Origin of the sequence: Psychrobacter sp. M9-54-1 (assembly GCF_016613355.1) — a bacterium.
Lineage (GTDB): Bacteria > Pseudomonadota > Gammaproteobacteria > Pseudomonadales > Moraxellaceae > Psychrobacter > Psychrobacter faecalis.
The window spans coordinates 115,344-163,774 of sequence record NZ_JADGFW010000024.1 but is presented as its reverse complement, the minus strand read 5'-3'; the positions used below and the strand labels follow the sequence as shown (position 1 = coordinate 163,774).

Annotated in this window: 40 protein-coding genes (1 of these 40 only partly in view); 10 read left to right on the top strand and 30 right to left on the bottom strand. The window is 44.2% G+C overall.

Translation table 11 applies throughout. From position 1 onward, the window contains the following. The first annotated feature begins 94 nt into the window (after positions 1 to 94). On the top strand, positions 95 to 574 hold the full coding sequence (locus IQ457_RS10310; protein ID WP_242465407.1) for a hypothetical protein: 480 nt from the start codon (positions 95 to 97) through the stop codon (positions 572 to 574). 48 nt (positions 575 to 622) lie between these two features. Here the strand turns inward: IQ457_RS10310 and IQ457_RS10305 are convergent, their stop codons facing one another. Together IQ457_RS10305 and ybaK are read right to left on the bottom strand one after the other, a co-directional pair. After that, positions 623 to 994 carry a 5-carboxymethyl-2-hydroxymuconate Delta-isomerase gene (locus IQ457_RS10305; RefSeq protein WP_200663091.1) on the bottom strand — a complete coding sequence of 124 codons (372 nt, stop codon included), beginning with the start codon at positions 992 to 994 and terminating at the stop codon, positions 623 to 625. A 111-nt stretch (positions 995 to 1,105) separates the two neighbouring features. Next, the gene (ybaK, locus tag IQ457_RS10300) at positions 1,106 to 1,594 is read right to left on the bottom strand and encodes a Cys-tRNA(Pro) deacylase (RefSeq protein ID WP_200663090.1); all 489 of its coding nucleotides are present in this window, start codon (positions 1,592 to 1,594) and stop codon (positions 1,106 to 1,108) included. Between the two features lie 293 nt (positions 1,595 to 1,887). Here ybaK and plsB point away from each other — a divergent pair, with 293 nt between their 5' ends. Continuing rightward, positions 1,888 to 4,701 carry a glycerol-3-phosphate 1-O-acyltransferase PlsB gene (plsB, locus tag IQ457_RS10295; protein WP_200663089.1) on the top strand — a complete coding sequence of 938 codons (2,814 nt, stop codon included), beginning with the start codon at positions 1,888 to 1,890 and terminating at the stop codon, positions 4,699 to 4,701. A 113-nt stretch (positions 4,702 to 4,814) separates the two neighbouring features. On the opposite strand, the gene ettA is transcribed toward plsB, so the two are convergent. Continuing rightward, complete coding sequence (gene ettA, locus IQ457_RS10290; RefSeq protein WP_200663088.1) at positions 4,815 to 6,476, bottom strand: energy-dependent translational throttle protein EttA; 1,662 nt, start codon at positions 6,474 to 6,476, stop codon at positions 4,815 to 4,817. Positions 6,477 to 6,977: 501 nt separating this feature from the next. Between ettA and IQ457_RS10285 the strand changes: the two genes are divergently transcribed. Together IQ457_RS10285 and IQ457_RS10280 are read left to right on the top strand one after the other, a co-directional pair. Further along, on the top strand, positions 6,978 to 7,268 hold the full coding sequence (locus IQ457_RS10285; protein WP_200663087.1) for a GNAT family N-acetyltransferase: 291 nt from the start codon (positions 6,978 to 6,980) through the stop codon (positions 7,266 to 7,268). Positions 7,269 to 7,577: 309 nt separating this feature from the next. After that, complete coding sequence (locus tag IQ457_RS10280) at positions 7,578 to 7,871, top strand: 4a-hydroxytetrahydrobiopterin dehydratase (RefSeq protein WP_200663086.1); 294 nt, start codon at positions 7,578 to 7,580, stop codon at positions 7,869 to 7,871. A 147-nt stretch (positions 7,872 to 8,018) separates the two neighbouring features. On the opposite strand, the gene IQ457_RS10275 is transcribed toward IQ457_RS10280, so the two are convergent. Then, positions 8,019 to 8,174: a DUF1328 domain-containing protein gene (locus tag IQ457_RS10275; RefSeq protein WP_068407724.1), complete on the bottom strand. Its 156-nt coding sequence runs from the start codon at positions 8,172 to 8,174 to the stop codon at positions 8,019 to 8,021. A 424-nt stretch (positions 8,175 to 8,598) separates the two neighbouring features. Here IQ457_RS10275 and IQ457_RS10270 point away from each other — a divergent pair, with 424 nt between their 5' ends. The 3 genes from IQ457_RS10270 to IQ457_RS10260 all read left to right on the top strand — a co-directional run bounded on the left by IQ457_RS10270 (position 8,599) and on the right by IQ457_RS10260 (position 12,042). Further along, the gene (locus tag IQ457_RS10270; RefSeq protein ID WP_200663085.1) at positions 8,599 to 9,912 is read left to right on the top strand and encodes a saccharopine dehydrogenase family protein; all 1,314 of its coding nucleotides are present in this window, start codon (positions 8,599 to 8,601) and stop codon (positions 9,910 to 9,912) included. A 357-nt stretch (positions 9,913 to 10,269) separates the two neighbouring features. After that, on the top strand, positions 10,270 to 11,115 hold the full coding sequence (locus IQ457_RS10265) for a hypothetical protein (RefSeq protein WP_200663084.1): 846 nt from the start codon (positions 10,270 to 10,272) through the stop codon (positions 11,113 to 11,115). Between the two features lie 444 nt (positions 11,116 to 11,559). Next, positions 11,560 to 12,042 (top strand): hypothetical protein, encoded by a 483-nt coding sequence (locus IQ457_RS10260; RefSeq protein ID WP_200663083.1) that lies wholly within the window; start codon positions 11,560 to 11,562, stop codon positions 12,040 to 12,042. A gap of 103 nt (positions 12,043 to 12,145) precedes the next feature. Here IQ457_RS10260 and IQ457_RS10255 read toward each other — a convergent pair whose 3' ends face one another. Then, positions 12,146 to 14,665 carry a Tex family protein gene (locus IQ457_RS10255; protein ID WP_200663082.1) on the bottom strand — a complete coding sequence of 840 codons (2,520 nt, stop codon included), beginning with the start codon at positions 14,663 to 14,665 and terminating at the stop codon, positions 12,146 to 12,148. 425 nt (positions 14,666 to 15,090) lie between these two features. Between IQ457_RS10255 and ompR the strand changes: the two genes are divergently transcribed. Then, positions 15,091 to 15,849 (top strand): osmolarity response regulator transcription factor OmpR, encoded by a 759-nt coding sequence (ompR, locus tag IQ457_RS10250; protein WP_200663081.1) that lies wholly within the window; start codon positions 15,091 to 15,093, stop codon positions 15,847 to 15,849. Between the two features lie 113 nt (positions 15,850 to 15,962). Here the strand turns inward: ompR and IQ457_RS10245 are convergent, their stop codons facing one another. The 4 genes from IQ457_RS10245 to ubiG form a co-directional block, all read right to left on the bottom strand. After that, positions 15,963 to 16,229, bottom strand: coding sequence for a DksA/TraR family C4-type zinc finger protein (locus IQ457_RS10245; RefSeq protein WP_102077773.1), 267 nt, complete (start codon positions 16,227 to 16,229; stop codon positions 15,963 to 15,965). 162 nt (positions 16,230 to 16,391) lie between these two features. Further along, positions 16,392 to 17,228, bottom strand: a complete 837-nt coding sequence (locus IQ457_RS10240; protein WP_207161734.1) for a YciK family oxidoreductase — start codon at positions 17,226 to 17,228, stop codon at positions 16,392 to 16,394. Between the two features lie 94 nt (positions 17,229 to 17,322). Next, entirely contained in the window at positions 17,323 to 18,033 is a 711-nt protein-coding gene (locus IQ457_RS10235) for an HAD family hydrolase (protein WP_200663080.1), read from the bottom strand. A 73-nt stretch (positions 18,034 to 18,106) separates the two neighbouring features. Beyond that, positions 18,107 to 18,967 carry a bifunctional 2-polyprenyl-6-hydroxyphenol methylase/3-demethylubiquinol 3-O-methyltransferase UbiG gene (gene ubiG, locus IQ457_RS10230; protein ID WP_200663079.1) on the bottom strand — a complete coding sequence of 287 codons (861 nt, stop codon included), beginning with the start codon at positions 18,965 to 18,967 and terminating at the stop codon, positions 18,107 to 18,109. A 454-nt stretch (positions 18,968 to 19,421) separates the two neighbouring features. Between ubiG and IQ457_RS10225 the strand changes: the two genes are divergently transcribed. After that, entirely contained in the window at positions 19,422 to 20,042 is a 621-nt protein-coding gene (locus IQ457_RS10225) for a thiol:disulfide interchange protein DsbA/DsbL (protein WP_068407799.1), read from the top strand. A 118-nt stretch (positions 20,043 to 20,160) separates the two neighbouring features. On the opposite strand, the gene yjgA is transcribed toward IQ457_RS10225, so the two are convergent. From yjgA to mazG, 8 genes are all read right to left on the bottom strand, one after another. Further along, positions 20,161 to 20,673 (bottom strand): ribosome biogenesis factor YjgA, encoded by a 513-nt coding sequence (yjgA, locus tag IQ457_RS10220; protein ID WP_200663078.1) that lies wholly within the window; start codon positions 20,671 to 20,673, stop codon positions 20,161 to 20,163. A gap of 118 nt (positions 20,674 to 20,791) precedes the next feature. Continuing rightward, positions 20,792 to 21,751, bottom strand: a complete 960-nt coding sequence (rapZ, locus tag IQ457_RS10215) for an RNase adapter RapZ (protein ID WP_200663077.1) — start codon at positions 21,749 to 21,751, stop codon at positions 20,792 to 20,794. Positions 21,752 to 21,791: 40 nt separating this feature from the next. Continuing rightward, complete coding sequence (gene panC, locus IQ457_RS10210; protein WP_200663076.1) at positions 21,792 to 22,694, bottom strand: pantoate--beta-alanine ligase; 903 nt, start codon at positions 22,692 to 22,694, stop codon at positions 21,792 to 21,794. A gap of 96 nt (positions 22,695 to 22,790) precedes the next feature. Further along, positions 22,791 to 23,591 carry a 3-methyl-2-oxobutanoate hydroxymethyltransferase gene (gene panB, locus IQ457_RS10205; RefSeq protein WP_193029927.1) on the bottom strand — a complete coding sequence of 267 codons (801 nt, stop codon included), beginning with the start codon at positions 23,589 to 23,591 and terminating at the stop codon, positions 22,791 to 22,793. 111 nt (positions 23,592 to 23,702) lie between these two features. After that, positions 23,703 to 24,203, bottom strand: a complete 501-nt coding sequence (folK, locus tag IQ457_RS10200) for a 2-amino-4-hydroxy-6-hydroxymethyldihydropteridine diphosphokinase (protein WP_446737541.1) — start codon at positions 24,201 to 24,203, stop codon at positions 23,703 to 23,705. 102 nt (positions 24,204 to 24,305) lie between these two features. Further along, positions 24,306 to 26,648 carry a polynucleotide adenylyltransferase PcnB gene (gene pcnB, locus IQ457_RS10195; protein WP_200663074.1) on the bottom strand — a complete coding sequence of 781 codons (2,343 nt, stop codon included), beginning with the start codon at positions 26,646 to 26,648 and terminating at the stop codon, positions 24,306 to 24,308. A 164-nt stretch (positions 26,649 to 26,812) separates the two neighbouring features. Continuing rightward, on the bottom strand, positions 26,813 to 27,214 hold the full coding sequence (locus IQ457_RS10190; RefSeq protein ID WP_200663073.1) for a ComEA family DNA-binding protein: 402 nt from the start codon (positions 27,212 to 27,214) through the stop codon (positions 26,813 to 26,815). Then, positions 27,201 to 28,076, bottom strand: a complete 876-nt coding sequence (mazG, locus tag IQ457_RS10185; RefSeq protein ID WP_200663072.1) for a nucleoside triphosphate pyrophosphohydrolase — start codon at positions 28,074 to 28,076, stop codon at positions 27,201 to 27,203. The genes IQ457_RS10190 and mazG overlap by 14 nt, the downstream gene beginning before the upstream one ends. Positions 28,077 to 28,253: 177 nt before the next feature. Here mazG and IQ457_RS10180 point away from each other — a divergent pair, with 177 nt between their 5' ends. Continuing rightward, positions 28,254 to 29,735 (top strand): phosphomannomutase CpsG, encoded by a 1,482-nt coding sequence (locus tag IQ457_RS10180; RefSeq protein ID WP_207161733.1) that lies wholly within the window; start codon positions 28,254 to 28,256, stop codon positions 29,733 to 29,735. A 149-nt stretch (positions 29,736 to 29,884) separates the two neighbouring features. Here the strand turns inward: IQ457_RS10180 and IQ457_RS10175 are convergent, their stop codons facing one another. The 13 genes from IQ457_RS10175 to sdhC all read right to left on the bottom strand — a co-directional run. Then, complete coding sequence (locus IQ457_RS10175; protein ID WP_200663071.1) at positions 29,885 to 31,273, bottom strand: UDP-glucose/GDP-mannose dehydrogenase family protein; 1,389 nt, start codon at positions 31,271 to 31,273, stop codon at positions 29,885 to 29,887. A gap of 87 nt (positions 31,274 to 31,360) precedes the next feature. Further along, positions 31,361 to 33,028, bottom strand: coding sequence for a glucose-6-phosphate isomerase (gene pgi / locus IQ457_RS10170; protein ID WP_200663070.1), 1,668 nt, complete (start codon positions 33,026 to 33,028; stop codon positions 31,361 to 31,363). Between the two features lie 3 nt (positions 33,029 to 33,031). Next, complete coding sequence (locus IQ457_RS10165) at positions 33,032 to 33,901, bottom strand: UTP--glucose-1-phosphate uridylyltransferase (protein WP_200663069.1); 870 nt, start codon at positions 33,899 to 33,901, stop codon at positions 33,032 to 33,034. A 52-nt stretch (positions 33,902 to 33,953) separates the two neighbouring features. Then, positions 33,954 to 35,000 carry a UDP-glucose 4-epimerase GalE gene (gene galE / locus IQ457_RS10160; RefSeq protein WP_200663068.1) on the bottom strand — a complete coding sequence of 349 codons (1,047 nt, stop codon included), beginning with the start codon at positions 34,998 to 35,000 and terminating at the stop codon, positions 33,954 to 33,956. A gap of 121 nt (positions 35,001 to 35,121) precedes the next feature. Then, the gene (gene sucD, locus IQ457_RS10155; RefSeq protein WP_200663067.1) at positions 35,122 to 35,997 is read right to left on the bottom strand and encodes a succinate--CoA ligase subunit alpha; all 876 of its coding nucleotides are present in this window, start codon (positions 35,995 to 35,997) and stop codon (positions 35,122 to 35,124) included. A gap of 178 nt (positions 35,998 to 36,175) precedes the next feature. Next, complete coding sequence (gene sucC / locus IQ457_RS10150; protein ID WP_068407827.1) at positions 36,176 to 37,342, bottom strand: ADP-forming succinate--CoA ligase subunit beta; 1,167 nt, start codon at positions 37,340 to 37,342, stop codon at positions 36,176 to 36,178. A 194-nt stretch (positions 37,343 to 37,536) separates the two neighbouring features. Continuing rightward, a complete protein-coding gene (gene lpdA / locus IQ457_RS10145; RefSeq protein WP_068407828.1) occupies positions 37,537 to 38,988 on the bottom strand; it encodes a dihydrolipoyl dehydrogenase in 1,452 nt (483 codons plus the stop codon). Between the two features lie 219 nt (positions 38,989 to 39,207). Beyond that, positions 39,208 to 40,470, bottom strand: coding sequence for a 2-oxoglutarate dehydrogenase complex dihydrolipoyllysine-residue succinyltransferase (gene odhB, locus IQ457_RS10140; RefSeq protein ID WP_200663066.1), 1,263 nt, complete (start codon positions 40,468 to 40,470; stop codon positions 39,208 to 39,210). Positions 40,471 to 40,625: 155 nt separating this feature from the next. Further along, a complete protein-coding gene (locus IQ457_RS10135; RefSeq protein WP_200663065.1) occupies positions 40,626 to 43,508 on the bottom strand; it encodes a 2-oxoglutarate dehydrogenase E1 component in 2,883 nt (960 codons plus the stop codon). 928 nt (positions 43,509 to 44,436) lie between these two features. Further along, positions 44,437 to 45,147: a succinate dehydrogenase iron-sulfur subunit gene (locus IQ457_RS10130; RefSeq protein ID WP_144296830.1), complete on the bottom strand. Its 711-nt coding sequence runs from the start codon at positions 45,145 to 45,147 to the stop codon at positions 44,437 to 44,439. Positions 45,148 to 45,343: 196 nt separating this feature from the next. After that, positions 45,344 to 47,194 (bottom strand): succinate dehydrogenase flavoprotein subunit, encoded by a 1,851-nt coding sequence (sdhA, locus tag IQ457_RS10125; protein WP_068407838.1) that lies wholly within the window; start codon positions 47,192 to 47,194, stop codon positions 45,344 to 45,346. A 458-nt stretch (positions 47,195 to 47,652) separates the two neighbouring features. Continuing rightward, the gene (gene sdhD / locus IQ457_RS10120; RefSeq protein WP_102077800.1) at positions 47,653 to 48,057 is read right to left on the bottom strand and encodes a succinate dehydrogenase, hydrophobic membrane anchor protein; all 405 of its coding nucleotides are present in this window, start codon (positions 48,055 to 48,057) and stop codon (positions 47,653 to 47,655) included. 2 nt (positions 48,058 to 48,059) lie between these two features. After that, positions 48,060 to 48,431: the 3' portion of a succinate dehydrogenase, cytochrome b556 subunit gene (sdhC, locus tag IQ457_RS10115; RefSeq protein WP_082894375.1), read on the bottom strand. 15 nt of this gene lie beyond the right edge of the window; 372 of the gene's 387 nt are visible here — the last part of the coding sequence; its start codon lies beyond the right edge, outside the window — the gene reads right to left on this strand; the stop codon is at positions 48,060 to 48,062.

Sequence of the window (48,431 nt, the reverse complement as noted above, 5' to 3'; positions counted from 1 at the left end):
TTGATTTGCTTATTTCAAGTTGAGAGTGGGGTTTATCAAGTAATAGACATGCAAATAATAGACAGCTGATAAAATATAATTTAATAAGGAAGTAATGATGTTGTCGATTAATAACAGAACCGCTTTATCAAGTACACGAGCGCTAAAAACGCTATTATTGAGTGCCGCATTAATCAGCGTTGGCGCAAATAGTGCGCTGGCTAAAACCAGCGCTACCACCATTCATTTTGCCAAAGGCGCTATTAGTAGCGTGGTTACGGGTAAATTAAATCCTAACGAAGAGGAGCGCTGGTATCGTTTTAATGCCGCCGCTGCGCAATATGCCATCATTAATATTGCGCCACTTACTGGCACGCCTGAGACCGCCAATGTCGGCGTCCTGCATATGCCAAATGGTAAGTATGATGGCACCAAAGGCGGGATTATTTATCAAGGCTGCCTACCCGCAACTGGCGAATATCGCTTACGTATCGCCCGCAATTTGATGGCGACTCATGGTAAAACCGCTGGTTATAAAGCTGAGGTGATGGTACTGCCTAAGTTTGCCAGTAAGTCCTTATGTGAAAATAACTAGGGCGTGTCATTTTTATAAATCACTCTTATAAACAATTGAGCCTAGCGTTTAGCTCAGCATTTTTTTATGATAAATCGCGCTGATTTCTTCTACTTCGACGCAGATTTGGATGTCGGCGCGTCCTGATTGCTGTGCATGCAAACGCTCTTCTATAGCAGCTGTTAATAATTCAGCGAGTTGATGGCGTATGACTTCGTCACGGCCGCTCATAATTTTTAGATGCGCATAAACAAAGCCGTTGCGCTGCTCGTCATCTTCCACGCCAACCAAAAACGTCTCAATCGGTACGATGCGCGCTTTGATATCGGCAGGTTTACCAAAGTGTCCACTGTCCCACAGCACTTGATTTAATGCTTTTAGAAATGATTCTTCATGAGCAATCATGACGTTCGGCGTCACTTGAATGGTTAAATGCGGCATGGGTAACATCCTTATTTAAAAATAGCGACTCTGCTAATAAATAGTGCAAACACTATTGAGAGCAAATGACAAAGGCGCAGAATAAAGGGAGTGTAAAATTCTTCTTAAATACTAATCATCGATGATATCTACAAAGCGAGCGTCAAGGCTGGTCGCTAATTGCTCAGGTGGCAACTCAATCTCTAGACCTCGGCGACCGCCACTCACATAGATAGTAGCTTGCTGTTGCGCGGCGGCATGGATAAGTGTCGGTAGGCGCTTTTTTTGCCCCAATGGGCTAACGCCGCCGAGCACATAACCCGTCGACCGTTCGACCAATTTAGGCTCAGCCATTTGTACTTTTTTACAAGCCAGCATTTTAGTGCTCGATAAAGCCTTCGCCATTTTTTTAAAATTTAGGGTTTGATCGACCGGCAAAATCGCTACGGCCAGCGCGCCTGCGTCGGTTGTTACCACCAAGGTTTTAAACACACACTCGGCAGTAATGCCCAGTTTCTCTACTGCTTCTAGCCCGAAAGAGGCGGCGGCGCTGTCGTGAGTATATTCATGCAACTTATAATCAAGGTTGCGCTGTTTGGCAAGTTCGATAGCAGGGGTCATAATATTTTGGCTTAGAATAATGAAGTTAAAAGATAAAATTCTACATAGATTTGAATGTAAATATTTTGATTTAATGCCATACAGTATTGCGCGAAATCGCATATTTTTCTACCTTTGACTTTAAATAATTTCGCCTTTTAACCGTTGGCTGGTCAAATATTCTCTGGCATTTAAACCAGCATTCTATGCCGTTATGCTATTAATATTGGCAGTATATACAGACACTATATATCGCTTTGATGGCTTTTATGGCATCATAAGCTCACCACATTTGACTAATTTTGATACTGATTATGATACCGAAGTTCTTAAAAAAACGGATTTTTAAAGCGCCCGTCGCAACTGACCATACGGCCTCAACCCCAGAATTCGAGGCTGAGATGCTGCCAGTTGCCTCAACCCTTTATGCCAATGCGCCCATTAACCAGCTCTATCGCAAGCTATCGGGCCAGTTGCTTGATGTGGCGGTGAAGCCAAAACTTTTGGGTGAGTTGCCAGAATTCGACGATGACGACAATATCCTCAGATTTTATGTATTGCAAGATTATTCGCGCTCCAACAGTATTTTGATTGACCTACAGACGCAAGAGCACAATCTGCCGCCCGCCTTGGTCGGGGTACAAGATATTACTCATGATGTTAAAGAAAATGCCGCCATCATCTTTTTACATCACCCCCATGCCAAAGATAGCCAGTTATCACCTCGCCTATCGCGTCTGGTTGCCGCGGTCTTACAACATCCAGAATTACAAGTGCGCTTGGTACCAGTGTCAATTCTATGGGGACGCGCGCCAGAAAAAGAAGACTCGCTATTTAAACTGTTGACCGCCGATAACTGGGAAGACCCTAGCATCACCAAGCAGTTATTTAATATCGGTGTGATGGGGCGTGATACCTTTGTTCAGTTCCATCCACCGCAGGATTTACGCACCCTTATTCATGACAGCTTACAAGGCGATGGCGAAGGATTTGCTGTCTTTGATTCTGTTGCTAGCGAAACCCATACCGTACAAAACACCGCGCAAGCTGATAACGTTGATACGGCAAACGATGCTAACAAGGTAAATAATGCTGATCTGTTAAAAGAGATAGCGCCTAGCTTTGCCATGGTTGCGTCAGCCGATGGCAATCGCGAGCTGGTGCGCTCATTACAACAGCAGCTTAATATTTATTTGGATAAACAGCGAGCCAGCATGCTCGGCCCAGACTTATCGGACAGACGCAATTTGGTCGACAAACTGGTTTATTCGCCTGCTATCAAACATGCAATAGAAGCAGAAGCGGCGGCGTCAGGCACCAGTGTGCGGGAAGCGCGTATGTTAGCCAAGGGCTACGCCAATGAAATGGTCAATGATTACTCACACTCTATCGTGCGCGGTTTTTATAAGTTCCTGACGTGGTTGTGGACGCAGCTTTATGATGGCGTAGAAGTGCATCACTTTGAGCGGGTACGTGAGCTGGCCGCTGATTATGAGCTTATTTATGTGCCTTGTCACCGCAGTCATGTCGACTACTTGCTGCTGTCCTACGTTATTTATATGCGCGGATTAAGCATCCCTTATGTCGCAGCGGGTGATAACTTGGATGTACCGGTATTGGGACCGTTATTACGCGGCGCGGTTGCCTTTTACATTCGTCGTAGCTTCCGTGGCAACGCGCTATATACTGCGGTACTGCGTGAATATATGCACACGCTGATTACCCGTAACACCCCGATTGAGTACTTTATCGAAGGCGGACGCTCGCGTTCAGGGCGACTGCTGCCACCGAAAATGGGTATGCTAGCGATGACGGTACATAGCCAGTTACGCCGAACCAATAAACCTGTGGTGTTTATACCGACCTATATCGGTTACGAGCGTATCATGGAGGGTGGCACTTATGTGGGCGAGCTAAAAGGCAAGCCAAAAGAGTCAGAATCGCTAATCGGTCTCCTCAAAGTTGGCCGTAAGATTGAGCGTATCTTTGGTAATGTGCATTTAAGCTTTGGTACGCCGCTGCATCTTAGCGACTTTATGCAAAAATTCGATGTGCCGGCCAACAGCTTACCTGCCGATCGTACCGACACGCCACTCGATGATAAAACTAGCGCCATGGTGGATAATATCGGCGTCAAAGTCATGCAGCATATCAATAAGGCGGCGGTCATCACTCCAGTGTCGCTGTTGTCATTGGTATTATTATCGGCACCAAAGGCGGCGCTTGATGAAGATATTTGCCGTGAGCAAATCGCCCTTTATCAAGGTCTGGCTCAGCATTTGCCCTACTCTGATGATACGATTATCACCGATATGACGCCGCAGCAAATCATCGATTATGGTATTAAGCTAAAACTTATCGAGCGCATACCGCATATCTTGGGTGATATTATCCAGGTTGCTGGCAAACAGGCGGCGCTACTAAGCTATTTCCGCAATAATATCCTGCATGTCTTTATTTTATTGTCTTTTTTATCCGCTCTGGTCGCGCGCAACGGTCGCATTGAGCGCAGCCGTCTCAATAGTATCGCCGAGCAGTTATATCCATTCTTACAAAGCGAGCTGTTCCTCTATTATTCAGCGCATGGTCTTCAAGAGACCCTGAATAAAAAAGTCGATAGCCTGCTTGCAAGTGGCCTGATTGTAGAATTAGGCGATGGTATGTTGAGTGTCCCTGAGACCAATAGCAAATGCTATCAGCAGCTACAAGTACTAGCGACGCCAGTTGAACAAAGCCTTGAGCGTTACTTTATGACCCTTGCGCTACTCGCTCAGCAAGGCTCAGGCAATCTGACCGAAAACGAAGTCGTTGACCTCTGTCATTTGCTTGGTCAGCGTTTATCAGTCCTCTATGCTGACGACATTCCTGACTTCTTTGACCGTGCGCTATTCACCAGCTTTATCGGTGCCTTGATTCGTCTTGATTATCTGCAAAAAGATGAAGAAACTGGCATCTTAATTTTCGATCAGCGTATCGATAATATTGCCCATCATGCAAAATATGTCCTCAGTCCTGATATGATGCAAATCTTGCAGCAAGTGGCAAGCCTCAATGAAGAAGAAATTGCCCACGCCATTACTGAAATTAGCAATAAAAAGCAGCGTAAGTTTGGCCGTAAGCGTTCATAAAGCAACGTAAAAGCTGAACATAAAAAAGACCTCTAATAGATTAGAGGTCTTTTTTTATATCTAAAATTATTGTCCAAAAATACTTATGACAAACAAAGTTTTTAGCAAAGATTCTAGGTAGAAATCTTTTTATACTTCATGCGTTTAGGACTGGCGTCATCACCCATGGTCTTTTTACGATAAGTTTCAAACTCAGAATAGTTACCATCGAACCAAATTGGGCCTTCATCTTCGAATGCCAAAATATGGGTCGCGATACGGTCAAGGAACCAGCGATCATGCGACACTACCATTACCGTACCGGGGAATACTTGAATGGCATCCTCTAGCGCACGTAAGGTTTCGATATCCAAATCGTTTGATGGTTCATCGAGGAGCAAGACGTTAGCGCCCTGTTTTAGTGTCTTAGCAAGTTGCAAGCGGTTACGCTCACCACCTGATAATTGACCGACGTGCTTTTGTTGGTCTGAACCTTTAAAGTTAAAACGGCCAATATAAGCGCGGCTTGGGGTTTCATAGTCGCCAACTTTGATGATATCTAGGCCGTCAGAGACTTCTTCCCAAACAGTCTTTTTGTCATCTAAGTTATCACGTACCTGTCCGACATAAGCGACTTTGACACTTTCACCCAAATCGACTGAGCCGGTATCTGGCGTATCACGCTCGGTAATCATGTTAAATAGCGTGGTTTTACCCGCACCGTTTGGACCGATAATGCCAACGATAGCGCCCGCTGGGACGTTAAAGCTTAAGTTTTCATAAAGCAGACGATCACCAAACGATTTAGAGATATCGTTGACTTCGATGACTTTATTACCCAAACGAGGACCCGGTGGAATATAAATCTCAGAGGTCTCATTACGCTGCTGGAACTCTTTTGAGTTCAATTCCTCAAAACGCTGCACGCGTGATTTAGACTTGGCTTGCTGACCTTTTTGGTTTTTACGAATCCACTCAAGCTCTTTTTTCAGCGCTTTCGCAAACGATTCTTCTTGTTTATTTTGCTGCTCTAAACGGGTGTTCTTTTGCTCGAGCCACTCCGTATAGTTGCCTTCGTACGGATAGCCATGGCCACGGTCAAGCTCCAAAATCCACTGAGCAACGTTATCCAAGAAATAACGGTCATGGGTAATGGCGACGATGGTACCGCTGTAGTTCTGTAGGAACTGCTCAAGCCAAGCAACCGATTCAGCGTCCAAATGGTTGGTCGGTTCGTCTAGTAACAGCATATCAGGGCGTGATAACAGCAGACGGCAAAGTGCCACGCGGCGTTTTTCACCACCTGATAGTTTGCTGACGTCTGCATCCCATGGTGGTAGACGTAGCGCATCAGCAGCTTTTTCTAGTTGGGTATTTAAATTATGCGCATCCCATGCTTGAATGATGTCTTCCATTTTGCCTTGTTCTTCGGCAAGCTTATCAAAGTCGGCATCAGGTTCAGCATATTCGGCATAAATGGCATCGAGGCGTGACAGTGCATCTAAAGCTTCACGCATACCATCTTCGACGTTGCCGCGGACATCTTTACTGTCATCAAGCTGTGGTTCCTGCGGTAGATAACCAACCTTCGTACCTGCTTGCGCGCGCGCTTCGCCGCTAAAGTCTTTATCCACGCCCGCCATGATACGTAGCAAAGTTGATTTACCTGAACCGTTAATACCTAAAACACCGATTTTGGCGCCAGGAAAAAACGACAGATTGATGTTTTTTAAAATCTCGCGCTTAGGTGGAACAAGTTTTGACACGTTGTTCATCGTGTAGATATATTGAGCCATTAACACTCCGATAGACTGCATAGACGAGACGTGCAAACCAGACTTAGCAATCATGCCAAACGGGCTGCGCCTCAAAAATCAGGGTTATAAATTGTTTACCATTATCGCATTGTGGCGCAACCCCTGCAAGCTAACGGACTGTTTTACCTGTCTTTATATGCCTTTTAGCTTTTTTTGCCGCTTTTTATGGCGAGCTGCCTGTTTTATCCGCCTTCTCTACCAAAACCTTTATGCAAAATCATTCCTTACCAATTCTTGTCGCAATGTTTGGGTTAAAGCAAGGCTATTAACATTCGTCCTATCTAGCCTTACGGGAAATGACTAGAAATTTGACCCAGAAAAGTTCACAATCAATAAAGTGATAGGATAGAAAATATGTAGATTACGCAAATAACAGTTATTTGACAGTCATTTAACAGTCGCTTAATAACAACAACTTAATAATCCTCACTTTATCAACCGCTAGGAATAATTATAAATATCAATAATTGGAGAATCTTTATGAGTAATAACGACAAACAGAATCTAGATATCGTTCACAATGAGCAAGCCAAGCGTTTTGAAACGTCAATCAATGGTCATACTGGTTATATCAGCTATCAAGAGCGCGGCGATCAACTGGTATACGACCATACCATCGTGCCACAAGAATTGGGTGGTCGCGGTGTTGGGTCTGCACTGGTTAAGCATGCTTTAAAATATGCGCAGGATAATAACAAAAAAGTGGTGCCACAGTGCTCGTTTGTCGCCTCATATATTGATAAACACCCTGAATATAAAGGGTTGCTTTAAGCTTAACAAAACAAGCCAATGATAGATAAAGCTTTACAGCCGTAATTATGCTGTAAAGCTCTCGTCCGGCTTATGCGTCAACATATACCATTGCCCTCCTATTTATTTGTTTACCTTTATTATATTTTTGCTTGCAACGATATAGTGAGGATAAGCAGAAATAGGTGGGTTTTTTGTCCTAAGTTCTTTATGTCATAATTTTGTTCTTTATGTCATAACTTTAGGCAATAGAACTGATATAAGATAAAATAGAGACCAGCAAATCAATCACTCTAAAATCTCCACTTCCTAATAATAAAGGATACCACCATGAGTAGTTTATCTAACCAACAAATTGACTTACAATTAGAAGACTTGGCTGGCTGGCAACGCGACGGTAATAGCATCGTCAAAAGCTATCATTTTAGCGATTTCATCGAAGCCATGAGCTTTATGAACCAAGCCGCTTTTTATGCTGAGGCACTCGAACATCATCCTGAATGGAGCAATACTTATAACGTTGTCGATGTCCGCCTGACCACTCACGATACGGGTGGTATCACAAGCCTAGATATCCGCCTTGCAAAACGTATGGAACATATTATCCAGCCGAAAACTTTCTAGTACCGCATAAGACAGTTGGCATTAAAGATAATCAAAATAGTCAAATTAAAACAGACAAATTTGAGTCATAAAAAAAAGTCCTCAATCGAGGACTTTTTTTTATTAATCAGTATGAATACTTAAGACCTAAGCAGTCACTGTTCTCTATTACATACGGCGACTAACAAATGCGACAATGAATAGAATCACAGCAATAGCTAGTAGGATATAAGCAAAGTTTGCCGATAGACCAGCGACACCGCCAAAGCCTAGGAAACTTGCAATCAACGCGATTACCGCAAAAATAATGGCCCAACGAAACATAATATTCTCCTCAAATTGTGGTTAGAAACTAGATATACAGCTAGCAATTTTGGTTATTAATAAACTATTTATCAATCAACCGTTTTACCACTGCACTCTTTTCTTCCTGAAAATCTTCTTTTTGTTTTGATACAACTTATTACTGCGTACAAATATAGATTAGCAATGATTTCTTCTAAAAGACGTTCATTTTGGTAATAATGTCGATAGGTTATGTAAACTTTGTAGCAAATCTTACCATTCTTAAGTTTTTTACTTGGCTTTTCAAGACTTATGTGTAGAGATAGTGAATAGTTACTTAAATTCGCTTATTTTTATGACAAAATCTGCTATAAACCTAAATCTGCTACTTTCTGCAGATTACATATCTAATGTCAGTTGCATAATAATGAACAAAAACAGCTATTTAATAAGGAAAATAACTATGAATACGGAAACCTCAAACGATACAGCGGCATCAAAACAAACATCAACAAATCAAGAGCCTGCTAACCCTATTGAGAAGCGTCCTTACGCGATAGTTTTGTACGGTGCGACCAGTTTTGTAGGTCAGATTACAGCGCATTATTTAACAGAATTTTTATCAAATGCTAAAGATAAAAATGGCGAGAATGTCACGTGGGCGATAGCCGGTCGTGATGAAGAAAAGCTCAATGAGCTACAGTCTAAGCTTGCTAGTAAAGTCGATATTATCATTGCTGATAGTAACGATGCTGCTAGCCTCGATAAGATGACCAAACAAGCCCAAGTTATTATCTCAACCGTTGGCCCTTACCTAAAATACGGTGAGCCATTGATTAAATCTTGCGCTAATAATGGCACCGATTATGTCGATCTGACTGGCGAAGCGATATTCATCAAAGATATGATGGATAAATATCAGGACGCCGCCAAGCAAAGCGGCGCGCGTATCGTCAACTCATGCGGCTTTGACTCTATTCCGTCGGATTTGGGCGTTTACTTTACTCAGCAGCAAGCACAAGAAAAATTCGGTCGCGCTTGTGATGTGATTCATATGCGCGTCAAAGCGGCAAAAGGTGGTTTATCTGGCGGCACGATTGCGTCGATGGCGACGATTTTTGAAGAAGTTGGTCAAGACAAATCACGCCGTAAGCAAGTGGCAAACCCTTATCTGCTCAACGACGACAAAGATGCACCAAACGTGCGCCAAGATAATGTCAGCAAGCCAGAATACGATGACAAGCACAAACGCTGGCTGGCACCATTTGTCATGGCCAGCATCAATACTCGCATTGTGCATCGCAGTAACCAGCTGCTCGGCTATGAATATGGTCGCGACTTTAAGTATGACGAAGCGATGTGGATGAAAGACGGCGTAAAAGGTAAATTATCAAGCTACGCGATGAGCGCAGGCTTAATGGGTTTTGCCACCGCCATGATGATTAAACCAAGCCGCGAGCTGTTATCTAAACATGTGCTACCTAAATCTGGCTCAGGTCCTTCTAAAGAAGAGCAAGAGAACGGCTACTTTGATATTCGCTTGTTTGGTGAAACCGCCAACAACGACGCCATTAATACTAAAGTAACTGGAGATAAAGACCCAGGTTACGGCAGCACCTCGCGTATGTTGGCGCAAGCAGCTTTATGTCTCGCGCAAGATATTAGTAAAGACGATGTCGGTGGTGGTTTTTGGACACCTGCTTCAGCGATGGGCGATCGCTTAATTGAACGTTTACAAGAACATTCTGGTCTCAGCTTTGAAGTAGTAGAAGATTAATAGCAATCATAGTTAAGATTAAAACGAGTTAATTCTAACTAAGATAGTAATGACCGTTTCTTGGCAACAAGAGGCGGTTTTTTATTACCTATATTATTTACCTCGTTGATCTTCAATTTTTAGACAAATGTTAATAAACGATAAAAGCGTATTTCTTTGGTAAACGATGTTGCCCCTTTGCCCTTTTTCAATACATTAAGCTACACATTTCCAGACTAATGTCACAGCCATATTGCTATAACTCACGTAGGATTGAACAGGTTATGGCACGGATTTTATAGACCAAGCCTAAGTTCAATGAACCCAAAGAGACATATTAACAATAACTACATTAATAACAACTAAGAGGGAATGACTATGAAATTAAATCTATTAACAGCCGCAGTTTTGACATCCGGTGTCGCCATGTTTGCCAGTACCGCCAACGCCGGTATGACGACTGATAACCATGGCAACGTTGGTTATGACAGCTACGATGAATGTGTCATGGCGGTCAAAGATGGTTCGGCGAAATTTTATACGCCTTATACTTACCAAAAACCAAAGATGCAGGCAGGCGAAGCATCGATTAAAAAGATGCGTTTGTCTGAAGTCATGATTCCTCAAGCCGTGGTCAATAGTAATAATTTACAAGCCAGTGATTATTCAGCCGGTGCTTGTGATTTGGGCGTTGGACAATCAAACGGTCGTTATGGTGTTTCAGGTCCTTTAGTGGGCAAATACGTGCCTATCGCTGCTGATATGCCCGTCAACGTTTATATGGACAAAGCCGGTAATCCGGTACGACTCAGCATGCAGCAGTGCGACAATCACTTTGGTGCTAAATTCCCTACCCCTGTTGTCAGCGACCCTAAAGAAACTGAAGCGCCAGCGCCAGAACCTCAAGTTGCGATCACTGAAGAGCGCAGTATGGAGCCAGTCGTTGTCGAAACTACCCGCGTTATCCGCCCTGCTAAGTACCGTGTAAAAGAAGTCATCATTGCGCCGGAAGACCAAATTAAACGCGTTAATACCGCAAGTGGTACAGCAATTGCGGTAGAAGATGGAGCTAATCGCGCCGTCATCGTTGGTGAAGAAGCAGATAGCGGTGTCCTTGAAGATACCGAAATCAGCCAAACCTTTCCTGTGATTCGCGTGCCGGACAATAATACCCAGCAACGCGTGGTCGATCCAAGAACCGGTAAATATGTGATCGTTGAATAGAATGTTGATAATTGAGTATTAACCATACGGTCTTTAAAATTAGAAAGGAAAGCAAAAAAGACATTTTGCTTTCCTTTTGTTGAGCCTGACAATAACGCTACAATAGTTGCACAAACTCACTTACAAACACCGCTCTGTGAGAGTTTTAATCGATGCGCTACTGAACCCATGCTTATTTAGTTGCTATTCTCCTATTAGACTTTTATCACTGACCCAGTTCAGCTTATAAAACTCTTTAACCAAATCAATCATGATAATCGTTCAATGGTTATCATGATTTTATTTTGTCTATAGGTTTAATGTTAGATATATTAAATATATAAATGCGAAATACTAAATGAATTGGTATAGCAATTTTATTTTATACAACAATACTCAATATAAGCGTCAAGTTTAAAACCCCTTAAACTGACATTATAAGATTGTAAATTAAGGAATGGATTAATGAAAAAAAGTACTCTATCTTTATCGTTACTTATGGGCGCAGCGCTCACTATCCCAAGTTTGGCTATGGCAGCCCCTACTGATAGCGAAGCAGTAGAAGAGGCAGCCACTGCAACCACCCTCGAAGCTGAAGGCACTCCTACAAATGAAGTCGCAGCCGATCACTCTAATCCATTTCAGTTAAGCGAAACTCAAACGATCAAAAGAGCACAGGTTAATAATCTTGCTAGCCAACAGCCAATGACTACTGAGCTACAAGCTGAGCAAGCGACAATTCAAAATACCATGCAAGAAGACATGCAGGCACAACAAGCCGCAATGCAAAATCCAGAAGCAGCCATGCAACAACAAGTCATACAAGATGATGAAGCAGCGATGCAACAACAAGATTTGCAGCAAGCTATGCTAGATGAGGAAGCAGCTCTACAAGAAGAAGCGTTATCAGAAAACGAAGAAGATGCCGAGCCAACGCAAACCCTATAAAACATAAATAGCAAAACCAATTTTAAAGAGAATCCTCTAATATGTTCTTAATAAAAAAGGCAGCCAGATGGCTGCCTTTTTTGGTTAATCGTTATGGTAAATATTATTTTTTCGCTTTAGTGACGCCAGCTTCCTGCAACAGCGCGCCAAGCGTGCCTATTTTATTAGGTGCTTCTTTATTAGATGCTGCTGCTTTCTCCGCTCTAGGTGCTTTACGACGGTTGTTGGCATGATCTTTATCTTGACGATTGCCACGTGGTTTTGACGAACGCTTATCAGCCGCTGGACGACTAGCCTTATCTTCATTACCCTTACTTTCTGCAGTCGACTTCGCAGCTGGGCGTACCGGCTTTTCAGATTCAGGTTTCATACTAAAGCCGATACGGCCACGTTTTTCATCGATAGAAATCACACGTACCGAGACGATATCACCGGGCTTAACGCGGTTCATCGGGTCAGCGACGAAATCATTGGCCATCTGTGAGATATGCACAAGACCATCTTGGTGGACGCCGACATCAACGAAGCAACCAAAGGCTGTCACGTTGGTAACAACACCTTCAAGCTGCATGCCTTCGCTTAAGTCTTTAATACTATTAACGTCTTCACGGAAGTTAGCCGTTTTAAACTCAGGGCGCGGATCACGTGCAGGCTTGGCAAGCTCTTCAATGATGGCTTTGACACTGATATTGTCATCGTTAGCAGCGAGCGCAGTGGTATCGATGCTGTTTAGCACCCCATCGTTACCGATAATCTCTGGTAATGCTTTACCCGTTTGCTCAAGTAAGCTGTCAACCAGCGCATAGCTTTCTGGATGCACGCCTGTCGCATCAAGAGGATTGCTACCATCATGGATACGCAAAAACCCTGCCGCTTGCTCAAAGGTTTTTACCCCTAAGCGTGGGACGTTCTTTAATGCTTCACGGCTATCAAATGCGCCATGCTCCTTACGATAAGTGACGATTTGCTGGGCGACGTTTTTATTCAAACCGGCAATGTGCGCCAAGATAGCAGGACTTGCGGTATTCACATCAACACCAACGGCGTTTACGCTGTCTTGGGTGACTTTATCTAAACTATCTGCCAACTGGGTTTGGTTGACATCATGCTGATATTGACCCACGCCAATCGCTTTTGGGTCAACTTTAACCAATTCTGATAGCGGGTCTTGCAAGCGACGGGCAATAGAAACCGCACCGCGTACCGATACATCTAAATTGGCAAGCTCGTCACTAGCAAGCTCACTTGCCGAATAAACAGAAGCGCCTGATTCATTAACGATTACGGCTTTGGCTTTTAACTCAGCGTTGGCCGCCAAAATCTCTTTAATCATCGCGTCTGTTTCGCGGCTCGCCGTACCGTTGCCGATAGCGACCAAATCAACGCCATAAGTGCTTAATAATTCATCGATGACTTTTTTGGCTTCATCCATCTTATTATCGGGGGCAAACGGATAAACGGTGGCGACGACAGGCTTTTCTTCGCCATCTAGCATGACATGGCCTTGGGTATCAACAATCGCCATTTTAACGCCATGGCGGATACCCGGATCAACGCCTAGAATCACCTTACGGCCAGCAGGCGCTGCCATAAGTAAATGCTGTAAATTATTGGCAAATACATCAATGGCATCGGCTTCAGCGGTCAGACGTTTTTCTGTCAATAAACGATGCTCAATATGCGGACGCCATTTTTCTTTCCATAAACTGGTCGCCACCTCCACTAAGAATTCTTGACGTTCTGCTGGCGCTTTGGCATCAACCTCAAAGTGCTTGATGATTTTTTCGATAAATGGCGCGTCTTCGCCTTCGATTTTAAGACCTAAAACGTTTTCTTGGCGACCGCGAAGCATCGCTAATAGACGATGATTTGGCAGACGCGCCAAGCTTTCACTATGTTCAAAGTAATCTTTGAACTTCTCACCAACTTCGCGTTTTTCTTCACTTGCGACGCTCGATACTATACTCGCCGTTTTCGCAAAGCCACTGCGTAGATTATCGAGTAAGTCTAACGCTTGCGTCCATTCATCAACGATGATGGCTTTTACGCCTGCCAATTGCTTGTCGATATCGCTAAAATCAACTTCAATCTCATTACCACTATCATCGGTAATGCTAGATTGGACTTGATAGTCGGCAAGTGCTGCTATCGGTGTAGTCTCTTGCGTCAACAGCGCTTGTGCAGCCACATCAAGACCAGCGGCGCGTGCTTTGGCCGCTGGTGAGCGGCGACGCGGACGGTATGGCAAGTAGATGTCTTCAAGCTCAAGTTTCGACGTCGCATTATCAATACGCGTCTGCAGCTCGTCAGTCAAATTACCCTGCGTGCTTAGCAGCTCGGTAATTTTAAGGCGACGGGTTGCCATATCACGCTCATAATTGAGCGACTTCTCTAAAGCTCGCAGCTGCGCATCGTCAAGATTCTGCGTCTTTTCTTTACGGTAACGGGCAATAAAGGGAACGGTCGCGCCTTCATCGTAAAGTTTGACAAACGCATTGACTTGAGCAGTCTTAATGCCAAGCGCGCGAGCAAGCTTGTCGTGAATATTCGCGTGTGTGGTTGCATCCAAAACCTGTGCATTTGTCGAGGTTTGAGATGGCGTTAAGGTATCAGTGCTACTCATAGACGTATCAATCGTTGAGAAATGTAGTTTTGCATTATAGCAAAAGCTGCATGAATAAAAATCCTTTTTATCTTTTCGTTATTTATCACCTGTTTTCTGGCAAAAATCGTCTGATATTGTCCGTTCTTGCGCCCTGTTAAACAAACGCATACAGCATTTAGCATTATCATTGATGCAATTATTACAGCAATCTTATACACTAAAGTCTCAATCGTACAAATATTGCAGTTTACTACTGTACTGAACACTAGTTTGTTATATTTATTGATTTTTAGTAATCAATGGAATGATTTCTAGCTAGCAGCACTAATATTGTTACCTTTATAGATGCTTTTCTGAATTCTATTTTTATTAACAAAAATATTTACCCTTGTATTTTTAATCACAATTTCTACCAATAATAATTTTTATAAGAGGATGACTGTATGACAGATAGCAACAGCCCTGACACCTTAAACCAGCGTATTTTGGTCGTTGATGACGATGCTCGCTTGCGCTCTTTATTGCAGCGTTTTCTAGAAGACGATGGTTTTGTCGTTCGTACGGCGCATGATGGCAATCAGATGGACAAATTGATGCAACGTGAGCTGTTCTCATTGGTGGTATTGGATTTGATGCTACCAGGCGAAGACGGTATTAGTATCTGTAAGCGTTTGCGTGAAGACAATGGCGATATACCGATCATCATGCTGACTGCTAAAGGTGGGGATGCCGATCGTATCGCTGGCCTTGAAGCCGGCGCTGATGACTATTTGCCAAAGCCATTTAACCCAAAAGAGCTACTCGCTCGTATCAAAGCGGTACTGCGTCGTCAAAATCGTGAACTGCCGGGTGCGCCAAGTCATCAGCTTGAAGTGGTTGAGTTTGGACCTTGGACGCTTGATTTATCGACCCGTACCCTGAAACGTGATGGTAATGTGGTGACTTTAACAACCGGTGAATTCTCGGTATTAAAAGCCTTGGTGCAGCATCCGCGTGAGCCATTGACGCGTGATAAGCTAATGAATCTTGCCCGTGGCCGTGAATGGGGCGCGATGGAGCGTTCTATCGATGTGCAAGTATCACGTTTGCGCCGTCTGATTGAGGATAATCCGTCACAGGCGCGTTATATCCAAACCGTTTGGGGCGTCGGCTATGTATTCGTACCCGATGAAGCAGAAGTTGAAGCCGCTAAGAGCGAATAGGTCTAACTTTTAGTATTGAAAATATTAAATGCCATAAAAAGCCCTGCACATTGATTGCAGGGCTTTTTATTGTTCTAACTATTGGTTTAACGTTAAATATTTAGCGCATAAATCTAACGTAATTGACTGTCTTTACTACCGCGGCGATTAAAGAGCTCAGTTGCCTTTGCTTCTTTTTCAAGCTCAGACTGACAGCTAACGCAGTGCTGCACACCTGGTACCGCTATGCGCCGCGCTTCTGGAATGGGGTTACCACACTCATCACAAAACTCAGCACTTTCACCGGTCGGCAGTGCACGCCGTGCGCGCTCTAACGCATCGTTAACGGTCGCATCCATTTGTTCATGCTCTGCCCCATCTCTTGACCAGCCACCTGCCATAATCGTATCCTGTTTTTTATTAATGCTATTTAGGCTTTAATTGATAAAAGTCTTTAATAACAAATAGATGGGGTTATAGAGCTCTTATTTCAATCAATAAACGCTTTTATAAACACCATTAATAGCGATAAAAATAGTGGGCAATAAGATAGCAAATGATGATTAGTCTTTTGGTTGCAGCTCAACCACTTGACCGCGCACACCGATGCTTTCATCACTCATCAAAAACACATAACCGCCCATAATATCTTCTGGCGTTTTCAGGCTCATCGGATTTTCACCCGGAAAAGCATGAGCACGCATATTGGTACGGGTGCCGCCGGGGTTGATGCAATTGAAGCGTAAATTGGTGGTATTTTGCGTCTCTTGGGTAAATATATCACTCATGCCTTCTACCGCTTGCTTGGACAGTGCATAGGCACCCCAAAACGCGCGCGGACGGGTGCCAACGCTACTAGAAGTAAAGACGATAGAACCATGGGCGGCATCTTTAAGCAGCGGCAGTAGCGCTTGGGTGAGCATAAAGGTAGAGGTAAAGTTGACCTTCATCACTTGAGCAAACATATCGACATCGTACATCTCAAGCGGTGTCAAAGCACCTAGCATGCCAGCGTTGTGCAATACCCCATCGAGCTGTCCGACTTCTTTTGCTATCAAATTCTCTAGCGTTTGCATCTCAGCATAAGTCGCACCTTCGAGATTCATCGGTAGCATGGCAGGCTGCTTGCCGCCAAAGCTTTCGATTTCATCATAAACGTATTCAAGTTTGCTACTGGTACGACCCAACAATAACACCGTCGCACCGTAACGCGCATAGGTCAAGGCGGCAACACGGCCGATACCATCACCAGCACCCGTGACCAAAATTGTTTTACCATCTAAGCAGTTATCAGGCGGTATAAAATTACGAATAGCGTCGTGCGATACAGATGGTACAGCGTTTTGCGCAACTGCTTGATTGGCTTGCTGCGGCGTAGGCGGATTAGTATTGTCACTCATGGCATTACTCACTGCTTATTATTTGATGATTTAATAGATAGGTTGCTTATTAGCTATCTTGATGAATGGCTTATTTGCTTTATAAGTAGTTATTTTATAAATAGTCAAACTTACCTGAAGCAAGTAAAAGCTTACTCAACTCTTTAGGGGTATCGGTAATGTAGTCAGCACCCCATTTCTTTAAGTTTTTTTGATCTTCAGGCGGGATATAACCATAGGCAGCTAAAATGGTTGTCATACCAGCGGCGTTGCCCGCTTCGATATCGCGTATATGGTCGCCAATATAAAGCACACTTTCAGCAGCGCCGCGCGGGATAGCGAGTTTTTCCAAAGCCATATACATCGGCTCTGGATCTGGCTTAGAGCGTGATACATCATCAGGACAGACCAGTACCGAGCAGCGCTCATCTAACTGCATTGTTTCTAGCAAAAGCTCTGCTAAATAGCGCAGCTTATTGGTGACAATTCCCCACGGCACGCCTTTATCCTCTAAGGTGCGCAGTACTTCTTCAAGCTCGCTAAAGACACAACTATCGACGCATATATCGGCTTCATAATCGTCTAAAAACTGCTGACGAAACTCAAGTAACTCTTCTTCACTAACCTCAATTTGGCCGTTATGACGCAACATCAAACGCACCATCGACGAAGCGCCTGCGGAAACTTGCTCACGAATCTCAGCTTCAGGTGGCGCTTGCCAATCATTCTCGCCGCTCATTTTACCAATAATTCGGACGAAATCGGCGGCAGTGTCGATTAACGTCCCATCAAGGTCGAACAAGACAGCTTTTACAAATTGACTCATAACAGGCGCTCTTAATATTAATTTAAAACATGGATTTAAAAAGTGGTTAAAAAGGAATACTCATAAAAAAAATTTACAACAGTGGTTTTTGTACCGCCATCATATAATTGACATCGACGTTTTGCGCCAACCAGTAGCGTTTGGTCAACGGATTATAGTGCAGCCCAATGATATCTTGACGGCTGAAACCAGCATTTAGCGCCATTTTATCCAATTCCGCTGGGGTAATAAATTTGGCGAAATCATGGGTACCGCGATCAAGCAGACGCAATACATACTCAGCGCCAACGATGGCAAATAAGTAGGACTTAGGGTTGCGGTTAATGGTCGAGAGCACGCAAACGCCGCCTGGCGCTAGTAGCTTAAAACACGCCTCAACGATGGCAGTTGGGTCTGGTACATGCTCGAGCATCTCCATACAAGTGACCACATCGAACTGGCCGGCATGGGTTTCAGCCAATTGTTCAATCGGAATGTGCTGATAACGCAAGGTATTATCTAAATTGCTTTGCTCAGCATGCAAGGCCGCCGCTTTGAGATTTTCTGTGCCAAGGTCAATACCAGTAACATCAGCGCCGCGTCGCGCCATTGATTCTGACAAGATACCGCCGCCGCAACCGACATCAAGAACTTTTTTACCCACCAATCCCAACTCTGCGATTTTACTGCTATCGGCACTCTTAAAGCCGTGCTTGACGTTGTCTTCTATCCAATTAAGGCGTAGCGGATTGATTTCGTGTAAGGTGGCAAAGGCGCCGGTTTTATTCCACCACTCGCTCGCCAAATTGTTGAATTTTTCTACTTCGCTGGCATCGACATTAATCGCCGTATTTTGATTGAATTCGTTAGCAGCATTATTACTATTGCTCATATTGTCAGTAGGATTGTTTTGTTGATGATTCACAGGCTGCGCAGAAGGTAAAACTTGGCTCATAGGATTTTTCCTTTATTGGCATTATAGTTATTATCGGGAAGTATGATGCTACGCTCAATATTAGCATGAGAGCAGCAACTTTGTCGTGAGTACATCGTCACCGTTTGTGAAACGCGCAAATCATAGTCTTATGAGTCAGTTATTCTTATATTGAAAAAATTTGGCTTAACGACTTTGGATTGACGATCGGGCTGAAATTCAAGGTATAAAATAAGCGCAAAACCATAAGTAAGATACCTTAAATAATAGCTCACAGCTTTACAACCGTTAGTTAAGAATCGGGTTCACAACTATGGGCATTTTACGCTATTATAGGCAGTAGTCTATAAAAGGGTGATTTAGGCGACGCATTGCCGCTTAAACTTGTGAGACCTCTATACAAATGCGCTAAATGACTGCTGAATCGAACCTTCTGAAACAATTATTCTGAATCTCGACACCTCAAGGAAAAAGTATGAAACGTATCATCGCATTGACTGGTTTGGCTTGTGCTATTGGGTTTGCCAATATGGGCGCACAAGCCGCCAATTATGTCGCAGGAAAAGACTACCGCGTGCTAGACAACCCAGAAAAAATCAGCGGTGATGCTATCATTGTGCGTGAATTCTTTTGGTATGGCTGCCCGCATTGTAACGTCCTCAATCCACATATGGAAAAATGGGCCAAAACCAAAGACAAAGACGTGGCATTTTTCAAAACCCCAGCCGCGCTAAACCCTGTTTGGGAAGCCAGCGCCCGTGGTTTCTACGCCGCGCAATTACTAGGCTATGAAGACAAAACCCATGACGCCCTATTTGATGCTGTGCATAAAGACGGCAAACAGTTATTTGACCAAGCATCACTGAGCAAATGGTACGCATCTAAAGGGGTGAATGAAAAGAAATTCAATAGTCTTTATAACTCATTTGCCGTTGGCACAAAAATTGGTCGCTCACAGGCAGGTGCTAAGCGTTATCAGCTTTCAGGCGTACCAGCAGTAGTCGTCCATGGTAAGTATGTGGTGACTGGTGAAAGCGCCACTGTTCCTAAAGTGGTTGATTATCTCGTTGATAAAGTACGTGCCGAGAAAAAATAATTTAAGATGTGTAAATTATTAAGAAAATGAACGTTTATAAAAATGCAAAAAGCCAATCTTTAACGATTGGCTTTTTTATAGGTCATGGTTTATAAATTAATATAAGCATTATTATTAATTAGCTTTTCAGCTGCGACAATATCGCCACTTCACGAATATAACTGGCCAAATCTTCTTTAGACTCCGCCATCAATTCATCGTCTTGTGTATGTTTGGCATATTCAATCCATAATAGCAGCTGATACAAACTATTACGCTCAGAGGCTTTGTACTGTTTCACAAACTGCTTTAGCGTGCCTTCATCATTGATATTTAAACGCTCAATCCAGCTTTCGATTTTAGAAATCTGCTCTTTTGGAAAAAAAGCGTCGAATAAGGCTTTAACCAATTCATGGCGATTTTCTTCACTGATGAGTTTACCGACCCGTTTGGTCTGGCGATTGCGCGCATTGGCACTGGTAATATCAGCAAGTGCCATCAGCTCTGCCATAAAATAATCACTTGCCGGCAGGTTTTTGAGCTGCTTCTTCGATAAGCTGGCAAGCGGTATCGACAATGCTTGTAAGCGCTCATGAGCTTTTTTGAGCTCTGTGCGCGAGACGCGCATATCCTGTTCTGTCCAGTCAATCATAAAAGCTTTCCATTTTTCGAGATAGTAAATAATAGATTTTATTGCGTCTTGCTGATTATATTGCTTGAGCATTCATCGTAGCTAATAACCATTAATAGTTAGCATTACTAGCCTAGCTTTACCAACGATGTTTTTCGCGGTGCTTAGCGGTAATACTCAAACCTTCGGGCAGGCTGGTAGTCAATTTATCTTGCAAATGCTTGGTAATAAATACCGAACGATGCTTGCCACCAGTGCAACCAATGGCAACCGTCACCGTATGGCGATTATTATGTAAAAAATCTGGCAACCAGCGCGTCAGAAATGTAGCGATATCGTTAGTCATCTCTGCCACCTCTGGATAATCAGCAAAAAATTCAGCAACTTCCGCATCCAGACCTGTCGCGGCGCGCAGCTTTGGGTTCCAATGCGGATTGGGCAAAATGCGCACATCAAAGACAAAGTCGGCATCGATTGGGCTGCCGTATTTAAAACCAAATGATAACAGGTTAATGGCGATTTGATTGTCAGCCCCAACATAATCGCGCAGGCGTTCTTTTAGCTGATGAATATTAAGCATACTGGTATCAATTTTAAGATCCGCACGCCTAAATATCGGCTGTAAAAGCTGGTTTTCTTTTTCAATCGCCGCTGGTAAATTATCAGTGGTATTTTCTATTCCTTTGCTATCTTGCACCATCAAAGGATGAATGCGGCGGGTGGCATTAAAGCGCGCCACCAAGATATCCTCTTGCGCCGTCACATAAATGACGGTGAGCGCCTCTTCGCCATACGTCTGCTTTAACGTATCGTGTATTTCGGCAAAATTGGACAAATCGGCGCGCGGGGTGCGAATATCGACCCCAAGGGCGACGCGTTTGATGCCGCTATCACAAACCAGCTTTTGTGCCGCCTCAGGAACCAATGACAAAGGCATATTATCAATACAATAATAACCAAAGTCCTCTAGGATATTGAGTACAGAGGTTTTGCCCGAGCCTGAGCGCCCTGACACCACCAAGATACTTAAACCATCTTTATGTGACTGTGTCTGCTCGTTATCTGATTTGGCGTGCTCATTGTCCTTCGTTGTACTCATGATCCGTCATCCTTATACATTGCTCTAGCCACTCCCGCGCTCATGATGGCAGTGTTACCGTCACTAGCTGATTGTCTAACAAGCGTGCACGGCCCAACCAAGCAGCAACTAAAATCACCAAATCTTGCTGGCTTCCAGCGGAAATTGCAGATTCTTCATTTATCTCTAAAGCATCAAGCTGCGCCGTTTTAACTTCTAAATAGTCAATGATAAAACCTGCAGCAGTGATACGCGCGCTAGCCGCTGCTAATAAATGCTCAAGCCCTTGTTCGATATGCGCGCCATTCATTAGCTGATCGGCTAGTAGCTGTAATTCTTGATGAAGTATAGGAGCGATATTGCGCTCAGTTTCAGTTAAATACTGATTGCGCGAAGACAAAGCTAAACCATCAGCCGCCCGTACGATAGGTGCGCCAATGATTTTAATCGGATAACTTAAATCACGCACCAACTGCTGAATAATGGCCAACTGCTGATAGTCTTTTTGCCCAAATACGGCCACTTCTGGCTGGACGATATTAAAGAGCTTTGAGACGACAATACCAACACCATCAAAATGACTAGGACGCGATTGGCCACATAACTGGCTGGTGATTGCGCCTGCTCGAACGGACGTTGGTGGCGGTAATACCGGATACATCTCATCAATACTGGGCGCAAATACGTAATCGGCATTCACGGTAGTAAGTTTGGCAACGTCCTCATCTAACGTCCGAGGATAGCTATCAAAGTCTTCACCGACGCCAAATTGGGTAGGATTGACAAAGATACTCACCACGACAATATCGGCATGTTGCTTGGCAAGCTTGACCAGCTCAAGATGGCCATCATGTAGATTGCCCATCGTTGGCACTAACGCAATACGCTGCTTGCCATTTTGCTGACCACGATAAGGGTTTAGAGCGTTACGCAGTGCTGAGATGTGATGATGAATAATTGGCATGGTTACTATGTTTCATCCTGACAGCTTGTTCTACTGATAATGGTCAAATCATTAAATCAAATACGACTTACTTTAATACAATTTACTTTAATACAGCTAGCTAAATTGGTGCTGCTCAGTGGGAAAACTGCCGTCACGTACCGACTGCTGATACAGCGCAAAAGCCCCTTCAATACTACCCGCGCTATTACGCTCGTCAGTTAAAAAGTCATGGACAAAGCGTGGCACGCGGCCGTGCACCATACCAAGCATGTCATGCATGACCAGAACTTGACCATCAGTAGCAGCACCAGCGCCAATCCCAATAACCGGCACAGCTACGGCTTCTGTAACTGCTTTAGCAAGCTCAGCGGGTACACATTCTAATACCAAAAGCGCTGCACCCGCCTCGACGACCGCTTTAGCATCAGTTAACAGTTTTTCTGCCGCAGCATCACCGCGCCCTTGGATTTTATAACCACCAAAGACATTGACAGATTGCGGCGTCAGTCCTAAATGCACACAAGTCGGCGTACCTGCTTGCGCCAAGGTTTTGACCAAATCGCAAAGCTCACGACCGCCTTCAATCTTAATCACATGCGCGCCCGCCTGCATCAGCTTGCGGCTATTGGCGACCGCATCTGCTAGCGTCACATAACTCATAAATGGCAAATCCGCTAAAATCAGCGCATGCTTATTACTACGGGCGATATTTGCCGTATGATAAGCCATATCATCGACGCTAACTGGCAAGGTTGAATCATGACCCTGTACTACCATGCCCAAACTATCACCAATCAAAATCGTATCGATTTGCGCGTTGTCCATCATACGCGCAAACATGGCGTCATAGCAGGTCAGACAGGTGAATTTAACACCGTCTTTTTTAAATTTATTTAAAGTAGATAAGGTTGTCATATGACCCTCAATGCGGTTAACTATTTATAGCTTTTGATATTTTAATAAAATGCACAGCCACTATCGTAGTATCCAACTTATTCATAATTCGACAGAGGCACTAAAGAGGCGTTAATTCAGTTTTAATAGCTTTAGCCCCGTCCAATCGTCACTGGACGCATAATCCGTTATTGGTTTGTTTAAAATGATTAACTCTGGCGCCAACTCTCGCAGCGGCAGTAGGACGAAATTGCGCTCATGTAAGCCTGCGTGCGGTATCGTTAATTGCGGCTCTGAGATTTCGATATCCCCATACAATAAAATATCGACATCAAGGCTGCGCTCACCCCAGCGGCGCAAACGGGCGCGTTTGGCTTGTTGTTCTAGCGCTTGGCAAAATGCAAGCAGCTCAAACGCAGTTAAGGTAGTCTCAAAACCTACCACCGCGTTGACAAAGTCAGGCTGATCTTGCGGTCCCATCGGCGCCGAAGCGTAGAAAGAAGACACTCGTACCGCTCGTATTTGCTTATTTCCTTGCATAGCTACGATGGCTTGCTGTAAATGCTCTACCGGCGAACCTAGCTCGTTTTCTAGATTGCTGCCTAAACCAACATAACAGGTAACCCAGCTCATATCGTTACTACTTTTATTGTCATTGGCATTGCCATTACTAGCTTCAAAGTGCCTGTTCATAATTCTCACTGTGCTTTAGTACTTTAAAGTCGGTTTGTAAGCTTAAGCGTTGTTAGTGCTTGGCTGACGACGGCGGCGTTTTGATGGTACCGGCCCTTTTTGCTCATTCATTTTACTAGCAGCTGTTTGATTATCAGCTGACTGAGCTTGAGTAGTCTGTTTCTTAGTATTCTGTTTGGTTGTAGCAGGTTTGTTAGAAGCAGCTTTTTTAGCAACAGGTTTTTTAGCAACAGACGGTGTATCCTCAACAAAATCTGACGCAGCTTTAGGCGCTTTTTTCTCATACTTGGCCGTATTTACTACTTGCTCTTTATCGCTAGCTGGTTTTGCCGCTACGTTAAGCAAGTTATCAGCGTTATTTTTACTGTCAGTATTACTATTAGCCGCTATCACAGTAGGTTGACGACGGCGACGTTTATACGGTATCGGCTCATTGTTTATGCTGACAAGCGCTGGCGTTTGGGCGACAGTACGCTTAGTATGGACATTAGTAGCAGCATTAGTATTGGCCGTTGTAGATGACTGCTCAAAATCGGCTTTGCTAGCAGCAGACTTGGTATCGACTGGTTTTGCTTTTGCATGCTGCTGCGCTTGCTTATCAACGTTAACAAAGTTATCAGATTGGCGTGCAACTCCTGCTTTCTTAAATGAAGTGCTTTCAGCTTTTGTGCTTTGCTGCACAGGGGCTTGCTTTGGTTTAGCATTAGATTTTGGCTGATCGTCCGTTGGCAATTGTTTGCGTAATGGCGGAACCACTTTTTCATGCTCGATGACAAATAACGGTGCTGGTTTTATATCTTGGCGCTTATTTGCCGTTTGCTTGCCAGTATTCGCCAGGGATAACTGCTGCAATTGCGCCAGCTCATTATTATCTTGTGCTGCTTGCTGCTTATCATAGCCCTTATGATGACTATTATTACTGGCTCTATGACTGCCATTGTTATTAGCCTGCTGAGTAGACTGGCTCGCGGCGCGGCGGCGGCGTGACGGCACGTTTGAGGCATCATCAGCTTGCTTGCTATGGGCATTGCCGTTGATGATATCTGGTTGATTGTTTTCTATGTGATTTACCTTATCATGGTTTGATGTGTTTAAAGCTTGCGGCTTTTGACGAGTGCGCCCGCGACTACGCTGCCCTTGCTTATAGGCACCACGACGAATGTTTTCATCAAAGTCATCAATCGCTTGATCTTGCTGCTGTTCGGTCAAGGTTTGATAGGTTTGCCACCACTCGCCCATGCCATTGGTCGACTCTGAAAGCGGATGTTCGGCATCACCGCACTGCTCACGCAATAGCAAGAAATCAAAACCGGCGCGGAAACGAGGATGCTCAGACAACTGGATAATTTGTTTGCTGCGCGGCGCCGCCAATTTTGGCTGCAATATCCAAATATCACGGATAAATTGTTCGGCAAATTTTGGAATGGCGGTCTTGATACGCTGACGGTCGATGACTTTGCCGGCTGCATGCAATTGCGCGTCAGCAAAAGGCATATTGCGTTTTTTGGCTTTTTCCAATTGATGTAGATAATTTTCCCACAATAACGCGGCATAAAAGAAAGCAGGATTGATACTTTTGCCAGCGGCGATACGTTTGTCGGTATTGATAGCGACTTGTTTGACCAAGGCACTTGGCTCAGCAGGCGGATAAATTACTAAACTGTCAATCGCGCCCGACTCAAACAATAACGGCAGTAGCGGCACTAAATAGCCACCGGTAAACATTTTTTGCGTTTCATCATAAAGACGATGCGGAGAAATTTGCTCCAGCAGTGCCCAATTGTCATCATGGAACTGGGCGGCGAGTTCGCTATCAAAATCAAAACCAAGCTTGGCTTTAAAACGCAGGGCACGCAGCAACCTGACCGGATCTTCTTCGATACGCGTCGGTGCATGACCTAAGAGACGAATAACTTTATTATCGATATCTTCAAGCGCGCCGCAAAAATCATGCACCACGCCTTTGAGCGGTTGATAATATAAAGCATTGATAGAAAAGTCACGACGGGCAAAGTCTTGTTTGATATCGCCCCAGACATTGTCACGCAAAATCATCCCATCTTGATTAGTATTGGCATTATTGAGCGGTGGACCACGAAAGGTCGCCACTTCGATAAGCTCGCGCCCAGAGTAGACATGCGCCAATTGAAAGCGGCGCCCAATAATACGGCAACGCTTGCCAAAGACATCTTTAATCTCATGAGGTTTGGCATCAGTGACCGCGTCAAAGTCTTTTGGACGCAGGCCTAGCAAGGTATCGCGCACGCCGCCACCGACGATATAAGCATCAAACCCAGCTCGGGTTAGGGTGGCTATCACTTCGGTAATGGAATTGGGTAATTCAGATTTATTCAGTTCTAACTGCTTGGCGGCACGCTCGGCCATGCATCTACTCCTCGCCTTTATTCTTAACCACCCCGACGAACACAGCGTCTATCAGGCGGATGTACCCACTAGTTTAACAAATTTTGACCATGGTGGGTGTGTTATGACATTTACTTACATGCTATTTTGTCAATATGGGGGTTAAATAATACAAAATAAAGCGCTTAATCTTGTACGCTTAAACGCTGGCGATTTTTCTCAACCGTTTTTGCGCCGATGCCTTTGACTTTAGTTAATTCATCGACCGTTTTAAAGCCGCCAAACATCTCGCGATATAAAATAATCGCCTGTGCTTTACTGCTGCCAATACCGTTTAATGCCACCAGCTCGGCTTCTGTGGCGCGATTGATATTAATTCTAGTCTGCGTGCGCGCTTGGCTTTGTGCTGTTTCTTGCGTCAATAGATAATGATAAGCGCTTTTAGCATTATCAAAACATGGCGCGGCATGGGTAGGATTAAACGATATAGTAATAACAGAAAACACACCTACTAAAAAAACGGCGGCATTTTTAAATAAATTAGCATGCTGCCATTTAATAAATAGGCTTTTATTAGTCGCGTTCATGCTGTTTCGCCGCTTCCCATAACGCATCCATCTCATTGATATCGCTATCTTCTAAACGCTTGCCAGCTGCCGCTAACTGCTCTTCAATATAACCAAAGCGTGATTTAAATTTATGCACACAGGTTAAGGTCGCAGTTTCAGCGTCGAGGTCGAGTTTACGGGCGACATTGACCAAGGCAAACATGCAATCGCCAAGCTCCCTTTCAATCTCTCTGATATTGGTTTTGATTTCAACTTGGGGCTTATCTAAAATCTCGGCCTTTAGCTCGGCAATTTCTTCATCAAGCTTATCAAAAGCGCCGCTGACCCCTTCCCAATCAAACCCCAATTTTGATGCTTGTTTTTGCACTTCCTGCGCTTGCATCAGCGCACTACCTGCCTTGGTATTATCCAAACGACGCTTCGGCTTGCCACGTGCGGCGCGCGCTTGGTCTTCCTCTGCTTTAATCTCATCCCAGCGACCTTTTACCGCAGCGTCGTCTTGTAGCGTTTCGGCTTCAAATACATGCGGATGGCGGCGAATCAGCTTTCCTTGCAACGTGGTAATCACATCGCTCATATCAAAGCGCCCTTGTTCAGCGTACATCTGACAATGAAAAACCACTTGCAACAATACATCACCAAGCTCGCCCTTGATATCTTCGTCATCATCGCTTTGAACCGCTTCGCCAAGCTCATAGGCCTCTTCAATCGCGTACGGAATGAGACTATGATTGCTTTGTTTTTTATCCCACGGACAATCTGCGCGCAGCCGTGCCATTAACTGCAATAAATCGTCTAACTCGCCAGTTGCTACTGGCGTTCCTTGTACAGGGTTGGGCGGCGTAATAGAAGTTAACGTTTGGTTGTTTAAGTCACTCATAAAATACTCTTATATTTTTTATCATAGAAACGGATAATTATAAAAATGCTCACATAAAGCACCACTACGGCTTTATAACTCATTTGGTAGTTAGTGTATCATTGAACGCTTATTGACTTATAATCCTGTTATCACTCCCTCATTTTTTACTGCGCACGCACAAGGAAGCTTATTATTATGTCCACTTCTGCGACTACTGGCTATCAGCCAGCAACAGAATTTCACCCTATTAGCATTCAGTCATTTAAAGCGTATGATATCCGCGGCGAGCTTGGCGTCAATCTCGATGAAGCTATCGCCTACCGTATCGGCCGTGCCTTTGCGCAAATTTTATTCGAGCGTTTTAGCACTGCAGATGTCGCCGTTGAACTAAAAGACTTAAAGCCAGCTATCGTCATCGGTAGCGATATCCGCCACTCCAGTGAGCAGTTAAAACAAGCAACCATCAAAGGTATGCTCGATGCGGGTGTCGATGTGATTGATTTGGGTATGACAGGCACAGAAGAGGTCTATTTTGCGACCAGTTATTATCAGGCGTTGGGCGGTATCGAAGTAACAGCTAGCCACAATCCGATTAATTATAATGGCTTAAAATTGGTAAAGGAATACTCAAAACCGATTAGCGCCGATGATGGCTTGGCAGAGATTCAAGCGTTGGCAGAATCGGGGCAATTTGGTACGGATAATCAACAAGGTACATTACAATTACTAACGGATAAAAGCGCTTATATCAATCATGTCATGACATTTATTGATGTTGATAAATTAAAACCGCTAAAACTGGTTATCAACTCCGGTAACGGTAGCGCAGGTCCCGTCGTTGATTTATTAATCGACAAGTTAGCACAAGCTGGCGCGCCAATTGAAGTGCTTAAATTGCACCATACGCCTGATGGCAGCTTTCCAAATGGCATTCCCAATCCAATGATTGAGGCCAACCGAACCGCCACTCAACAAGCGGTGCTAGAAAATAAAGCCGACCTTGGCATTGCCTTTGATGGCGATTTTGACCGCTGCTTTTTATTTGATGAATACGGCGAATTTATCGATGGTAGCTATGTCGTTGGCATGCTCGCGCAAGCGTTTTTAAATAAATATGCGGGCGAGTCAATCGTCTATGATCCGCGAGTGATTTATAACACCGAAGCCGTCATTGATGAGCATAACGGTAAGGCAGTTATTAGTAAGTCTGGGCACTCATTTATCAAGCAAGTGATGCGGGATTCTGGTGCGGTGTATGGCGGCGAGATGTCAGCGCATCATTATTTTCGCGATTTTTTCTACTGCGATAGCGGCATGATTCCGTGGCTACTAACCATTGAGTTACTATCGATTACCGGTAAAACCTTATCAGAATTGGTCAGCGGTTATATTGCAGCCTATCCAAGCTCAGGCGAGCTGAATTTTCATTTGACCACTCATGATGCGCCAGCCATTATTAGCGCCATCGAAGAGAAGTTCAGCACCGAAAATCCAACCAAATCGATGCTCGATGGTTTGAGTTTAAACTTTGGCGAATGGCGTTTTAACTTACGCGCTTCCAATACTGAACCATTAATTCGCTTAAACATCGAAAGTCGCGGTGATAAAGATTTACTACAGACTAAAACCCAAGAAATTCAGCAATGGCTTGCTAGTAAAGGGGCGGTGCCTGCTTAACTTAAGTAACCATAATGCTAAGTAAAGACGTTCTGAGCTTATGAGAACAAAAAAGCGCCGGTTAATTTTTATATTAATCGGCGCTTTTATTTAGATTCAGTTCATTAGCTGCTTGTCTGCTACGCTTATTTTACCCTTGTTAAAAAACTTTATTTGGCGCGACCAATCCCTATATAGTCACCGACCAAATCATCAACCTGCGTTCGCGACAGCGCATTGCGCGCATCGAATATCGGCAGCGCCTGCTCATTAAGCCTAGCAACATCTAGCTTATTTTCTGGCAACCAGCTGATAATAAAAATGGCCTGCGCTTCATTAAGCTTCTGGTACGGACTGGCAATCAATTCCAGTAACGTCTGCTGTCCATAAAGCTCGGCAAGCTCGGTCTGGGCTTTATCACTATACACCAGCGTGCGTATATTATAAGACCAGAGTAGCGCTAACAACGGATGAATCGCCGACTCTGCTGTCCGTCCCGAGCCCGCTTTATAACTGCCGCCCCAAATCATCACGGTTTTATTATCGATAAATCCATCGAAATACTGCCAAAACTTGCGAAATATCAGCTCTTTTTGGTCTTCGTTGATATCAATAACTGCCTGTAGTAACGGCATAGCTAGGCTTTTTTCTGCACTGGACTGCTGCAACTTAACCAACTCTGTCGGTAGTGTATTACCACCAAACCCCCAGCCCGCTTGCAAGTAGCTACTGCCCACGCGCTCATCAAGTCCCATAATGTGACTAACTTGCTGAATATCGACCTGTTGACTATCCGCCAAGCGCGACATCTCATTCATAAAACTCACCCTTGTGGCAAGCATCGCCATGATACTACTACGGGCAAACTCTATAGTGGCAATATCTGCTTGATGAAAAGCGCGCGCCTGCTGTATTAAAGGCTGTAGCATCGTTAAATGATGGCGGCTATTTGGTGTTTTTTCACCCAGCAATAACAATGATGGATTTAGCATTGAGCTGTACGCATCGCCATCTTTTAAGAATACAAATGGCACATAATAAACCCAAGCGCGCTGCAACTGCTTGGACAGTGCAGCAACCCTGCCTAGCTGTTTTATGCCACTCATGATGAGCGGTAAGGTTTGCTGATGACTGTGATTAAAGGCCGTAATCCAGCTGTCTGCTTGCCATACTGGGCGGATACTTTCTAAAAACAACCAATATAGCGCAACTTGTTTTCTCTCACTATTATCATCCGTCTTTTCATAGTGCTCTAGCAGCTTACTCGCAGTAGTGGGCAAAGCGTAGCTGACAATTTGTTGCTGCTGCACGTACATCTGCCATAACGCTTGCACATGATGCTCGAAACCATATTGTTGTAATTGCTGCGTCAATACCTCTTTATCAGTATAAAGATGCACCGTATGACCGAGACTTGCCAGTACCACAGCACTGGTAATCGCCTCTATACTATGACCAACGAGGACGCAAACGCTGGTGTTTTTAGCAGCTTGGTTAAATGAATGTGATGCGGATTGGTAGTTATCTGTCTTGTGTTTATTTATAGCGGCAGCGCTCATAAGATTACCTTTTATATTGCAAAGTTAGCAGCGTGGATAAGTGGATAAGCCAGTCGCATGATGCTACTAGCTACTAGCCATAAGCCGTTAAGACAACAGCTTAATCTGCTGCAATAGCTGATTGGTAGAGGTATCAAATTGCGCATCGCCGCCTTGCTGCATGGCGGTATGTACCGACTCTGCCATTTTCTTGCCCATCTCAACGCCCCATTGATCAAACGGATTGATATCCCAAATGCTGGCCATGACATAAACCTTGTGCTCATAAAGCGCTATCAACTCCCCCAAACTATGCGGGGTCAGCTCATCGATAAGGAGCGTCGTTGACGGCTGATTGCCGCGGTAATATTTGTATTTATCAGTATCAGAAGCCGCTTCAATATCCTTATCAACAATAGCAGCATTACCAAAAGCTAAAACCCGACTCTGCGCCAAACAGTTTGCCAAAGACAATTCATGCTGCTGCTGTAGCGATTCATTTGTCGCATCATCACTATAACGGCGCACGCACGCAATAAAGTCACAAGAGACCTGCTGCGTCCCTTGATGCAGAAGCTGATAAAAGGCATGCTGCGCATTGGAGCCAATTTCGCCCCACAAAATTGGACACGTATCATAATCAAGACGCTCACCATGCTGCGTCACCGATTTACCATTACTTTCCATCTCAAGCTGGGTCAAGTAGCTTGGCAAATACTCCAAACGTCCATCATAAGGCAGCACGGTATGCGCATTGACTTGTAAAAAGGTACTGTTCCAAACGGCGAGCAAACCTAATAATACTGGCAGATTCTCAGAAAAGTCTGCTTGGGCGAAATGCTCATCCATATTATGCGCGCCGGCTAGCAGCTCTTTAAAACCATTTATGCCAATACGAATAGCGATAGCAAGTCCAATCGCCGACCATAATGAAAAACGACCGCCAACCCATTCCCACAGCTGCAATTGATGCTCAGGGTGAATGCCCCAGGCAGTCATTTTTTCACAATTGGCCGATACGCCGATAAAATGACGGCGCAAGACGCTTTCTTCTGTGCCAGCCCGTAGCTTTGCGGTAGCGAGTAACCATGACAGTGCGGTCTTGGCATTGGATAGCGTATCAACGGTGCCAAAAGATTTGGAGGAGATGATAAATAAAGTGGTTTCAGGATTTAAGTGCTTGAGCAAATTATCAAGCTGCGTGCCATCCATGTTAGAGACAAAATGCACCTCAATAGCAGTATCTGCCCATTCATCAAGCGCGGTGGTCGCCATCAGTGGGCCTAAATCTGAGCCGCCAACGCCAATATTAACCACATCAGTGATTGCTTTACCAGAGAACCCGCGCCACGTGCCGTTGCGTACCCGCTCTGACAATCTTTCTACCTGCGCCAAACTCTCATGTACATCAGCGGCGACATTTTGCGTGCCAACTTGCAGCTGTTCTGTAGCTGGCAAGCGTAGAGCGGTATGCAGCGCTGCTCGCTCTTCACTGGTATTAACCATCGCCCCTTGTAGCAAGGATTTAATACGGACAGATAACTCACAGCTATCCGCTAAACCAAGCAAATTGCTTAACACACGCTCATCAATGCACTGCTTGCTATAGTCCATATATAGCGCACCCGCTTGCGTGCTAAAACGGGTCGTACGCTCACTATCTTGCGCGAACAATGTCGCAAGCGACCAAGGCTGCTCCGCCAGCTGACACAAATGCTGCCAGTACTCGGAGTGGCGGGCACTGTTACATTTTTTATTATTAGTTATCGCATCCATGAGCTATTTATCATCCTTTAACTGCTGCTCGGCAAAATATATAAATGCTTGCATATACGAGCGCATATCGCCTGCATCATAACTGTCGCCGCGCATGGTCGTGACATTGACCCCATATTGGCTAATTAACGCGTCGATGGCATCGGTCAGTTGAATCTCACCGCCAACCGACGCTCTAGTTTTGGCCAAATAATCAAAAATTTGATTGCTAAATACATAACGACCAACGACCGCCAATTTTGAAGGCGCATCGGCTAAGTTTGGCTTTTCGACAAAGCCTGCGACTTTAAAGCTCGCATTGGTATCCGCCTGCTTGATGTCATTTTTATCACTTAATTGGGCGATACCATATTTATGCACGTCTTCATCAGCGACTTCATTAACCAATATTTGTGAATGCTTGTCTTTAACAAATGCTGCAATCATAAAAGCCAAGTTGTCAGTTGCCATATCGGTGGTAAATGGGTCAAGCACCACATCGGGCAGCAGCACAGCAAAGTCATGCTCACCGATGATTGGACGCGCCGCCAATACCGCGTGCCCCAACCCTAGCGGTTTGCCTTGGCGTATCATAGACACCGTTACATCCTCGGGTAACCAATTTAAGCTATCAGCTAACGCGCCTTTACCTTTAGTGCGCAATTGATTATCCAATTCAGCATTGATATCAAAGTAGTTTTCGATGGCGCTTTTTTGCGCATGACCGACCAAAACAATATGTTTGATACCCGCAGCAATGGCTTCTTCAACGACATAATGAATAGCGGGACGATTACCAAGTGGTAGCAGCTCTTTTGGCACTGATTTCGATAACGGCAGCATACGCGTACCAAAGCCTGCGACAGGAATAACAGCGTGAGTAATTTTTTTCATAATTTTTAGACTGTATTTAAAAGTGTGAAATAAGAAACATGCTTAAACAATGCTAAGCGCTATGATAGCCATTCGGGTTTTTACTCTGCCAACGCCACGTATCTTCACACATCTCAGTGATAGATAGTGTGGCATCCCAACCTAGCAAATCTTTGGCTTTATCGGCGCTGGCATAGCAGCTGGCAATATCTCCTGCGCGCCGAGCAGAAAACTGGTAAGGAATATTTTGGCCCGATACTTCAGAAAAAGCCGTGACCAATTCTAAAACAGACGTTCCTTTACCTGTTCCTAGATTAATGGGTAAAAAACCTATTGAGCTGTATTTATCTCGACCTACTTGTTTTTGTAAGTAGTTAAGCGCTGCTACATGACCATGGGCAAGATCAGTGACATGGATAAAATCGCGTACCCCCGTACCATCGACGGTAGGATAGTCATTACCAAAAATACTAAGTTTTCCAAGCTTGCCAACGGCGACTTGCGAAATATAAGGCATTAAATTATTAGGAATATCATTTGGATCTTCGCCAATTTGCCCAGATGGGTGCGCACCGACAGGATTGAAGTACCTAAGTGGTATAAGATTCCAGCCATCATCGGTTGCCGCTAAGTCCTCTAAAATATGCTCGACCATCAGTTTGCTCTGACCATAAGGATTGGTGCAAGAACGCTTTGATTCCTCATTGATGGGCAAGGATTCAGGATCTCCATAGACGGTCGCAGAAGATGAAAAAACCAAATTCTTAACATCTGCTTCTCTCATAACTTCCAATAAAGCAATGGTGCCACTGACATTATTATTATAATACAGCAATGGCTTGGCCACCGATTCTCCAACGGCTTTTAGTCCCGCAAAATGAATCACACCAAAGAACTGATGCTCGGCAAAGACCTGTTTGAGTAGATCAGTATCACGGATATCGCCTTTAACAAAGTCGATGGGTTGCTCAATGAGCTTGGATACGCGCTCAATGGCCTCGCGGCTACTATTAGACAAATTGTCGTAGACCACAATATCATAGCCTGCTTCGTGTAAAGCTATACAAGTGTGTGAGCCGATATATCCGGCACCACCGGTTACCAATATCTTATTTTTCATAATTGCTACATTTTAATCAAAGGAAAGTTATTTTTAGAATAAAAAAAGACACCCCATTGTAGGAGTGCCTTTGTTTTTTTTCAACGATGTTTTGGTATTAGACTAGCTATTAATACCTAAATTACCAACCGGTAACTTCTTTTAACTTATCACCGATTTTTGATGGATCACGGGTATAAGCAATACCAGCGTCTTCAAAGGCTTTAAATTTCTCTTCAGCAGTACCTTGACCACCGGAGATAATAGCGCCAGCATGGCCCATACGTTTACCAGCAGGTGCAGTCACACCAGCAATATAACCAACCACTGGCTTGGTTACGTGCTCTTTGATATAAGCCGCCGCTTCTTCTTCAGCTGTACCACCAATCTCACCGATTAATACGATGGCTTCGGTTTGTGGATCGTCTTGGAACAGTTTTAGCGCATCGATTTGGTTCATACCTGGGATAGGGTCACCGCCGATACCGATACAAGTAGACTGACCAAAGCCAAGCTTAGTGGTCTGGGCAACCGCTTCATAAGTCAAGGTACCAGAGCGTGAAATGATACCCACTTTACCTGGCAAATGGATATGACCTGGCATGATACCGATTTTGCACTGACCTGGAGTGATAACGCCTGGGCAGTTTGGACCAACCATACGTACATCGCCTGCTTCTTCGATATAACGCTTGGCTTTTAGCATATCGATAGTCGGTACACCTTCAGTGATTACGACGATCAATTTTACGCCCGCATCGACTGCTTCAACGATAGAATCTAATACAAATGGAGCTGGTACGTAGATAACTGAAGCGTCAGCTTGGGTCGCTTCCATGGCTTCTGCCATGGTGTTAAAGACTGGCAAACCTAGGTGCGTTTGACCGCCTTTACCTGGGGTTACGCCGCCAACTACTTTAGTGCCGTACTCAATTGCTTGTTCAGAGTGGAATGTACCGTTCTTACCAGTAAAACCTTGTACCAATACTTTGGTATTTTTATCAATTAATACACTCATTATTTTTTCCTTATTCGGTTGTCTTGCAATAGCAGTTTTCTCGCTCACTTATCGTTAAATGTTAACGATTTATGCTTTTGCTAAAAACTGCCATCACGCTGTGACTATAATGCTTAAGCGTCTGGTTAAGCGAGTTATGAATAAAACAGCGCTTAACCGCACGACTTATATTAAAGGCTTATGCTTTAACCGCATCGACAATTTTTTGCGCCGCATCTGCTAGGCCTTGAGCTGAAATGATTTTCACATCAGATTGCTCTAGTAGCTCAGCACCTTTTTCAGCGTTATTACCTTCTAGACGGACAACGACAGGCACTTTTACGTTCACTTCTTTAACTGCTTCGATAATCGCTTCGGCAATCATGTCACAACGTACGATACCGCCAAAGATGTTGATGAGAACGCCTTCAACACTGCTGTCTTCTAGAATGATTTTGAACGCTTCAACAACGCGATCTTTGGTTGCACCGCCGCCAACGTCCAAGAAGTTAGCAGGTTTGCCGCCGTACAATTTGATGATGTCCATGGTCGCCATCGCAAGACCAGCACCGTTTACCATACAACCGATGTTACCTTCTAGGGCAACATAGTTTAGGTCAAATTCAGCGGCTTTAAGCTCGCGCTCGTTTTCTTGCGTTTTATCTTGTAGTGCTGCAATTTTAGGCAGGCGATATAAAGCGTTTGAGTCAATACCGATTTTGCCATCAACACAAACGATTTCGCCATTTTCGCGAACCGCTAATGGATTGATTTCTAATAATGCAAAATCATTGTCAACGAATGCTTGATAAGCGCCGCTCATCAATTTTACAAACTGGTTGATTTGCTTGCCTTCAAGACCCAGTTTAAATGCCACTTCACGTGCTTGGTAAGGCATTAAACCAACTAATGGATCAACGCTTACTTTAAAGATTTTTTCTGGAGTTTCGCTTGCGACTTCTTCGATATCAACGCCGCCTTCGGTTGATGCCATAAAAGTGACGCGACGCGTAGAACGGTCTACAACTGCACCAAGATATAGCTCAGTTTGTACTGGGTACATATCTTCTGCAACCAATACGAAGTTAACTGGTTGGCCTTCTGCGTCAGTCTGGAATGTAACCAGATTGGTACCGATAAGCTCTTCAGCAACTTGCTTTGCTTCTTCGCGAGTTTTAACGAGCTTCACACCGCCCGCTTTACCACGGCCACCAGCATGAACCTGCGCTTTAATAACCGCAATATCAGTAGGCGTCTTATCAAAAGCAGCAGCAGCTTCGTCGCCATTATGGGCGATGATGCCTTCTTGAATGGGCAAACCGTAGCTTTTTAATAGCTCTTTTGCTTGATACTCATGTAAATTCATTGATTGTATCCTTTATTTTTTACAATTAATAAAAAGTGAAAACAAGTGCAAGGCAGAATAACGCTGCCACACTTATGATGGCGGTGACCGTTATCATAATAGTAATAGCGGCCTCACCATCCGGTTAAACTTGATATTTACTCAAATGCTTTTCATTTTAAGCAAGTTAATCTTAAGCAATTTAATCTCAAAAACTACTTACGTTTTTTACGCTGTATGGCATGAATCGCACGGCCATCTGCTGATAAAGCGGCTTCATGAACCGCTTCAGAAATGGTTGGATGCGCAAATGTCATCAACTGCAAATCTTCGATACTAGACACAAATTCCATCGCAATCATACCTTGATGGACAATATCGCCCGCACCAGCAGAAATGGCATGCATACCTAACAAACGATCTGTTTTAGCATCAGCAACAACTTTGATAGAGCCTTGTGCTTCACTTTGTGCAAGCGCACGGCCGTTCGCTGCTAGGTTAAATGAACCAGTTTTGACTTCATAACCCGCTTCAGTCGCTTCTTGTTCGGTCAAACCAACCCATGCAATTTCTGGATGGGTATAAATGACGTTGATAATGGTGTCATAGTTAACTTGTGCTTTTTCACCATGAATGCGCTCAACCGCCATCATGCCTTCTTCCATCGCTTTATGCGCAAGCATAGGACCACGAACCAAGTCACCGATTGCATAAACGCCGTCAAGGTTGGTTTTACACTGGTCATCGACATCGATAAGACCGCGCTCAGTCAACGTGATACCACTGTCTGCGCCCAATAGTTTTTCAGAGTAGGCACGGCGACCAACACAAACAATCAGTTTATCAAAGCTTTCATCCGAGGCTTCACCTTTTGCTTCGCTGGTCACGACAACTTGATCGCCTTTCACTTCAGCATTGGTTACTTTGGTATCAACGCGGATATCAAGACCTTGCTTTTTCAGCATTTTACCCGCTTCTTTAGCAATGTCTTTGTCAGCCGCTGCTAGGAAGCTTGGTAGCGCTTCATAGACAACCACTTCTGCGCCCAAGCGGCGCCATACTGAACCTAGCTCAAGACCAATGACGCCTGCGCCAATGACGCCTAAACGCTTTGGTACTTCGGTGAAATCAAGCGCGCCAGTAGAATCAACAATACGGTCGCCGTCAGTTTTTGCCACAGGAATATCGATAGGCACCGAACCTGCTGCAAGAATGACGTTTTTGGCGGTAATAGTCGTTTCACTTTCGTCTTCTAGAGCGGTAAATTTAACTTTTTTATCCGCACCTTTCCCGTCTTCTAATGTGCCCCAGCCTTGTAGCCAGTCAACGCCATTGCCTTTTAGCAATGCCGCTACGCCGCCAGTCAATTGCTTAACGATAGCTTCTTTACGGCCAATCATTTGCTCGATATCGATAGCAACGTCACCGGTGCTGATACCATGTTCAGCAAGGTCATGCTTGGTCGCTTCATAACGATGTGATGAATCAAGTAAGGCTTTTGATGGGATACAACCGACGTTTAAGCAAGTACCACCCAGTGCTGGCTCACCTTTATACACGCGTTTTTCGATACAAGCCACGCTCATACCCAATTGACCTGCACGAATAGCGGCTTCGTAACCACCAGGACCGCCGCCGATGACGACTAAATCATAATTGTCTTTCATAGTACGTTCCTATTTTTAATTTGGTTCTAATTTATTTCTAAATTTTTTCTAATTTTATGAGGATTAAATGATTGGTTAGCCTATTGATGGATAAATGACACTTTTATTCTGTCGTTAATACACCGCAAAAAGAGTCGCATTTATTTGACAATAAACCACAATCACCTCGTCCAAAGTGAAAAAGCTTGTATCAGTGGTTACCGATACAAGCTTAAAAGCTTACAGGTCTAGGAGTAGCATGGTTGGATCTTCGACCAACTCTTTGATAGTAACTAAGAACTGTACCGCTTCTTTGCCGTCAATCATACGGTGATCATATGATAGTGCTAGGTACATCATTGGTAAAATTTCAACTTTACCGTCGACTGCCATTGGGCGGTCGTTGATAGCGTGCATACCTAAGATAGCAGTTTGTGGTGGATTCAAGATAGGCGTTGACATGAGTGAACCAAAGACGCCGCCGTTTGAAATGGTGAACGTACCGCCAGTCATGTCATCAAGACCAAGTTTGCCTTGTTGTGCTTTACCACCAAATTCACGAATCTTAGCTTCAACATCAGACATGCTCATGCGGTCGGTATCACGCAATACAGGAACGACCAAACCACGATCTGAAGATACGGCAACACCGATATCATAGTAGCCGTGATAAACGATGTCATCGCCGTCTAGAGAAGCGTTAACCGCTGGGAAGCGTTTTAGTGCTTCAGTCGCCGCTTTAATAAACAATGACATAAAGCCTAGACGTACGCCATGGCGCTTTTCAAATTGCTCTTTATACTTAGCACGCATATCCATCAACGGTTTCATGTTGACTTCGTTAAACGTGGTTAGCATCGCTGTTTCTTGTGAGGCAGCCAGTAGACGGTTAGCAACTGTTTTACGTAGACGCGTCATTGGTACGCGTTTTTCAGTACGCTCACCGATTGATTCAGCAACTGGACGACCGCTATCAGATTTGATAGAGCTATCAGCTTTTAGCGTTGGGTTTGCCATGTCGGTTTTGGTTACACGACCACCGCGGCCACTGCCTTCGACGTTTTTAGGATCAACGCCAGATTCTTTCGCCGCTTTTCGTACCGCAGGACTTTGGTCTTTATGATCCGCTTCGTCTTTTTTATCTGTGGCTTGGACTGGCTCACCGCCATCGGTAGCTTGTTTCGGCTGTACTGGCGCTGCTGGTTGGTCTGGGTCAACGGCAGGCTCATCCGCGCTATCGCTACTACCACCAGCAGAACTACCGCTAGCACCAGCTTCAAACTCGGCGATTAGCTCGTCTGACAAAATTGTATCGTCAACTTGCTTAACGATTTTGGTAACCACACCGTTATCAGGTGCAACCACTTCTAATACCACTTTATCAGTTTCAATTTCAGCCAATAAGTCGTCGCGGCTAACTTCTTGACCTTCAGTGACATGCCATTCCACGAGGGTGCCATCGGCAACCGATTCTGGAAAAACGGGGGCTTTAATTTCAGCCATCGATATACTCCTTAGATATTGATATTACTCTTTATTATTAAGTCGTGATAGGCAGTCAATACCATTCTCAATCGTCTTACTTTAATGGTAATAGCGGTACGGACTGTTATCGCCTGATTCGTGTATCTTATATAATCTGTTGCTTAAGCCAACTACTATTTAGATAGCTCATCCACACTAATACCAAGACCACCAGCAATAAGCGCTTGCTGTTGCTGAACATGTAGTTTTGGAGATCCTGTCGCTGGCGCCGCACTAGCAGGACGCGCAACTGGCTCCATGACTTTTGCCTTGGTTGGATGCGGCACAACAATGCGGAACATATGCGGCGCTAAATAGTACCAAGCGCCTTGGTTAAGTGGCTCTTCTTGCGTCCAAACAATCTCAGCTAAGTTACTATATTTTTCAATCTCAGCAATCAAACGCTCTTCTGGTAATGGGTATAGCTGCTCGATACGCACAATCGCTACATGATCTAAACCTAGCGCACGGCGTTGTTCTAATAAGTCATAGTAAACTTTACCGCCGCACAGCACCATACGCGTTACGTTGTCGGCATTTTGCTGATCGATCTCTGGCAATACTGTCTCAAACTTGCCGTTCGCCAGCTCTTCTAGGGTTGAAGTTGCCAATTTATGACGTAGTAAACTCTTCGGTGACATGACGATTAATGGCTTACGAATCGGACGTACCGCTTGACGACGTAGGGCATGATAGATTTGCGCTGGGGTCGTTGGCGTAATCACTTGCATGTTGTCTTCAGCACATAACTGCAAGAAGCGCTCTAGGCGAGCAGATGAATGCTCAGGACCTTGACCTTCAAAGCCATGTGGTAATAACATGGTTAAACCACAAACGCGCTGCCACTTAGTCTCACCACTTGAGATAAATTGGTCAATCACCACTTGTGCACCGTTCACGAAGTCACCAAACTGTGCTTCCCAAACGATTAGCGCATTCGGCACGGTCGTTGCGTAACCATATTCGAAGGCTAGTACCGCTTCTTCTGATAACAGTGAGTTGTAAGTAGCAAAGCGTGCTTGCGTCTCACTGATATGTGAAAGGGGTACATACATGCTACCGTCATTGACGTTATAGATTTCACTGTGGCGATGCGAGAAGGTACCACGGCCCACATCTTCACCAGTAATACGTACCAAGACATTGTCATGGTCAACCAATGATGCATAGGCTAGAGTTTCAGCGGCACCCCAGTTAAGTGGCTCTTCGCCTGTTTGCATGGCTAGACGCTGTTCGACCATTTTTTGTACTTGGCGTTGTAGCTTGTAACCTTCTGGCATTTCTGCCATACGGCGACCATAGCCTTTTAGCACTTCGATATCGACGCTGGTATCCCAATCGTCAACCAAATCATGGCCTAAGTAAGGTTTCCAATCAACGAAGAGCTCTTCGTTAGGCTGACTCACTAGAGAGCTGGCAACGTATTCACCGCGGTCCAACGACTCACGATATTCATCTTCGTACTGCTGAGCTTCACTCTCGCTTAACACGCCGGCTTTGATCAGTTGCTGTGCGTAGATAGTGCGAGTGGTTGGTAATTTTTTAATCACTGCGTACATTAATGGCTGAGTCGCTGATGGCTCATCGGCTTCGTTATGACCGTTACGGCGATAGCAAAACAAGTCAATGATAATGTCTTTATCAAACTCATGACGGTAATCTAATGCCAATTGTGCCGCGAAAACTACTGATTCAGGATCGTCACCGTTTACATGCAAGATAGGCGCGTGCACCATTTTTGCAACATCAGTACAATACTCAGTCGAGCGTGCATCTTCTTGACGGCTGGTAGTGAAACCAACTTGGTTGTTAATAACAATATGTACTGTACCGCCCGTGGTATAAGCGCGGGTTTGTGACATTTGGAAAGTTTCTTGTACCACACCTTGGCCTGCAAAAGCCGCATCGCCATGAATAACGATCGGTAAGACAGAGTTGCCTGTTTTATTATCTTGTAGTGGTTGGTCATTACGGCGAACTTGACGCGCGCGTACCGAACCTTGCAATACTGGTGCGACAATCTCAAGATGCGATGGATTAAACGCCAATGCCAAATGTGCCTCACCGCCCGGTGTCATTACGTTCGATGAAAAACCATTGTGATATTTAACGTCACCTGAGCCTTTTTCTGGCTGCACTTTACCATCGAACTCATCAAACAAATCGGCAGGGTTTTTACCCAAGATATTAACCAACAAGTTTAAACGACCACGGTGAGCCATACCAATAACCATCTCTTTAGTGCCATAACCGCCAGCACGTTGGATGATTTCATTGATAGCAGGAATAAAGCTCTCACCACCTTCTAGACCAAAACGCTTAACACCCGTATATTTACGAGCCAAATATTTTTCTAAGCCTTCAGCAGCGGTTAAACGCTCAAGGATTGAGAGACGTTTTTCTTTATCAAACTCGATATAACCTAGATTGGTTTCTAGGTATTTTTCCATCCAGCGCTTTTCGGTGCTGGTGGTCACGTGCATATACTCCGTACCGATATAACGGCAGTAGACGCGCTCCATGATCTCGATGATTTCACGTAGCGTCGCTTCATCTTTACCAATATTTAAATCATTGGTTGGGAATACGGTATCAAGGTCGGCTTCAGAAAGATTGTGATAAGCAAGGGTTAAATCTTCCACTTCTGCACGTGGATGCAAATCTAATGGGTCAAGCTTAGCGCGGCGATGACCACGGCGGCGATAGGCTGAAATCAGCTGCTGCACGCCCATTTGTTTTGGGTCAGCACAATTTGAATCGCCAGCTTGTGAGCCAGAGGTGTCAGTATTTACTTTGTTCGCCGTTTGATTGCGCGCAAGCAACAAGAACTGATCTTTAATAGCATTGTGCTTGGCATCATTTGGCGTCTTGTATTGTTCAAAATACGCCTGCCAATCGTTATCAACGCTACTAGGATCATCTAGATATTGCTCATAGAGCGCTTCGATATATTGAGCATTGTCGGCAGCCAGTTCAGTATGATCTAGGCTCGCAGTTTCTTTAGTTATACTATTCATAATAATCGTCTATTTGATAGATAAATGAATGGAATCGTGCTTATTATTGTGTTGTTCGTTATAGGTTAGCGACATCAATCGTCGCTTTTTACCGTTAAAACTTGTCTTAACATTATCTTTTTATTAACCATATCTATAAGTTACCGCTTCTGGTCAATTAAAAACATCGTACCCAAGCTATGTCGTTATAAAAAAGATAATTGCAATACCACGCTTACTATTAAAATTATTTGTGAACGGTCGGTTTTCTTTAGTGGCTCGTTTGACAACATTAATTTATATATAATGCTTGCAGCTATAACCAAATTGTTAATAGCATGGTTTTACTCAAAAAATTTTGTCTTCAGTTAGCCTTTTAATTGGCTATTTCCGCTGAAGTGTCTTGCTATGGTAGAAATATAAGCGATATTACGCCAAAGATATAGTGCTGTATAGGGTAACATGACTGCCTAACACGCCATAGTTTGTTTGTTCAATACTAGGTATTTACGAAATGAATATCAACTATCATTTCTCGCAACTAGTTAATTTTTATATGAACAAATAACGGCGCTATCGCTAAGATTTAGCTAAATTTATAGCCTACTTTTTGCATTTCTATAGATTTTGAGCGATATAAACATTTATGGTTAATCACTACCTTTAAATGAATCTGCGCGAAAATATACGGTTGTAATCAATTATATAGACATGCGTACGATATAGCATGCCCTCTTACATACAAGCAACGTATTGTTAATACAGCCTTACTTTCATTGACTGAGTCACCACTGCCCATCAACAATACCTTCTAAAATATCAGTTTTGTAATGCTAGCTTTATACCTGACAGTTTAATGCTAATAACCTTGAATAAAAAACACCACCTAATGAGAGGTGGTGTTTTTTTAACAGCGCTATTATAAAGCTAATTACCAATAAATGGTAGACTAACCTGCTTGATCGATCAGTAAATTGCGCAGATGGCCGATGGCTTTGGTTGGATTTAGGCCTTTTGGACATACTGACACGCAGTTCATGATACCGCGGCAACGGAATAAGCTGAACGGATCTTCTAAACGTGATAGACGAGCACGTATATCAGTATCGCGGCTGTCAGATACAAAACGGTTGGCATTCAATAGTGCTGCTGGACCTAAGAACTTATCAGGGTTCCACCAGAATGATGGGCAGCTGGTTGAACAGCACGCACATAAAATACACTCATACAAACCGTTCAATTTTTCACGCTGTTCAGGTGACTGCAAGCGCTCGGTTGCTGGCGCTGGCTGGTCATTGATTAAGAACGGATGAACTTTTTCGTATTGCTCATAAAATTGGTTCATGTCGACGACCAAATCACGAACCACTGGCAAACCTGGTAACGGACGAACCGTTACTTTTTCAGGCAAGGTGTTCATGTTAATCAGACAGGCTAGACCATTTTTACCATTGATATTCATGCCATCTGAACCGCAAATGCCTTCACGGCACGAGCGACGGAAAGTAAGGGTTTCGTCTTCTTTTTTCAGGCGTAATAACACGTCAAGCAACATACGATCTGAATCTAACAACTCAATCGTATAAGTTTGCATGCGCGGCGCTGCGTCCACATCAGGATCGTAGCGATAGATTTCGATGGTGCGAGTACCTCGGCTCATAATGCTAAACTCCACACATTGGTGATGCGGGCTCACAAGCGTACAGTCTAAAGACTGCTATTTATCAGCGCTAGTATGACTATTTCATAGCACTGATAAAAGCTTATCGCTGGCGCTCACCTTTTATTAAATAAGGGATAAAACGTTAATTCTATGTATATACAAAACTGTATGCTCAAAACTACAAGGGCTAGAATTAATAAACGCGAACTTTTGGCTCGACATAATCGACCGTCAATGGCACTTTACGTACAGGCTTATAGATAATACGATTGCCTTCAGAATACCATAGGGTATGCTTCATCCAATCATTATCGTTACGGCCGTTTGGTGCATAATCATCATCTTCTGGGCGATCATAGTCAGACACACTGTGCGCGCCGCGACTTTCGTGACGGTTAGCGGCCGATATCATCGTCGCTTTTGCCACTTCATACAAGTTGGCTACTTCAAACGCTTCGATACGCGCGGTATTAAAGACCTGTGATTTATCAGCCAAATGGATTTGGTCGATTTTATCAGCAAGCGCTAGAATTTGCTTAACACCTTCATCCATCATCGCCTGCGTACGGAATACACTGGCATGCTTTTGCATAATGGCGCGAATCTCGTCAGCCACGTCTTGCGCATTGTAGCCTGAAGTTGATTGTTGCAATTTGTCCAAACGACGTACAGTGAAATCAAGCACGTGTGGATCAAGTGGCTTGTAGTTATGGTCAGCATGATGGAATTCATCAACGATATGCTTACCAGCAGCACGACCAAAAACCAATAAATCAAGTAGCGAGTTGGTACCTAAGCGGTTGGCACCATGCACACTAACGCACGCACACTCACCGATTGCATAAAGACCTTTAACGACGTTGCCTTTGGCATATAGACCGTCTTCATCGGTACCCGCTTCTAGATCCGGTACAATCACCTGACCATGAATCGTGGTCGGAATACCGCCCATCATATAGTGAATGGTTGGGATAACTGGAATTGGCTCTTTAGTGATATCAACGTTGGCAAAGTTTTTACCAATTTCGAATACTGATGGCAGACGCTTCATGATGGTGTCGACACCCAAATGGGTCATATCCATTACGATATGGTCAGCATTTGGACCACAGCCGCGACCTTCTTTGATTTCTTGGTCCATCGAACGTGATACCAAGTCACGTGGTGCCAAGTCTTTCACGGTGGGCGCATAACGCTCCATGAACGCTTCGCCATCTTTATTACGTAAGATAGCGCCTTCACCGCGGCAACCTTCGGTCAATAGTACGCCGGCACCATGAACGCCCGTTGGGTGGAACTGCCAGAATTCCATATCTTGCAATGGAATACCTGCACGAACCGCCATGCCAATACCGTCACCCGTATTGATATAAGCGTTGGTAGAAGCCGCAAAGATACGACCAGCACCGCCTGTCGCTAATACAGTGATTGGTGATTGGAATACCGCTACCGTACCAGTTTCTTGCTCAAGCGCGATAACGCCATTGATGTTACCGGCCTCGTCTTTGATCAAATCAAGGGCGATCCACTCGATAAAGAACTCAGTACCTTGCTGCAAGTTTTTCTGATAAAGCGTATGCAATAGCGCGTGACCCGTACGATCAGCAGCAGCACAAGCACGTTGTACAGCTTTTTCGCCATAGTTTGAGGTATGACCGCCAAATGGACGCTGATAAATGGTGCCATCTTCGTTACGGTCAAACGGCATACCCATGTGCTCAAGCTCATATACTACTTTTGGCGCTTCGCGGCACATGTACTCAATGGCGTCTTGGTCACCTAACCAATCTGACCCTTTCACGGTATCATAAAAGTGAAAGTGCCAGTTGTCATTACTCATGTTACCCAAACTTGCGCCGATACCGCCCTGCGCTGCAACGGTGTGTGAACGGGTTGGGAATACTTTGGTCAAGACTGCAACCTTCATGCCCGCTTCGGCCAAATGCAATGAAGCACGCATACCTGAGCCGCCGCCACCAACGATGACCGCGTCATAGTTCAGGGTTTTAATATTGCTAATGGTATTATCTTGTCTAGTTGCCATTACGGTTTTCCTAATGCCTGTTAATGCTTAGAAGTAAATAAAAAGGCTGATGTCTATGCTGGTTTCTGTCTTATCATGCGGCAACGTCGGCTAATATTTGCGCTCACGCTACTGACAATAATTTCAACCATCAAAATCTGCTATCAATACCTTTTAACCACTTAAATTGCATATCTATCGTTATATTGGGCTTATCTGTTTATTTAACTATCGGTTTAACTGTCATGCAACTGCTTAATAATGCACTGGTATCAGTGATAAGTTAAATTGAGAAATACCCAACGCTATGATTGGCTCTGTCTATTTTGGCTACTAACGGATTTTATTCTCTAAACGCTTTTAAATCAGTAAGGCTATAAATGCGGTTAGATTCATCCGTTATTATTCATCGATATATGGCTGCTAATACTACGCTTATAAATAGCCGATGAATAAATATTTACCGGTATGATAAAAAGTTAAACAGCAACAACACCGAAGCCGTTACCCCAAAAAATCATAATGCCCCAAAATAGGAAGACTAAAATAGCGATAATCATCAATGTTTGTAAAAATAAACGCAGTTTAGGCGCGCTTTCACCCATCTTGCCAGAGGTAATATAGTCGGTAAATACCGTCCACATACCCACCCACGCGTGACCAGCCAATGCCAAGATAGCCAACAAGCTGAACAGACGCATCGGTAAACTGGTCATAAAATCAGACCATTCAATGAAGGTTACATTGCCATGGGTTAAGAAAAAGCCCAGCAACACCACACTGTAAACGGCTAGAATAACCGCACTGATACGTTGGACCATCCAATCACGGGTACCTGAGCTTGTTAGACCGGTGGCGCTTTTGATTCCTGAATCATTTTTTATCATTAGAACATCACCCATACAAATGACGCGACAATTAAAATCGCTGCAATCACTAAGCTGACAACAGACGCCATACGCGCCGATTGCAGCTCTTCATTTTGACCATTATCAGCAAATAAATGCTTCACGCCCATCACAAAGTGATAAGCAATGGCGGCGACGAAAATCCACGCTAAAAAGCGAATAAAGACATTGTCAAACACGGTTTCAAAACTCTCAGGCGATGCCAAAGAATTCTGTAATAACCACAGCATGACTGGGATAAGTAGAAATAAAACAATGCCAGAGATACGATGCAAGATAGAAGCAATTGCAATCGGTGAGCGGTTAACGCTAATCACTTGGCTTAAGGGCAGATTAATAGGTCGGTTGCT

Coding starts and splice junctions, on each gene's coding strand:
- IQ457_RS10310 (WP_242465407.1), top strand. CDS start 95: ATGATGTTGTCGATTAATAACAGAACCGCTTTATCAAGTACACGAGCG.
- IQ457_RS10305 (WP_200663091.1), bottom strand. CDS start 994: ATGCCGCATTTAACCATTCAAGTGACGCCGAACGTCATGATTGCTCAT.
- ybaK (WP_200663090.1), bottom strand. CDS start 1,594: ATGACCCCTGCTATCGAACTTGCCAAACAGCGCAACCTTGATTATAAG.
- plsB (WP_200663089.1), top strand. CDS start 1,888: ATGATACCGAAGTTCTTAAAAAAACGGATTTTTAAAGCGCCCGTCGCA.
- ettA (WP_200663088.1), bottom strand. CDS start 6,476: ATGGCTCAATATATCTACACGATGAACAACGTGTCAAAACTTGTTCCA.
- IQ457_RS10285 (WP_200663087.1), top strand. CDS start 6,978: ATGAGTAATAACGACAAACAGAATCTAGATATCGTTCACAATGAGCAA.
- IQ457_RS10280 (WP_200663086.1), top strand. CDS start 7,578: ATGAGTAGTTTATCTAACCAACAAATTGACTTACAATTAGAAGACTTG.
- IQ457_RS10275 (WP_068407724.1), bottom strand. CDS start 8,174: ATGTTTCGTTGGGCCATTATTTTTGCGGTAATCGCGTTGATTGCAAGT.
- IQ457_RS10270 (WP_200663085.1), top strand. CDS start 8,599: ATGAATACGGAAACCTCAAACGATACAGCGGCATCAAAACAAACATCA.
- IQ457_RS10265 (WP_200663084.1), top strand. CDS start 10,270: ATGAAATTAAATCTATTAACAGCCGCAGTTTTGACATCCGGTGTCGCC.
- IQ457_RS10260 (WP_200663083.1), top strand. CDS start 11,560: ATGAAAAAAAGTACTCTATCTTTATCGTTACTTATGGGCGCAGCGCTC.
- IQ457_RS10255 (WP_200663082.1), bottom strand. CDS start 14,665: ATGAGTAGCACTGATACCTTAACGCCATCTCAAACCTCGACAAATGCA.
- ompR (WP_200663081.1), top strand. CDS start 15,091: ATGACAGATAGCAACAGCCCTGACACCTTAAACCAGCGTATTTTGGTC.
- IQ457_RS10245 (WP_102077773.1), bottom strand. CDS start 16,229: ATGGCAGGTGGCTGGTCAAGAGATGGGGCAGAGCATGAACAAATGGAT.
- IQ457_RS10240 (WP_207161734.1), bottom strand. CDS start 17,228: ATGAGTGACAATACTAATCCGCCTACGCCGCAGCAAGCCAATCAAGCA.
- IQ457_RS10235 (WP_200663080.1), bottom strand. CDS start 18,033: ATGAGTCAATTTGTAAAAGCTGTCTTGTTCGACCTTGATGGGACGTTA.
- ubiG (WP_200663079.1), bottom strand. CDS start 18,967: ATGAGCCAAGTTTTACCTTCTGCGCAGCCTGTGAATCATCAACAAAAC.
- IQ457_RS10225 (WP_068407799.1), top strand. CDS start 19,422: ATGAAACGTATCATCGCATTGACTGGTTTGGCTTGTGCTATTGGGTTT.
- yjgA (WP_200663078.1), bottom strand. CDS start 20,673: ATGATTGACTGGACAGAACAGGATATGCGCGTCTCGCGCACAGAGCTC.
- rapZ (WP_200663077.1), bottom strand. CDS start 21,751: ATGAGTACAACGAAGGACAATGAGCACGCCAAATCAGATAACGAGCAG.
- panC (WP_200663076.1), bottom strand. CDS start 22,694: ATGCCAATTATTCATCATCACATCTCAGCACTGCGTAACGCTCTAAAC.
- panB (WP_193029927.1), bottom strand. CDS start 23,591: ATGACAACCTTATCTACTTTAAATAAATTTAAAAAAGACGGTGTTAAA.
- folK (WP_446737541.1), bottom strand. CDS start 24,203: ATGAGCTGGGTTACCTGTTATGTTGGTTTAGGCAGCAATCTAGAAAAC.
- pcnB (WP_200663074.1), bottom strand. CDS start 26,648: ATGGCCGAGCGTGCCGCCAAGCAGTTAGAACTGAATAAATCTGAATTA.
- IQ457_RS10190 (WP_200663073.1), bottom strand. CDS start 27,214: ATGAACGCGACTAATAAAAGCCTATTTATTAAATGGCAGCATGCTAAT.
- mazG (WP_200663072.1), bottom strand. CDS start 28,076: ATGAGTGACTTAAACAACCAAACGTTAACTTCTATTACGCCGCCCAAC.
- IQ457_RS10180 (WP_207161733.1), top strand. CDS start 28,254: ATGTCCACTTCTGCGACTACTGGCTATCAGCCAGCAACAGAATTTCAC.
- IQ457_RS10175 (WP_200663071.1), bottom strand. CDS start 31,273: ATGAGCGCTGCCGCTATAAATAAACACAAGACAGATAACTACCAATCC.
- pgi (WP_200663070.1), bottom strand. CDS start 33,028: ATGGATGCGATAACTAATAATAAAAAATGTAACAGTGCCCGCCACTCC.
- IQ457_RS10165 (WP_200663069.1), bottom strand. CDS start 33,901: ATGAAAAAAATTACTCACGCTGTTATTCCTGTCGCAGGCTTTGGTACG.
- galE (WP_200663068.1), bottom strand. CDS start 35,000: ATGAAAAATAAGATATTGGTAACCGGTGGTGCCGGATATATCGGCTCA.
- sucD (WP_200663067.1), bottom strand. CDS start 35,997: ATGAGTGTATTAATTGATAAAAATACCAAAGTATTGGTACAAGGTTTT.
- sucC (WP_068407827.1), bottom strand. CDS start 37,342: ATGAATTTACATGAGTATCAAGCAAAAGAGCTATTAAAAAGCTACGGT.
- lpdA (WP_068407828.1), bottom strand. CDS start 38,988: ATGAAAGACAATTATGATTTAGTCGTCATCGGCGGCGGTCCTGGTGGT.
- odhB (WP_200663066.1), bottom strand. CDS start 40,470: ATGGCTGAAATTAAAGCCCCCGTTTTTCCAGAATCGGTTGCCGATGGC.
- IQ457_RS10135 (WP_200663065.1), bottom strand. CDS start 43,508: ATGAATAGTATAACTAAAGAAACTGCGAGCCTAGATCATACTGAACTG.
- IQ457_RS10130 (WP_144296830.1), bottom strand. CDS start 45,147: ATGAGCCGAGGTACTCGCACCATCGAAATCTATCGCTACGATCCTGAT.
- sdhA (WP_068407838.1), bottom strand. CDS start 47,194: ATGGCAACTAGACAAGATAATACCATTAGCAATATTAAAACCCTGAAC.